Annotated in this window: 55 protein-coding genes and 4 tRNA genes (1 of these 59 cut by a window edge); 23 read left to right on the top strand and 36 right to left on the bottom strand. The window is 51.9% G+C overall.

What is annotated here, in order from left to right; all coding sequences use genetic code 11:
• The 5 genes in view from NNO03_RS07030 to ulaA are tightly spaced (at most 15 nt apart) and all read right to left on the bottom strand, a layout consistent with a single transcriptional unit that may run on beyond the window.
• On the bottom strand, positions 1-156 hold the beginning of the coding sequence (locus NNO03_RS07030) for an L-ribulose-5-phosphate 3-epimerase (RefSeq protein WP_271440287.1). 699 nt of this gene lie to the left of the window's left edge; only the first 156 of its 855 coding nucleotides appear in the window; the start codon lies at positions 154-156; its stop codon lies beyond the left edge, outside the window.
• 9 nt (positions 157-165) lie between these two features.
• Complete coding sequence (ulaD, locus tag NNO03_RS07025) at positions 166-816, bottom strand: 3-keto-L-gulonate-6-phosphate decarboxylase UlaD (protein ID WP_271449159.1); 651 nt, start codon at positions 814-816, stop codon at positions 166-168.
• 12 nt (positions 817-828) lie between these two features.
• Positions 829-1,296 (bottom strand): PTS ascorbate transporter subunit IIA, encoded by a 468-nt coding sequence (gene ulaC, locus NNO03_RS07020; protein ID WP_271449158.1) that lies wholly within the window; start codon positions 1,294-1,296, stop codon positions 829-831.
• Positions 1,297-1,307: 11 nt separating this feature from the next.
• Entirely contained in the window at positions 1,308-1,613 is a 306-nt protein-coding gene (ulaB, locus tag NNO03_RS07015; RefSeq protein WP_045439008.1) for a PTS ascorbate transporter subunit IIB, read from the bottom strand.
• A 15-nt stretch (positions 1,614-1,628) separates the two neighbouring features.
• On the bottom strand, positions 1,629-3,026 hold the full coding sequence (ulaA, locus tag NNO03_RS07010; RefSeq protein WP_271449197.1) for a PTS ascorbate transporter subunit IIC: 1,398 nt from the start codon (positions 3,024-3,026) through the stop codon (positions 1,629-1,631).
• A 367-nt stretch (positions 3,027-3,393) separates the two neighbouring features.
• Here ulaA and ulaG point away from each other — a divergent pair, with 367 nt between their 5' ends.
• Complete coding sequence (gene ulaG / locus NNO03_RS07005; protein ID WP_271449157.1) at positions 3,394-4,458, top strand: L-ascorbate 6-phosphate lactonase; 1,065 nt, start codon at positions 3,394-3,396, stop codon at positions 4,456-4,458.
• Between the two features lie 105 nt (positions 4,459-4,563).
• Entirely contained in the window at positions 4,564-5,319 is a 756-nt protein-coding gene (ulaR, locus tag NNO03_RS07000; protein ID WP_271440283.1) for an HTH-type transcriptional regulator UlaR, read from the top strand.
• Here ulaR and yjfP read toward each other — a convergent pair.
• Entirely contained in the window at positions 5,316-6,065 is a 750-nt protein-coding gene (gene yjfP, locus NNO03_RS06995) for an esterase (protein ID WP_271449156.1), read from the bottom strand. The genes ulaR and yjfP overlap by 4 nt on opposite strands.
• 181 nt (positions 6,066-6,246) lie before the next feature.
• Here yjfP and bsmA point away from each other — a divergent pair, with 181 nt between their 5' ends.
• Positions 6,247-6,576, top strand: coding sequence for a biofilm peroxide resistance protein BsmA (gene bsmA, locus NNO03_RS06990; protein WP_271440281.1), 330 nt, complete (start codon positions 6,247-6,249; stop codon positions 6,574-6,576).
• 147 nt (positions 6,577-6,723) lie between these two features.
• Positions 6,724-6,999, top strand: coding sequence for a DUF1471 family protease activator YjfN (yjfN, locus tag NNO03_RS06985; RefSeq protein ID WP_005134428.1), 276 nt, complete (start codon positions 6,724-6,726; stop codon positions 6,997-6,999).
• 85 nt (positions 7,000-7,084) lie between these two features.
• On the opposite strand, the gene NNO03_RS06980 is transcribed toward yjfN, so the two are convergent.
• The 15 genes from NNO03_RS06980 to nnr all read right to left on the bottom strand — a co-directional run bounded on the left by NNO03_RS06980 (position 7,085) and on the right by nnr (position 24,933).
• Entirely contained in the window at positions 7,085-8,707 is a 1,623-nt protein-coding gene (locus tag NNO03_RS06980) for an isovaleryl-CoA dehydrogenase (protein ID WP_271449155.1), read from the bottom strand.
• A gap of 119 nt (positions 8,708-8,826) precedes the next feature.
• Positions 8,827-9,558, bottom strand: coding sequence for a 23S rRNA (guanosine(2251)-2'-O)-methyltransferase RlmB (gene rlmB / locus NNO03_RS06975; RefSeq protein WP_271449154.1), 732 nt, complete (start codon positions 9,556-9,558; stop codon positions 8,827-8,829).
• Positions 9,559-9,628: 70 nt separating this feature from the next.
• A complete protein-coding gene (gene rnr, locus NNO03_RS06970; RefSeq protein WP_271449153.1) occupies positions 9,629-12,091 on the bottom strand; it encodes a ribonuclease R in 2,463 nt (820 codons plus the stop codon).
• A 38-nt stretch (positions 12,092-12,129) separates the two neighbouring features.
• Positions 12,130-12,555 (bottom strand): nitric oxide-sensing transcriptional repressor NsrR, encoded by a 426-nt coding sequence (gene nsrR, locus NNO03_RS06965; RefSeq protein ID WP_005134424.1) that lies wholly within the window; start codon positions 12,553-12,555, stop codon positions 12,130-12,132.
• A gap of 228 nt (positions 12,556-12,783) precedes the next feature.
• Positions 12,784-14,082 carry an adenylosuccinate synthase gene (gene purA / locus NNO03_RS06960; RefSeq protein ID WP_005134423.1) on the bottom strand — a complete coding sequence of 433 codons (1,299 nt, stop codon included), beginning with the start codon at positions 14,080-14,082 and terminating at the stop codon, positions 12,784-12,786.
• A 102-nt stretch (positions 14,083-14,184) separates the two neighbouring features.
• Entirely contained in the window at positions 14,185-14,382 is a 198-nt protein-coding gene (locus NNO03_RS06955; RefSeq protein WP_005122170.1) for a DUF2065 family protein, read from the bottom strand.
• 83 nt (positions 14,383-14,465) lie between these two features.
• A complete protein-coding gene (gene hflC / locus NNO03_RS06950; RefSeq protein ID WP_005122169.1) occupies positions 14,466-15,470 on the bottom strand; it encodes a protease modulator HflC in 1,005 nt (334 codons plus the stop codon).
• A 2-nt stretch (positions 15,471-15,472) separates the two neighbouring features.
• Complete coding sequence (hflK, locus tag NNO03_RS06945; protein WP_271440277.1) at positions 15,473-16,726, bottom strand: FtsH protease activity modulator HflK; 1,254 nt, start codon at positions 16,724-16,726, stop codon at positions 15,473-15,475.
• Positions 16,727-16,915: 189 nt separating this feature from the next.
• Positions 16,916-18,196, bottom strand: coding sequence for a ribosome rescue GTPase HflX (gene hflX / locus NNO03_RS06940; RefSeq protein ID WP_271440276.1), 1,281 nt, complete (start codon positions 18,194-18,196; stop codon positions 16,916-16,918).
• A gap of 74 nt (positions 18,197-18,270) precedes the next feature.
• Complete coding sequence (gene hfq / locus NNO03_RS06935; protein WP_003025584.1) at positions 18,271-18,579, bottom strand: RNA chaperone Hfq; 309 nt, start codon at positions 18,577-18,579, stop codon at positions 18,271-18,273.
• A 210-nt stretch (positions 18,580-18,789) separates the two neighbouring features.
• The gene (gene miaA, locus NNO03_RS06930) at positions 18,790-19,740 is read right to left on the bottom strand and encodes a tRNA (adenosine(37)-N6)-dimethylallyltransferase MiaA (protein WP_101742904.1); all 951 of its coding nucleotides are present in this window, start codon (positions 19,738-19,740) and stop codon (positions 18,790-18,792) included.
• Positions 19,733-21,595 carry a DNA mismatch repair endonuclease MutL gene (mutL, locus tag NNO03_RS06925; protein WP_271449152.1) on the bottom strand — a complete coding sequence of 621 codons (1,863 nt, stop codon included), beginning with the start codon at positions 21,593-21,595 and terminating at the stop codon, positions 19,733-19,735. The genes miaA and mutL overlap by 8 nt, the downstream gene beginning before the upstream one ends.
• A 9-nt stretch (positions 21,596-21,604) precedes the next feature.
• The gene (amiB, locus tag NNO03_RS06920; protein WP_271440273.1) at positions 21,605-22,936 is read right to left on the bottom strand and encodes an N-acetylmuramoyl-L-alanine amidase AmiB; all 1,332 of its coding nucleotides are present in this window, start codon (positions 22,934-22,936) and stop codon (positions 21,605-21,607) included.
• Between the two features lie 16 nt (positions 22,937-22,952).
• A complete protein-coding gene (gene tsaE, locus NNO03_RS06915; protein ID WP_271440272.1) occupies positions 22,953-23,414 on the bottom strand; it encodes a tRNA (adenosine(37)-N6)-threonylcarbamoyltransferase complex ATPase subunit type 1 TsaE in 462 nt (153 codons plus the stop codon).
• On the bottom strand, positions 23,386-24,933 hold the full coding sequence (gene nnr / locus NNO03_RS06910) for a bifunctional ADP-dependent NAD(P)H-hydrate dehydratase/NAD(P)H-hydrate epimerase (RefSeq protein ID WP_271449151.1): 1,548 nt from the start codon (positions 24,931-24,933) through the stop codon (positions 23,386-23,388). The genes tsaE and nnr overlap by 29 nt, the downstream gene beginning before the upstream one ends.
• On the opposite strand from nnr, the gene queG reads away from it, so the two are divergent.
• Complete coding sequence (queG, locus tag NNO03_RS06905; RefSeq protein WP_271440270.1) at positions 24,932-26,071, top strand: tRNA epoxyqueuosine(34) reductase QueG; 1,140 nt, start codon at positions 24,932-24,934, stop codon at positions 26,069-26,071. The genes nnr and queG overlap by 2 nt on opposite strands.
• Before the next feature lie 269 nt (positions 26,072-26,340).
• On the opposite strand, the gene NNO03_RS06900 is transcribed toward queG, so the two are convergent.
• The 4 genes from NNO03_RS06900 to orn form a co-directional block, all read right to left on the bottom strand.
• Positions 26,341-26,416: transfer RNA gene (locus tag NNO03_RS06900), tRNA-Gly, on the bottom strand.
• A 36-nt stretch (positions 26,417-26,452) separates the two neighbouring features.
• Positions 26,453-26,528: transfer RNA gene (locus NNO03_RS06895), tRNA-Gly, on the bottom strand.
• A gap of 36 nt (positions 26,529-26,564) precedes the next feature.
• Positions 26,565-26,640, bottom strand: a tRNA-Gly gene (locus NNO03_RS06890).
• 241 nt (positions 26,641-26,881) lie between these two features.
• Positions 26,882-27,427: an oligoribonuclease gene (gene orn, locus NNO03_RS06885; protein WP_040232952.1), complete on the bottom strand. Its 546-nt coding sequence runs from the start codon at positions 27,425-27,427 to the stop codon at positions 26,882-26,884.
• A 106-nt stretch (positions 27,428-27,533) separates the two neighbouring features.
• On the opposite strand from orn, the gene rsgA reads away from it, so the two are divergent.
• The 3 genes from rsgA to mscM all read left to right on the top strand — a co-directional run bounded on the left by rsgA (position 27,534) and on the right by mscM (position 32,979).
• On the top strand, positions 27,534-28,586 hold the full coding sequence (rsgA, locus tag NNO03_RS06880; RefSeq protein ID WP_271449150.1) for a small ribosomal subunit biogenesis GTPase RsgA: 1,053 nt from the start codon (positions 27,534-27,536) through the stop codon (positions 28,584-28,586).
• Between the two features lie 92 nt (positions 28,587-28,678).
• Complete coding sequence (gene asd, locus NNO03_RS06875; protein ID WP_271440268.1) at positions 28,679-29,647, top strand: archaetidylserine decarboxylase; 969 nt, start codon at positions 28,679-28,681, stop codon at positions 29,645-29,647.
• Between the two features lie 17 nt (positions 29,648-29,664).
• Positions 29,665-32,979 (top strand): miniconductance mechanosensitive channel MscM, encoded by a 3,315-nt coding sequence (gene mscM, locus NNO03_RS06870; RefSeq protein WP_271449149.1) that lies wholly within the window; start codon positions 29,665-29,667, stop codon positions 32,977-32,979.
• 94 nt (positions 32,980-33,073) lie between these two features.
• On the opposite strand, the gene yjeM is transcribed toward mscM, so the two are convergent.
• Together yjeM and epmA are read right to left on the bottom strand one after the other, a co-directional pair.
• Positions 33,074-34,576 carry a glutamate/gamma-aminobutyrate family transporter YjeM gene (gene yjeM / locus NNO03_RS06865; RefSeq protein ID WP_271440266.1) on the bottom strand — a complete coding sequence of 501 codons (1,503 nt, stop codon included), beginning with the start codon at positions 34,574-34,576 and terminating at the stop codon, positions 33,074-33,076.
• Positions 34,577-34,792: 216 nt separating this feature from the next.
• Complete coding sequence (epmA, locus tag NNO03_RS06860) at positions 34,793-35,770, bottom strand: elongation factor P--(R)-beta-lysine ligase (protein WP_137384013.1); 978 nt, start codon at positions 35,768-35,770, stop codon at positions 34,793-34,795.
• A gap of 324 nt (positions 35,771-36,094) precedes the next feature.
• Here epmA and frdA point away from each other — a divergent pair, with 324 nt between their 5' ends.
• Genes frdA through frdD form a run of 4 tightly spaced genes read left to right on the top strand, consistent with a single transcriptional unit; the run spans position 36,095 to position 39,388 of the window.
• Positions 36,095-37,885: a fumarate reductase (quinol) flavoprotein subunit gene (gene frdA / locus NNO03_RS06855; protein ID WP_003830519.1), complete on the top strand. Its 1,791-nt coding sequence runs from the start codon at positions 36,095-36,097 to the stop codon at positions 37,883-37,885.
• Positions 37,878-38,612, top strand: a complete 735-nt coding sequence (gene frdB / locus NNO03_RS06850; RefSeq protein ID WP_137384014.1) for a fumarate reductase iron-sulfur protein — start codon at positions 37,878-37,880, stop codon at positions 38,610-38,612. The genes frdA and frdB overlap by 8 nt, the downstream gene beginning before the upstream one ends.
• Before the next feature lie 10 nt (positions 38,613-38,622).
• The gene (gene frdC, locus NNO03_RS06845; protein ID WP_048212908.1) at positions 38,623-39,018 is read left to right on the top strand and encodes a fumarate reductase subunit FrdC; all 396 of its coding nucleotides are present in this window, start codon (positions 38,623-38,625) and stop codon (positions 39,016-39,018) included.
• A gap of 10 nt (positions 39,019-39,028) precedes the next feature.
• The gene (frdD, locus tag NNO03_RS06840; protein WP_048212909.1) at positions 39,029-39,388 is read left to right on the top strand and encodes a fumarate reductase subunit FrdD; all 360 of its coding nucleotides are present in this window, start codon (positions 39,029-39,031) and stop codon (positions 39,386-39,388) included.
• Between the two features lie 41 nt (positions 39,389-39,429).
• On the opposite strand, the gene ampR is transcribed toward frdD, so the two are convergent.
• The gene (gene ampR, locus NNO03_RS06835) at positions 39,430-40,305 is read right to left on the bottom strand and encodes a LysR family transcriptional regulator AmpR (RefSeq protein ID WP_271449196.1); all 876 of its coding nucleotides are present in this window, start codon (positions 40,303-40,305) and stop codon (positions 39,430-39,432) included.
• A gap of 131 nt (positions 40,306-40,436) precedes the next feature.
• On the opposite strand from ampR, the gene blaCMY reads away from it, so the two are divergent.
• Together blaCMY and NNO03_RS06825 are read left to right on the top strand one after the other, a co-directional pair.
• The gene (blaCMY, locus tag NNO03_RS06830) at positions 40,437-41,582 is read left to right on the top strand and encodes a CMY-2 family class C beta-lactamase (protein WP_271449148.1); all 1,146 of its coding nucleotides are present in this window, start codon (positions 40,437-40,439) and stop codon (positions 41,580-41,582) included.
• A gap of 93 nt (positions 41,583-41,675) precedes the next feature.
• A complete protein-coding gene (locus NNO03_RS06825; protein WP_202039898.1) occupies positions 41,676-42,209 on the top strand; it encodes a lipocalin family protein in 534 nt (177 codons plus the stop codon).
• On the opposite strand, the gene sugE is transcribed toward NNO03_RS06825, so the two are convergent.
• Positions 42,206-42,523 carry a quaternary ammonium compound efflux SMR transporter SugE gene (gene sugE / locus NNO03_RS06820; protein WP_000118520.1) on the bottom strand — a complete coding sequence of 106 codons (318 nt, stop codon included), beginning with the start codon at positions 42,521-42,523 and terminating at the stop codon, positions 42,206-42,208. The two genes, NNO03_RS06825 and sugE, sit on opposite strands and share 4 nt — an antisense overlap.
• A 259-nt stretch (positions 42,524-42,782) precedes the next feature.
• Here sugE and NNO03_RS06815 point away from each other — a divergent pair, with 259 nt between their 5' ends.
• Entirely contained in the window at positions 42,783-43,382 is a 600-nt protein-coding gene (locus NNO03_RS06815) for a LuxR C-terminal-related transcriptional regulator (protein WP_271449147.1), read from the top strand.
• 30 nt (positions 43,383-43,412) lie between these two features.
• Here NNO03_RS06815 and ecnB read toward each other — a convergent pair whose 3' ends face one another.
• The 3 genes from ecnB to efp all read right to left on the bottom strand — a co-directional run bounded on the left by ecnB (position 43,413) and on the right by efp (position 44,467).
• Entirely contained in the window at positions 43,413-43,559 is a 147-nt protein-coding gene (gene ecnB, locus NNO03_RS06810) for a lipoprotein toxin entericidin B (protein ID WP_003025482.1), read from the bottom strand.
• Between the two features lie 107 nt (positions 43,560-43,666).
• Entirely contained in the window at positions 43,667-43,801 is a 135-nt protein-coding gene (gene ecnA, locus NNO03_RS06805; RefSeq protein WP_040232999.1) for a lipoprotein antitoxin entericidin A, read from the bottom strand.
• A 99-nt stretch (positions 43,802-43,900) separates the two neighbouring features.
• Positions 43,901-44,467, bottom strand: a complete 567-nt coding sequence (gene efp, locus NNO03_RS06800; protein WP_005120972.1) for an elongation factor P — start codon at positions 44,465-44,467, stop codon at positions 43,901-43,903.
• Positions 44,468-44,507: 40 nt separating this feature from the next.
• On the opposite strand from efp, the gene epmB reads away from it, so the two are divergent.
• The gene (epmB, locus tag NNO03_RS06795) at positions 44,508-45,536 is read left to right on the top strand and encodes an EF-P beta-lysylation protein EpmB (RefSeq protein ID WP_271449146.1); all 1,029 of its coding nucleotides are present in this window, start codon (positions 44,508-44,510) and stop codon (positions 45,534-45,536) included.
• Between the two features lie 118 nt (positions 45,537-45,654).
• Here the strand turns inward: epmB and NNO03_RS06790 are convergent, their stop codons facing one another.
• The 3 genes from NNO03_RS06790 to NNO03_RS06780 all read right to left on the bottom strand — a co-directional run bounded on the left by NNO03_RS06790 (position 45,655) and on the right by NNO03_RS06780 (position 48,241).
• The gene (locus NNO03_RS06790) at positions 45,655-46,008 is read right to left on the bottom strand and encodes a DUF4156 domain-containing protein (protein ID WP_137384019.1); all 354 of its coding nucleotides are present in this window, start codon (positions 46,006-46,008) and stop codon (positions 45,655-45,657) included.
• 252 nt (positions 46,009-46,260) lie between these two features.
• Positions 46,261-47,904, bottom strand: coding sequence for a chaperonin GroEL (gene groL / locus NNO03_RS06785; protein ID WP_137384020.1), 1,644 nt, complete (start codon positions 47,902-47,904; stop codon positions 46,261-46,263).
• Between the two features lie 43 nt (positions 47,905-47,947).
• Positions 47,948-48,241 (bottom strand): co-chaperone GroES, encoded by a 294-nt coding sequence (locus NNO03_RS06780; protein WP_005120976.1) that lies wholly within the window; start codon positions 48,239-48,241, stop codon positions 47,948-47,950.
• Positions 48,242-48,516: 275 nt separating this feature from the next.
• Between NNO03_RS06780 and yjeH the strand changes: the two genes are divergently transcribed.
• The gene (yjeH, locus tag NNO03_RS06775) at positions 48,517-49,764 is read left to right on the top strand and encodes an L-methionine/branched-chain amino acid transporter (protein WP_271449145.1); all 1,248 of its coding nucleotides are present in this window, start codon (positions 48,517-48,519) and stop codon (positions 49,762-49,764) included.
• Positions 49,765-49,811: 47 nt separating this feature from the next.
• Here yjeH and NNO03_RS06770 read toward each other — a convergent pair whose 3' ends face one another.
• Complete coding sequence (locus NNO03_RS06770; protein ID WP_005120978.1) at positions 49,812-50,291, bottom strand: FxsA family protein; 480 nt, start codon at positions 50,289-50,291, stop codon at positions 49,812-49,814.
• Positions 50,292-50,628: 337 nt separating this feature from the next.
• On the opposite strand from NNO03_RS06770, the gene aspA reads away from it, so the two are divergent.
• From aspA to NNO03_RS06740, 6 genes are all read left to right on the top strand, one after another.
• Positions 50,629-52,065, top strand: a complete 1,437-nt coding sequence (gene aspA, locus NNO03_RS06765) for an aspartate ammonia-lyase (protein WP_048212919.1) — start codon at positions 50,629-50,631, stop codon at positions 52,063-52,065.
• A 114-nt stretch (positions 52,066-52,179) separates the two neighbouring features.
• Positions 52,180-53,481, top strand: a complete 1,302-nt coding sequence (gene dcuA / locus NNO03_RS06760; protein ID WP_271449144.1) for an anaerobic C4-dicarboxylate transporter DcuA — start codon at positions 52,180-52,182, stop codon at positions 53,479-53,481.
• Between the two features lie 125 nt (positions 53,482-53,606).
• Complete coding sequence (gene cutA, locus NNO03_RS06755; protein ID WP_003025447.1) at positions 53,607-53,954, top strand: divalent cation tolerance protein CutA; 348 nt, start codon at positions 53,607-53,609, stop codon at positions 53,952-53,954.
• Complete coding sequence (locus tag NNO03_RS06750) at positions 53,930-55,639, top strand: protein-disulfide reductase DsbD (protein WP_271449143.1); 1,710 nt, start codon at positions 53,930-53,932, stop codon at positions 55,637-55,639. The genes cutA and NNO03_RS06750 overlap by 25 nt, the downstream gene beginning before the upstream one ends.
• A 36-nt stretch (positions 55,640-55,675) precedes the next feature.
• Positions 55,676-56,251 carry a transcriptional regulator gene (locus NNO03_RS06745; RefSeq protein WP_271449142.1) on the top strand — a complete coding sequence of 192 codons (576 nt, stop codon included), beginning with the start codon at positions 55,676-55,678 and terminating at the stop codon, positions 56,249-56,251.
• A 297-nt stretch (positions 56,252-56,548) separates the two neighbouring features.
• Positions 56,549-56,624 (top strand) — tRNA-Phe (locus tag NNO03_RS06740).
• Positions 56,625-57,376: the final 752 nt, after the last annotated feature.

Here is a 57,376-nt window from a genome sequence, read left to right as displayed (position 1 = left end):
CCAGTCAAGCCGCGACAGGCGCGCGTCGGTTTCATCAACCGACATTTCGACAAAGTCAAAACCCAACTCCTTTGCCAGGCGAAGGCGCGCCAGCCAACACTCCCCGGCAGGGAGCGCTTTTTCATAGATGCCAAGTGGGATCTGTTTTGACAACATGTCCGCTCCTTATCCCCACAGTTGGGCAATGGAACGTTTGAACTGACGCGCAGCCTCCACCGGAGAGGCGGCGTCGCGGATGCTGCGACCAGCAATAAAGACATGAATCGGAATCCCCTGGAACAGCGGCAGGTCTTCCAGCGCCAGCCCCCCGGTAACGGTGACCTTGAAGCCCATATCAGACAGACGTTTGATGGCACTGATATCCGCCTCCCCCCATGCCACACCGGCCGCCTGCGCATCGCGGCTGCGGTGATATACCACCTGCCCAATACCCGCTTCGCGCCACTCTCGTGCTTGTTCCCACGTCCAATAGCCAGTCAGTTCAATCTGTACGTCGCCATTAAACTCGTGCGCCACTTCCAGTGCACCTTTGGCAGTGTTGATATCTGCACAGCAAATCACAGTGACCCAGTCGGCATTGGCTTCAAAGCACATACGCGACAGGATTTTTCCCGCATCGGCAATTTTGGCATCCGCCAGCACAATTTTATGTGGATAGAGCGCCTTCAGATCACGTACGGCGCGTACGCCTTCAGCAACACAAAGGATGGTGCCGACCTCAATAATATCCACCTCTTCGGCAATCAGCCGCGTCGTTTCATACGCAGAAGCCATTGATTGGTTATCCAGCGCAACCTGCAACATAGGTAATGACATTTTATTGTTCCTTTAAACAGCCGCCGCAGTGGCGTTATCAATTAAATCCAGCACTTCCTGCGCGGTGCGGCAGGCGCGTAAACGGTCAAAATTGGCTTCATCATCAAACAGGTTAACGATCTGCATGATGCCGACTTCCTGATGCGTATTAGCATCAACCGCCGCCATTGTGATCAGGATGTCGACCGGGTCATTATCTTCATGGTTGAACACTAACGGTGTTTTCAGCGTGACCAACGCAAAACCGGTTTTTTTAACCCCCTCTTCAGGGCGCCCATGCGGCATAGCCAGCCCAGGGGCAATCACAAAATAAGGACCGTGCTGTGCAACCCCGTCGAGAATGGCCTGGTAGTAGCGTGGCTCGACCACATCAGCCTTAACCAGCAGATCCACGCCCAGCTTTACCGCGTCCTGCCAGTTACTGACCTCAGCTTGCAAAAGGATGGAATTATTGTCCGCCAGCGAATCACGTAGTTTCATATTCCGCGTCCTTACTTCACGTCCTGCGGAAAGTGTTCTTTAATCACTTCCAGCAGTTTTGGACCAAAATCAGCGGGAGACAGCATGTTGCGCACCCCTACTACATACTTATTGCCAGAAACGGTAATTTCGCCGGCGATATGGGTAGAGGCGATGATAATGTCCGCGCCGCTCAGTTCACTTTTATACTCACCCACTGCGCAGCTGTTCACCGTGTGGTCAATATTTGACTGAGTTAAAAACTGATCCACCTTCATTTTCATGATCATGGAACTGCCCTGTCCGTTGCCACATACAGCCAGAATACGTACGGTCATAATCGGAACTCCTTATTAAGCAGAGTGTTCTGCCAGTTGTTTTTCTGCGTCTTCCTCAGCGCGCAAGGTGCGTCCTGCGAAAAACATATAAGCCAGTGCAATCAGAATAATGACGGCCATAAAAATCAGCCCGATAGAGGCAAACCCTTGCATCATAGGTGGAGCCAGAATCGACCAGTCAGCCATTCCCATCCAGGCACTCATACCGGTGAGTTTTACCGCCCAGACACAGCCAAATATTTCGATCATGCCCATCACCAGACAAATCTTGAGCGCCGCTCGCCAGCCGCCAAAATGGTTAGCAAATACGCCGATAGTGGCGTTAGAGAAGAACATTGGAATAAAGCCGGGAATAATCAGAATGGAAGAGCCGAGGCCTACCAGAATGCCAACAGCAATCAGTTGACCAATGGTGCCCCACATAAAACCCCAGACCACAGCGTTTGGGGCAAAGCTGTATATCGCCGCACAGTCAATCGCCAGTACTGCCCCAGGAATCAAACGTTGAGAAATACCGTTGAACGCTTCTGAAAGTTCAGCAACGAACATACGCACACCCTGGGTGATGATGAAAATGGCAACAGCGAACGAGAAACCAGTTTGCAGGATATACACCGTCCAGTGCGTTTTTCCCGCCATCGCCTGGACTACATCAATACCAAAAGAGAGCAGAATTGCACCGAAGAAAAGAGTCATCACGATCGCGGTTGAAACGATGTTGTCATGGAAGATATTCAGCCAGCCCGGCAGTTTAAGGTCTTCGACACTCTCTTCTTTCTTACCGAGATAGGGGGCAATTTTGTAAGCAATCCAGGAGGCGAACTGCTGCTGGTGACCAATGGAGAAGCCACAGCCATCGGTCACTTCTTGCGTCGGCTTATACATCATGTTGGAGGTAATACCCCAATAGAGCGACACCAGTACCGCCGTACAGATAATGGTGGTCCACATCGGGTAACCAAAGATATACAGAGAAACCGCAATCAGCCCCGCCTGTTGGAACATGATGTGTCCGGTCAACATGATGGTGCGGATACCGGTAATACGTCGAAGAAGTACGTAACAAATATTCAGCGCCAGCGCTAACAGCACCGCATACCCCACCCAGCTATAGGCATCCCCCATGCGTTCAATGGTTGCCATCATTGAGGCATAGGTATCTGAAATTGCCCCATTGATGCCATAGACCTCAGACATCTTAGCCACTACCGGTTTGAACGTGCTGGTCAGGATGCCGGACCCTGCCTGCAGCAACATAAAGCCGATGATCGTTTTGATCGTGCCTTTGATAATGACGCTGACACTTTTACGCAGCAAGATGTAGCCGAGACAGGTCACAATCCCCAGCAGCAGTGGGGCGTTAGTCATAACCTGATTAAAAAAGACGGTAAAGATGTTGTAGAGGATCTCCATAACGATCTCCAGTAGACGAAGTTGCTGAACATTCATTACAGATGCCCAGGATGTTGTGCCCCCACTCTAGTTTTCAAAAGTAATCACAACAAGATTGAATTTGATTAAATGTGATGCAGTACGCAAATAATTCTCTCACTGTAAGAAAGGTCTTGTTCGCTATTCAACAGTAAAAAAATAACTTCTGATAAAACAAATAAATACAATTAAACACTGATACAAAAACAACTTATAACCCTGTGAATTCTCCCCATTCCTTGCGGTGACATAAAAAATCAGCACATTGCCTTCTTGATAAAATGATGTCAGTATCAATCAAATTAAATCACGTTATGATTCGATATGAATAAACATGAGGGTAAATGCGATGAGTAAAGTAAAAAGCATCACGCGTGAATCATGGATCCTGAACACATTCCCGGAATGGGGAAGTTGGCTAAATGAAGAGATCGAGCAGGAACAGGTTGCACCGGGCACCTTTGCGATGTGGTGGCTTGGCTGTACTGGAATTTGGCTGAAGTCGGAAGGCGGGACGAACGTCTGCGTCGATTTCTGGTGCGGCACCGGTAAACAAAGCCACGGCAATCCACTGATGAAAACCGGCCACCAAATGCAGCGCATGGCGGGTGTAAAGAAACTACAACCCAATCTGCGCACGACGCCGTTTGTCCTTGATCCGTTTGCTATTCGTCAGATCGATGCGGTTCTTGCTACGCACGATCATAACGATCACATTGATGTGAATGTCGCCGCTGCCATCATGCAGAACTGTGCTGACAATGTCCCGTTTATTGGACCACAAACCTGTGTCGATCTGTGGATAGGTTGGGGCGTACCACAAGAGCGCTGTATTGTGGTAAAACCAGGTGATGTTGTTAAGATAAAAGATATTGAAATTCATGCGCTTGACGCGTTCGACCGTACTGCGTTAATCACCCTGCCAGCCGACCAAAAAGCCGCAGGCGTTCTGCCAGATGGTATGGATGCACGCGCAGTCAACTATCTGTTCAAGACTCCGGGCGGCACGTTGTACCACAGTGGCGACTCCCACTACTCAAACTACTACGCCAAGCACGGAAATGAGTATCAGATCGACGTCGCACTCGGCTCCTACGGTGAAAACCCACGTGGGATTACGGACAAGATGACCAGTTCCGACATACTGCGTATGGCGGAATCCTTGAATACAAAAGTGGTGATCCCTTTCCATCATGATATTTGGTCAAACTTCCAGGCTGATCCACAGGAGATCCGCGTCCTGTGGGACATGAAAAAAGACCGCCTGAAGTATAATTTCAAACCGTTTATCTGGCAGGTCGGCGGCAAGTTCACCTGGCCACTGGATAAAGATAACTTCGAATATCACTATCCACGCGGCTTTGATGACTGCTTTACGATTGAGCCGGATTTACCGTTTAAATCCTTCCTGTAATCCATACAAAATGCCGGTTTCTCCCGGCATTTTTTCCCATTTACTTAGTATTTCCAGGCTATTTCAAATATCATCTTTTCAAATCAATTTGTATCGGAATAGCTCATGACTGAAGCACAAAGACATCAAATATTGCTGGATATGCTGGCGCAATTGGGCTTTGTTACCGTTGAGAACGTAATTGAGCGCCTGGGGATTTCACCGGCCACAGCACGCAGGGATATCAACAAGCTCGACGAAAGCGGCAAACTCAAGAAAGTCCGTAACGGCGCAGAAGCCATTACCCAGCAGCGCCCACGCTGGACACCGATGAATCTGCACCAGGCACAGAATCACGATGAAAAAGTTCGCATTGCCAAAGCGGCATCCCAGTTAGTGAATGCAGGCGAAAGCGTGGTGATCAACTGCGGATCAACCGCCTTCCTGCTCGGACGCGAAATGTGCGGCAAACCCGTGCAGATCATCACCAATTATCTGCCACTGGCAAACTATCTGATCGACCAGGAGCATGAAAGCGTGATCATCATGGGAGGGCAATACAACAAGAGCCAATCCATCACACTTAGCCCACAGGGCAGCGAAAATAGCCTGTATGCCGGACACTGGATGTTTACGAGTGGTAAAGGGCTGACCGCTGATGGACTGTATAAAACCGATATGCTGACGGCAATGGCCGAGCAAAAGATGCTCAACGTGGTCGGCAAACTGGTGGTGCTGGTCGATAGCAGTAAAGTTGGAGAACGTGCGGGAATGTTGTTCAGCCGTGCCGATCAAATCGATATGCTGATTACCGGCAAAAATGCTAACCCTGAGATCCTGGAACAACTTGAAGCTCAGGGCGTGAACATTTTACGGGTTTAGAGGTGCTGGCGGAAAAACGATACTGTCGCAGCGAGCGCTTCTGGCGTGATGCGGTGTCGGACACCCGCTTCCCACAGGCAGGTTAGATGGTTATCCAGACCTGCCTGAATTAACGCCTGCTGCAAACGGAACGTTTCCACAGCCGGAACCACATCGTCATCCTGGCCATGCCACAACAGTAATGGTCTGTCGGCCAGACGTTGCAACTGATGTGTAACATCCCACTCGGCCAGTGGGGCGATAATCTTATCAAATTCCGCCTGCTGTTCTGGCGTCTGAACCACTACGGGGGGGAAAAGCGTTTGTGCAAGCCGGGTAAAATACCCCGAACCCATCAGGCTCGCTGCACATTTTACGTCAGGATGACGCGCCATAATGCCCAGAGCCGTCATTGCCCCCATTGAGGCTCCTCCGACGGCAAGACGTTCATCTGATAGCCAATTTTCTGCCACCAGCGCCGCACGTAACGTCGCAAACTCCTGCATATTTTGCTGCAAAATCTGCCAGAAGCGATACATTCTCCCCTGAGCGTCACTCGTCGAGCGTGCGCCATGATCGGGCGCATCTGGCATCACGACCCGGAATCCGGCCTGTGCCAGAGCAACGGCAAAATAGCTGTAGACCAGACTTGAAGAGGTAAACCCGTGATAGAAGATAATACAAGGGAGTGAGCACTCGCGTTTACCCGCAGGAACGGCGTGCAGGACAGGGATACCAGCCAGCTGGCGTGTTTCAATTTCGATCATTTGTCGCCTCTTTTTTTCTGGTATGCCATGGAGAAATACTTAACGCAAGTGAATGTGTTCAGCAATGATTCATAATGTTGAGAACTGGGTTACGCTTTCGCAACATTTTCATTCGAAAATCGCGTGAGAGATAACAATTCGGGAACATTCCCCTAAAGGGAATTTAATAAGGCACTACACTATGGCTATCAGGAAACGAGATAGAGTTATGCGTCGGTTTGCCTCTTTGTTGCTGGTGACGTTTTTAAGCGCCTGTAGTGTGCTACAGGGTACACCACAACCTGCACCGCCCGTAGCCGACCACCCGCAAGAAATCCGCCGCGACCAGAGCAACGGGTTGCAGCGAATAGGGACAGTCAATGCGCTGGTAAGAGGCTCTCCAGATGATGCGCTGGCAGAGATCCGTGCCAAAGCCGTCGCGGCTAAAGCTGATTATTACGTTGTCTTATTAGTTGATGAGACCGTAGTGACAGGCCAATGGTATTCACAAGCTATTTTGTATCGTAAATAACATTGGGTTGAAATTTAGTCAGCTTTACATTGCTTTGCGCCCCTATGCGTTTACCTGTGCACAATAAACCAACAGCAGGGAGCTTGAGGTTTATTATCGCGATGGAATGCCCTGCCATGTGTAGGGGTACGAATAATGGAGCTGACGATGAAACAATCACTTGCCTTATCCTCACTGCTGCTTTCTGCTGGACTGGTAGGTACAACGGCGCAGTCTGCCGAGTTCGCCAGTGCTGACTGCGTAACAGGCCTGAACGAAATTGGCCTGATATCGGTCAGTAACATTGCAGGAAACCCGCAGGACGTAGAACGCGTTGTGGCGTTAAAAGCGGATGAACAAGGTGCCTCATGGTACCGGATTATTCAGATGTATGAAGAACAGCAGCCAGATAACTGGCGCGTACAGGCCATACTTTATGCATAACAAATTGCCGGATGGCGTAAACGTATCCTGCCGGTATTGAACGTAGGCAGGATACGACGCGACAGCATCGCCATCTGGCATAGTCTTACCGTATTCCTCCCGTCGCCCGCAGTAGCAAATCACTCTGCACCTGTGCAGACAACTGTTTTACACCACGCGTATCCAACATCATCTGACACCAGGCCTGCGCGACTGGCGGAGAGGCATAACGCAGTACCTGCGCGCCACACCCGAGCAGAAAAAGCTGCTGCGTAATCTCCCTCGCCAACGCCTCACTGGGCTTACGCAGGTGTTGCTGCAACTGACGCACCATCCGATCGTAATGACGATCTTGCCCTTTTACTTCGGCAAAAGCCTCACTGAGCATATCGTACATGCCGGGTTGTTTCGTCAGTACCCGCAATACATCAAGACACATGATGTTGCCGGAGCCTTCCCAGATACTGTTTACCGGCATTTCACGGTACAAACGCGGCAACTCACTCTCCTCGCAATAGCCAATTCCGCCCAGCACTTCCATCGCCTCGGCAACAAACGGCATGCCATTTTTGCAGATGGCAAATTTCGCTGCGGGTGTGAATAATCTGGCCCACAGGGCTTCTTTCGCATCGGTGCGGCGATCCCAGGCTCGCGCCAGCCGAAACAGTAATGCGGTCTGCCCTTCCAACTGCAATGCCATTCGGCTTAGTACCTGACGCATCATCGGTTGTTCGATCAAAGGTTTACCAAATACCTGCCGCTGATGTGCATGATAAATCGCCACGGAAAAAGCACGTCGCATCATGCTGTGACTACCCAGCGCGCAGTCGAAACGCGTCATACCGCCCATTTTCAGGATGTGGCGAATACCTTCCCCTTCCTCGCCCAGCAGCCAGCCGATAGCATCCTGAAACTCGACCTCGCAACTGGCATTAGAACGGTTACCGAGCTTATCTTTCAGGCGTTCAAGGCGGATGGCGTTGCGTCGACCATCAGGCAAGAATCGCGGCATAAAAAAGCAGGATAAGCCCCCTCTTGTCTGCGCCAGTACCAAATGCGCATCGCTTTGCGGCACGGAGAAAAACCATTTATGTCCCACCAGGCGATATGAGCCATCTGCAAGACGTTCAGCCTGAGTGGTATTGCTCAGCACATCTGAACCCCCTTGCTTCTCCGTCATTCCCATACCAATCAGCACCCCACGCTTTTGTCCACCGGGCAGCAAATGTGAGTCATAGCGATCGCTGCGCAGAGGGGTAAACCAATCATGAAATTGTGAAGGTAGCATCTGCAGTAACAGCGGCGTAGCAGCAAAGGTCATGGTTATCGGGCACAAGGTGCCCGCCTCCACCTGCGCATGCAGCATAAAACGTGCAGCCCGGGCAACAAACGTGCCCTGCCTGGCCTCCTCTTCCCAGGCCAGGTTATGCACGCGGTTTGCGCACAATCCCTGCATCAGTAAATGCCACGCGGGATGAAACCGCACATCATCCAGTCGTTGCCCTTGCGGATCGTAACGCAATAATTCGGGGGGAAAGGCATTGGCCAGGCGGCCCAACTCAAGCGATTCCGCGGTCCCTAATTGCTGGCCAATACTGGCGAGAAGATCGCTGTCCCAGCCCGCGCCTTCGCGAGCAACGGCTTCACACAATGCGCCATCGGACAGGTATAAGTTGCTGTTATTGAGCGGTACAGGTTGGTTAAAAACGGTATGCGTTTGCCAGTGCATTGTGTCTCCCTCCGTCAATGGCCATCACCATAAGTATGGTCAGTCAGAGAAGAGGATGCCTGGGATAAAGGTCACAAAAAAGCCATCCCGAAGGATGGCTTAAGAGAAGAGGGAATCAATTACCCGCGCTGACGGACGGCTTCAAACAGGCAAATTCCCGTCGCGACAGAGACGTTAAGCGATGAAACGCTCCCGGCCATTGGGATGCTGATCAGTTCATCACAATGTTCACGGGTCAGACGACGCATACCTTCGCCCTCTGCGCCCATTACCAGTGCCAGACGCCCGGTCATTTTGCTCTGATACAGCGTATGGTCAGCTTCGCCCGCGGTACCAACAATCCAGATGTTCTCTTCCTGCAACATACGCATGGTGCGCGCCAGGTTGGTCACGCGGATCAGCGGTACGCTTTCTGCCGCGCCACAGGCAACTTTTTTCGCCGTCGCATTCAATTGTGCAGAACGATCTTTCGGCACGATCACCGCATGCACACCGGCAGCGTCTGCGCTACGCAGGCATGCGCCCAGGTTATGCGGATCGGTGACGCCATCGAGGATCAAAAAGAACGGCTGGTCGAGTTCCGCGATCAGATCCGGAAGATCGTTTTCCTGATACTGACGACCCGGCTTCACGCGCGCAATAATCCCCTGATGAACCGCACCCTCACTTTTCTCATCCAGGAACTGGCGGTTAGCTAACTGGATGACAACACCCTGTGCTTCCAGTGCATGGATCAGCGGCAGCAGACGTTTATCTTCGCGACCTTTGAGAATAAAGACGTCCTGAAAGCGCTCAGGCGCACGCTCCAACAGAGCCTGCACCGCATGGATGCCGTAAATCATTTCACTCATGAATGTACTCGTTAATAGTTTAGGTGTAACGCCGGGCGGCACGCTGGCCACCCGGCTTACGGTTTATGGCTTATTCCGTGACTTTCTTTTTCGCCGCGCGTTTGGCTTTGGTGGCGGCAGCGATTTTAAGCGTTTTCGCCGAAGGCTTTTTCGCTTTTTTGTCGCCTTTTTTCTCAGCCGCTTTTTTATCCGCCTGAGGTTTGGTTCTGCCTTTTTTCTCACCGCGGAAAGCACTGTCCGGCTCGAAATTCACCTTTTTGCCCATCTGACGACGTTTACCGGTATTCTTACCTGCATCGCCTTTTTTGGCTTTTTCGCGCGCGGTTTTACCCTCATTGCGCGGAGCACGTTCGCTGGAAATCAGACTAAAGTCGATTTTGCGCTCGTCCATATTGACGGCTTCTACACGGACTTCCACACGATCGCCAAGGCGATACATCTGACCGCTGGATTCGCCTGTCAGGCGTTGCCCTACCTGGTCAAAACGATAGTAGTCGTTATCCAGCGAGGAGACATGCACCAGACCGTCGATAAACAGCTCATCAAGACGAACAAAGAAGCCAAAACCCGTCACGCTGGCAATAACGCCCTTAAAGACATTACCGACCTGATCCAGCATAAAATCGCACTTCAGCCAATCAGAAACATCGCGCGTGGCTTCGTCAGCACGGCGCTCTGCCATCGAACAGTGCTGGCCCAGTTGCAGCATCTCTTCCATCGAATAATGGTAGCCCCCCGTCTCCGTGGTGTTACCTTTATGACCCTGCTCCTGCGCCAGCAGATATTTGATAGCACGGTGCAACGAGAGGTCCGGGTAACGACGGATCGGCGAGGTAAAGTGTGCATAAGATTGCAGCGCCAGACCAAAGTGACCGCGGTTTTCCGGATCGTAAATCGCCTGCTTCATCGAACGCAGCAGCATAGTTTGCAGCATTTCTGCGTCAGGTCGATCAGCAATCGACTCCAGCAGTTCGGCATAATCACGCGGCTCTGGTTTGTTACCACCAGGCAACTCCAGCCCCAGCTCGGCCAGTACCGAGCGGAAAGAGTTAATCGCTTCGGTCGTTGGCTTATCGTGAATACGGAACAGCGCAGGCTCTTTGGCTTTCTCAACGAATCGCGCCGCTGAGATATTCGCCATGATCATGCACTCTTCAATCAGTTTGTGCGCGTCATTACGCTGCGTCTGCTCAATACGCTCAATACGGCGTTCAGCATTGAAGATAAACTTCGCCTCTTCACTCTCAAACGAGATACCGCCGCGCTCTTCCCGCGCTTTATCCAGTACTTTGTAGAGGTTATGTAGCTCTTCAATGTGTTTAACCAGCGGCGCGTACTGTTCACGCAGCTCCTGGTCGCCCTGCAGCATGTGCCAGACTTTGGTGTAAGTCAGGCGCGCATGGGAGCTCATTACCGCTTCGTAGAATTTAAAGCCGGTTAAGCGACCTTTCGACGAAATGGTCATTTCACAGACCATACACAGCCTGTCCACCTGCGGGTTGAGCGAACACAATCCGTTTGACAGCACTTCCGGCAGCATTGGAACAACCTGCGATGGGAAGTACACGGATGTACCGCGGCTACGGGCTTCCTGGTCCAGCGGGGTCGGTGGGCGAACGTAATAACTTACGTCAGCAATCGCCACCCATAAACGCCAGCCGCCGCCACGCTTTTTCTCGCAGTAAACGGCATCGTCAAAGTCACGCGCATCTTCACCATCGATAGTAACCAGCGGTAAATCGCGCAAATCAACACGCCCGACTTTCGCCTCTTCCGGTACTTCTTCTTTCAGACCGGCGACCTGTTTCTCTACTGCCTGCGGCCAGATGTAGGGAATTTCATGAGTACGCAGAGCCATATCAACGGCCATGCTGGTGCCCATATTATCGCCCAGCACTTCGACAATTTTACCCACCGCTTTGGTACGACGAGTCGGGCGCTGAGTGAGTTCAACCACCACCACAAAGCCCATACGGGCACCCATCACCTCTTCAGGCGGGATCAGGATGTCAAAACTCAGTCGGCTATCGTCCGGTACGACAAATCCCACACCAGCGTCAGTAAAGTAGCGACCAACAATCTGGCTAGTTTTCGGTACCAGCACGCGCACGATACGTGCTTCGCGGCGGCCTTTACGATCCGCACCCAGCGGTTGTGCCAGTACCTGATCGCCATGAATGCAGGTTTTCATCTGCTCGCTGGACAGGTACAAATCATCTTTGCGTCCTTCGACGCGCAAGAAACCGTAGCCATCACGATGGCCAATAACGGTGCCTTTTAGCAGGTCAAGACGCTCCGGCAGCGCGTAGCACTGACGACGGGTAAAGACCAGTTGCCCGTCACGCTCCATCGCGCGCAGGCGGCGACGCAGCGCTTCCAGCTGCTCTTCACCTTCAATATTGAGTTCAGCGGCCAGCTCATCGCGGTTGGCCGGTTTTTCACGTTTAGTTAAATGTTCGAGGATAAATTCCCGGCTCGGGATAGGGTTCGCGTATTTTTCAGCTTCGCGCTCCTGGAAAGGATCTTGTGACATCGAGGTTCCTCCATTGTCAGCTCTGATGAAGATTTTCGTCACTCCACCAGCAATAATTTATAAAGCGGTTGATTCTCTTCAACCAAATCAGCAAGTGTGTAGTTGTCCAGTTCCGTGAGAAAACTTTGCACTGCCTTAGAAAGCGCCTGCTTGAGTCGGCAGGCAGGGGTAATGTGGCAAAACTCGCTGCTACAGTTAACCAGCGATAAGGGTTCCAGCTCGCGAACCACATCACCAATTCCAATAGCCTTAGCCGGTTTGCCCAGGCGGATGCCGCCATTTTTTCCACGAATAGCAGTAACGAAGCCCGCCCGGCTAAGTTGATTGATTATTTTGACCATATGATTACGGGACACGCCGTAGACTTCTGTCACCTCAGAAATACTGGTCATACGTCCTTCGGGTAGCGACGCCATGTAGATTAGCGCACGTAATCCGTAATCGGTGAAACTTGTTAACTGCACATCAACCTCAGGAAAAGGGATAAAACGGATAAGCCTGGTAGTATTATTTATATTGATGATAAACCAGCCACCAGCCAGGTCGCTAATTTATTTCAGTTCGGGAAGGAAAAAAGCGAGGAATTCACTCTTTGTTAAGCCGGATGGCGGTGAAAAGCGCCTGATCCGGCCTACAAAATAACACATGTAGGCCTGATATGCGCAGCGCCAGCGGCACTGCGCCAAACATGATTATGCGTCGAACGGGTCGCGCAGGATCATGGTTTCAGTACGGTCTGGGCCAGTTGAGATAATATCAATCGGCACACCGGTCAGTTCTTCAATACGCTTGATGTAGTTCAGTGCTGCCTGCGGCAGACCACTACGTTCCTTCACACCAAAGGTGGATTCAGACCAGCCAGGCATGGTTTCGTAAATCGGCTCAATACCTTTCCAGTCGTCTGCTGCCAACGGAGTAGTCGTGACTTCACGGCCATCCGGCATACGGTAAGCAACACAGATTTTCACCTCTTTCAAACCGTCCAGTACGTCCAGTTTGGTCAGGCAGAAGCCAGACAGGGAGTTAATCTGTACCGCACGGCGCACAGCGACGGAGTCCAGCCAGCCGGTACGACGACGGCGACCCGTCGTTGCGCCATACTCGTTACCTTGTTTGCACAGGAACTCGCCGACATCATCAAACAATTCAGTCGGGAACGGACCTGCACCTACACGAGTAGAGTAAGCTTTGATGATACCCAGAACGTAGTCCACATAACGCGGACCCAGGCCGGAGCCGGTCGCCACGCCACCAGCAGTGGTGTTGGAGGACGTTACGTATGGATAGGTACCGTGGTCGATATCCAGCAGAGTACCCTGCGCACCTTCAAACATGACGAAATCGCCACGCTTACGCGCCTGGTCCAGCAGATCGGAAACATCAACAACCATAGACGTCAGGATGTCGGCAATCGCCATCACATCATCCAGCACTTTCTGGTAGTCAACTGCTTCAACTTTGTAGAAATTCACCAACTGGAAGTTGTGATATTCCATCACTTCTTTCAGTTTTTCAGCGAAAGTTGCTTTATCAAACAGATCGCCAACGCGCAGACCGCGACGAGCCACTTTATCTTCATAAGCCGGGCCGATACCACGACCGGTGGTACCGATCGCTTTCTCACCGCGCGCTTTCTCACGAGCGTTATCTAACGCAACATGATAATCAAGGATCAGCGGACACGCTTCAGACAGCAGCAGGCGCTCACGAACCGGGATACCACGATCTTCCAGCCCTTTCATCTCTTTCATCAGCGCGGACGGAGACAGAACAACACCGTTACCGATGATGCTGGTTACATTCTCGCGAAGAATACCTGATGGAATAAGATGGAGGACGGTTTTTTCACCGTTGATTACGAGAGTATGGCCTGCGTTGTGACCGCCCTGGTAGCGCACAACATATTTAGCCCGTTCAGTCAGAAGATCGACGATCTTCCCTTTACCTTCGTCACCCCATTGGGTGCCCAGTACGACGACGTTGTTACCCATTTTTCAAAATCACCGTTTGCTTAAAAATGGATTCTACCACCGCTTTTTCAGATATACAGCACTTTTTGCATCCAAAAATCTGCAAATTAGTCTACTTATTGATCAGCCAATCGTTTTCCTCAACATGTAGTAGACGACAACGCCCGCGACCACAAGACCTCCACCAAAACGACGCAAAATATTTTCAGGAAGTTGTGCCATCGCCGAGATCATTTTCTTCCAGGCGCGGGGATACAGCATAGGACCCAAGCCTTCCAGCACCAAAACCAACGCGAGCGCCAGCAAAATTGTTGAATTCATCCGTCGTCCTTATATAAAAAAGAAAACCACCGCATCCCTGGGGATACCGGTGGTTTTGCTGGTCTAAAACCGCTGGAACTATTTTAGCGTGTTGCGCTATTCGGCGTCTTCATGTAACGGAAGAAATCGCTGTCCGGGCTCATGACCATGACATCCTGGTTTCCTTCGAAGCTCTTCTCGTAAGCGCGCAGGCTACGGATGAAGGCATAGAAGTCAGGATCCTGACTGAACGCATCGGCAAACAATTTAGCGGCTTCTGCATCGCCTTCACCGCGCATAATGCGGCCCTGACGCTCAGACTCTGCCAGCGTTTTAGTGACTTCATAGTCCGCTGTTGCACGCAGTTTTTCCGCTTCTTCCTGACCCTGTGAACGATGACGACGTGCTACCGCTTCACGCTCAGCGCGCATACGGTTGTAAATAGCCTCGGACACTTCAGCTGGCAGGTTGATTTGCTTGATACGCACATCGACCACTTCGATACCCAGTGCCGCCATACTGTTCGGGTTGATGACCGGGACTTTACCGTTCGTTTCAGCCTGCACACGTTCAGCCGCTTCGGCAATCGCGCTATCCGCCGCCGGAGTCGCGACTTCATCTTCTGTGCCAGCAGAACCGGAGTTCAACGCATCACGGACTTCCAGAGTCAAACGACCGCGGGAATCGGTAACGATATCTTTCACGTCCAGGCGACCGATTTCAGAACGCAGACGGTCAGAGAACTTACGTTTCAACAGCACTTCTGCCTGAGAAACATCGCCACCGCCCGTTGCCAGGTAGTAGCGGCTAAAGTCACTGATGCGCCACTTGATGTAGGAGTCAACGATCAGGTCTTTCTTCTCTTTGGTCACAAAGCGATCGGCCTGGTTGTCCATGGTCTGAATACGCGCATCCAGCATCTTCACGGATTCAATAAACGGAATCTTGAAGTGCAGGCCTGGTGCAACGACCAGCGGCTTGTTGTCATCGTCACGCAGAACTTTACCAAAGCGCAGGGTAATACCGCGCTCGCCTTCTTTGACCACAAAGACAGACATGAACAGAACTACCAGAACGATGATAATAATCGCAATAACTGACTTACGCATCGTTATTCCCCCTGACGCTGGTAGTCGTTACGCTGCGCATTCGCGCGGCGTTGGTCCATAATATCGCCCTGACTGGTGGACGAGGTGTTGCTTGCTCCAGTGCTGGAAGACGTTGCCGGTGGCAGACGCAGCAGATTTGAACTGCTGTCAGTCTTAGCTGCTGGCGCAGTACCGCCTTTCAGCATCTGATCCAACGGTAGAACCATCAGATTACTGCCCTTATCGTTAACCAGTACTTTACGGGTATGGCTCAGCACTTTTTCCATGGTTTCGATATACAGACGCTCGCGAGTAATCTGCGGTGCGGCTTTATATTCCGGCAGAATTTTTGCGAAGCGAGCCACTTCACCCTGTGCTTCCAGGATGGTCTGGGTCTTATACGCACGCGCTTCTTCCAGAATACGCTGCGCCTGACCGTTTGCACGTGGCTGAACTTCGTTGGTATACGCTTCTGCTTCACGGATGTACTGCTGCTCGTTTTCACGCGCTGCGATAGCATCATCAAACGCCGCTTTTACCTCTTCCGGCGGACGTGCAGCCTGGAAGTTGACGTCCAGCAGGGTGATACCCATATTGTACGGACGAATGGTTTCTTCCAGTTCACGCTGGGTATCACTACGAATAACGGTACGCCCTTCGGTCAGGATACGATCCATGGTGTATTTACCGATGACCCCACGCAGGGCGCTGTCAGTTGCCTGACGCAGACTGTCATCCGCGCTGGTTACACTAAACAGGTAACGCTGCGGATCGGTCACACGGTACTGCACGTTCATTTCAACGCGCACGACGTTTTCGTCTGATGTCAGCATCACGCCGGATGCGGCAAGTTCACGCACAGCTTCAACGTTGACCGGAGTCACTTCGTCGATAAAGGTCGGTTTCCAGTTCAGACCCGGCTCAACCAGATGGCTGAATTTACCGAAGCGTGTCACCACGCCACGTTCCGCTTCTTTAATGGTGTAGAAACCGCTAGCCGCCCAGATAATGACGATAGCTGCCGCTGCGATAGTAAAGACTCGGCCGCCCAGTTGCGGACGCGGGCCTTGTGATGAACTACCACCGCCAGAGCCAGTACCTTTACCGCCACCCAAACCACCGAGTTTTTTACTCAGTTTGCGGAAGATATCATCCAGATCGGGAGGTCCCTGATCGCGACCACCTTTGTTTCCATTTCCCTCTGGGTTGCCGCCAGGTTTGCTGCTTCCCCAGGGGTCGCGGTCTTGTCCGTTATTACCGGGCTGATTCCACGCCATTTTTGTGCTCCATATTTGTTATGCGATGCTATACCTGCGTCTTTTGCGCTGCAGATGCGTTGGCTACGTCTTTCAACCCCAGTCACATAGTTGACTATGTGCCTGGAGATTTCAGGACTTGCCGCCTTCCTGCCGCATAAAATCCACGAGGAATAGAGGCGAAAAAATCTTCAGGCCATATCCGTCAGGTCAGACAACATAGTCTTCCAGTGCCGGTTCTTGTTTACAGAGGCGACGCCAGTCTACGATCGGCATACGTACTTGCAGACCTACGCTACCGTCTTCCTCCATCCACTCTTTCTCTATTGCCTGAAGTTGGTAAAACCGGCTTCTCAGTCGCCCTTCCTGCGGCGGCAGACGCAACGTATGTTGCGCAACCTCACCGGAAAGTCGCTCTGTCAAAGCCTGAAAAAGCTGTGGTATGCCAATTCCCGTTTGCGCTGAGACCCACACGCGAATGGGTTTATTCTCTTCATCTCTGTCGATACGCGGTTCAAAATCATCCAGCATATCGATCTTATTCATTACCAGCAGCGTCGGGATTTCATTTGCATCGATCTCTTCAAGAACCGTGTCGACGGCCTCAATGTTTTCCTGCACACGAAAATCTGCCGCATCAATAACGTGCAACAGCAAGGTCGCCTGACGAGTCTCCTGCAAAGTGGCCTTAAACGCCGCCACCAGGTCGTGCGGCAAATGACGGATAAACCCTACAGTATCCGCCAGCACGGTTTCACCGACATCCGCAACGTCTATTCGACGAAGCGTCGGATCCAGGGTCGCGAACAGTTGATCCGCTGCGTAGACCCGAGCTTCGGTTATCTGGTTGAACAGGGTGGATTTTCCGGCGTTGGTATATCCCACCAGTGATACGGTTGGGACATCCGCTTTCTTGCGCGACTGCCGCCCCTGCTCACGTTGCTTTTCAACTTTTTCCAGGCGCGACTGTATTTGCAAAATGCGATTACGCAGCAAACGACGGTCAGTTTCGAGCTGGGTTTCACCCGGACCACGCAAACCAATCCCGCCTTTTTGCCTTTCAAGGTGAGTCCAGCCACGGACCAGGCGTGTAGCCATATGGCGCAACTGCGCCAGCTCAACCTGCAACTTACCCTCATGGGTCCGCGCACGCTGGGCAAAAATATCTAAAATGAGACCAGTCCTGTCGATAACAAGACACTGGCATAACTGTTCCAGGTTACGTTCCTGGGCAGGGCTTAGAGCATGATCAAAAATCACCACCGCAGCGCCAGTCGCTTTTACGGCTTCGGCAATTTCGATTGCCTTACCTTCACCAACAAAAAACTTCGGGTGCGGTGCTTTACGGCTCCCGGTAATCACCTGCATTGCTTCGACACCGGCGGAAGAAACCAGAGATTCAAACTCCTGGAGGTCTTCCATATCTTTGTCTTGCGAAAAATAGATGTGTACCAGTACCGCCTGCTCACCGGCATCATAACGGTCAAACAAGCGTCAACCCCTCAATATATATCAACGGGGAACGCAGGATCTCTGGCTCCCCGTGTGTAAAACAGCCTAAAACCTTATTCGGTTTCTTCGCTGTCCTGTTGCGCTGATGAACCCTGCGCGTTGCTACCGTGATGGTAGTTGCTGCCAGTGCCGCCGGTGGCATTATTGCTGTGATGAGAAACCGGGCGAGACGGGACAACAGTGGAAATCGCGTGCTTATAAACCATCTGGCTGACCGTGTTTTTCAACAGGATCACGAACTGATCAAAAGACTCGATTTGACCTTGCAGCTTAATACCATTCACCAAATAAATAGAAACTGGAACACGTTCCCGACGCAGTGCGTTCAGGAACGGATCTTGTAAAGATTGCCCCTTAGCCATTCTCTCTTTTCCTTATATGCTTATTTGTACTTAATACGCTTCATCCTTCAGGTTGCCTCTACGTTAGCGACGTTCGTTCACCCCTGTCACTTACTTGAGTAAGCTCCTGGGGATTCACTCTCTTGCTGCCTTGATGCAACTTGAATGACTTTGCGTATTGAACCTTATGGTTCTGAAAAATTGCGCACGATACGTTTCAATTGTACACATTCAGTTCGCGATAGCACCAACAACCTGTAATACTTCGTTTCGCGCCTGGTCAGGCTTTTCACTGTCAAGCCAGTGCACCCCTTCCCAACCACGCAACCAGGTTATCTGCCGCTTCGCTAACTGCCTCGTGGCGCAAACACCTCTATAAACCATTTCATCGTATGAAATTTCGCCTTCAATGTATGACCACATCTGGCGATACCCTACACAACGAATGGAAGGCAAATCCGTATGCAAATCTCCTCGGGCAAAAAGCGCCCGGACTTCTGCTTCAAAACCTGAAGCTAACATCTGATGAAAACGCTGCTCAATTCGCTGATGGAGCAATTCACGGCTCGCCGGAGCGATCGCAAACTGGTGCACCTCATACGGCAAAGCATCTCCTGACGTTTGCGTCAGCTCCGTTAAAGTTTTACCCGAAATGAAAAAAACTTCCAGTGCCCGGGAAAGTCTTTGCGGATCATTTGGATGAATCCGCGCCGCAGCTACCGGGTCAATCTCCTGAAGCTGTCGGTGTAACGCGTCCCATCCAAGCTCTGCCGCCTGCTGCTCAATTCTGGCCCTGACCTCCGGGTCCGCCGACGGTAACGGTGACAACCCTTCAAGCAACGCTTTGAAATATAACATTGTGCCACCCACTAACAGCGGGATACGCCCCGCTGCGGTGATATCGGCCATCTCGGCTAGCGCATCGCGACGAAAATCCGCTGCAGAATACGCTTGCGCCGGATCACGAATATCCAGCAATCGGTGTGGTGCGGCCTTCAATTCATCAGCATCAGGCTTCGCGGTGCCGATATCCATCCCCTTGTAAATAAGGGCGGAATCAACGCTTATCAACTCTACAGGCAAAACTTTACGCAATTCAATTGCTAATGCCGTTTTACCGGAGGCCGTCGGCCCCATTAAAAAAATTGCCTTTGGCAGGCTCGCCTTACAGGTATCACTCATGTTTCAGGGCGTTCATTACCGAATGTAAATCAACAGGTTGTAACAGACCACCCGGCGGCGCCTTCACGAGTTGTGGGCATAGCCGCTCAACATCCGCCAACAGCGTAATCGCCTGAGCCATGCTCCACTGCGGATGCTCGCTCATCAGATTACGTGCAATCCACTGCGCAATGTTGCCCGGTTCAAATACGGTTTGCTGCGCCAGGTAGCCTATCAGTTCAGGAATCAAGATTTGTAAATTTTGTTGGCGTAAGGGTAAAGGCACCGCTCGGATGGTCACATGCTGCGCATCCAGCTGAAATTCAATCCCCAAATCGGCCAGTTGGCTTTGTCCTTTTTGCAACGCTGCTTTTTCACCTGCGGTGACTTTTAGACGCAACGGGATCAGCAGTGGCTGAGCGCAAACAGGACCCTGCCCAGGCGTAAGCTGCGCCTGACGCAACCACCGTTCCGCAACAGGTAACGCCAGCAGCCGAATCTGGCCATCGCTTTCCAGTAATGCACAGTCTGTCCCTACGATAGTCAGCACCCGTCCAAACCCCTGACTGTTGCCGGTAAGAGGTACCGTCGGTGTTTCAGCGACCGGTGGTTTGTGCATCGGAGCCGGTGTCTGCAGCAGGCGCTGATAAATTTCGCCCTGCTGCTTTTGATATCCAGGCTGGGCATGCGGCCAACTGGCGCTTGCCTGCCCCTGGCGACCACTCCCGCTACTGGAAGAGGCAGAATAACGGGGAGTAGCAGGTTCACGCGCTGGCGCAGGTTCGGCAAAATGGTTACGCCCTGCCGCCACGCGATTTTCCGGGATGTGTCTCGGGGCGAGTTCTTCGTCATCAACCAACGGCAGCGAGGTTTCCAACTGCTGTTGCAGGACGCTTAACACCCCTTGATAAATAAAATCATGCACCAGACGAGACTGGTGAAAGCGTACCTCATGTTTGGCTGGATGCACGTTTACATCCACCTGATGCGGGTCAATTTCCAGATACAGTACAAATGCGGGTTGCTGATCGGCGCCCAGCTTATCTTCACAAGCCTGGCGAATGGCATGGTTGATCAGTCTATCGCGCATCATCCGGCCATTCACATAGCAATACTGGATTTCCGCCAGCGCCGCCGTCGTGTGGTTCGGATCGGCCACCCAGCCGCGCAGCGCCAAATCGCCATGCTGCCATTCAATCGCCAGAGCATGCTCCAGAAACGGCGTCCCGCAAATAGCACCCAGTCGGCGCTCTTTTTGTCCATCCTCCGCGACGGCACGATACTGGCGCACCATTTTGCCGTTGTGCGACAGATTAATCGTCACATCGAAACGCGCCAACGCAATGCGGCGGATAATTTCGTCGATGTGGTTAAATTCCGTTTTCTCCGTGCGCATAAACTTGCGTCGTGCTGGCGTGTTGTAAAACAGATCCAGTACTTCCAGCGTGGTACCCACCGGATGCGCAGCGGGTTTAACCGTCACATCCATGTCACGCCCTTCAGCATAGGCCTGCCAGGCTTCGGGTTGTTCTTGCGTACGCGATGTCAGTGTTAAACGGGAAACCGAGCTGATACTCGCCAGTGCCTCTCCACGAAATCCAAGGCTTACAATCGCTTCGAGATCATCAAGCGAGGCAATTTTACTGGTGGCGTGACGCGCCAGCGCCAGCGCCAGCTCGTCTTTTTTAATCCCACAACCGTTGTCACGAATACGGATAAGCTTCGCCCCACCGCGTTCGATATCAATATCGATACGCGTTGCACCCGCATCGATGCTGTTTTCTACCAGCTCTTTAACCACCGACGCAGGTCGTTCCACCACCTCGCCTGCGGCAATCTGGTTCGCCAGCTGTGGCGGTAGAACCTGAATCGGCATGGCTAATCCTTAGTTTGTTAACGTGCTGCCAGGCGATACGGCGCTGGCAGTTTGCGCCGGTGCACCCTGTGGGCCGGTTTGCATCGGATGCGCCTGGAAATAGTTACGCAGTCCTTTGTAAATCGCCTCGGCCAGCTGCTGCTGGTAATCATCGCTTGCCAACAGCCGTTCTTCGCTGTTGTTGCTGATAAAACCGGTTTCGACCAGGACTGACGGGATATCCGGCGAGCGCAATACGCCAAGGCTGGCGTGTTCCGGGCGGCGTTTATGCATCGAACCAATACGCTCTAACTGACCGATCATGCTGGTCGCCACATCATAGCCGACGCGTTGCGAATGACCGAACTGCAGGTCCAGTACGGCCTGACTGAGATAGGGGTCAGACTGGCTGTTAGCCAGCACATCACCCGCGCCGCCCAGCAGTTCCGACTGTTTCTCGTGCTGCTCCAGCCAACCGGCCATTTCACTGTTGGCACGACGGTTTGACAGCACCCATACGGAAGCGCCTGTCGCATCGCGGTTTGGTGCGGCATCCGCATGAATAGAGACCAGGAAGTTGGCATTTTGTTTACGCGCAACATCAGAACGGCCCATCACCGAGATAAAGTAATCGCCGTCACGGGTGAGTACACCCTTAAACATCGGATCATCATTCAGCAAGCCGCGCAGTTTGCGTGCAACAGCGATAGTGACGTTTTTCTCGCGTGTACCACCAGGGCCGATCGCCCCTGGGTCCTGTCCGCCGTGTCCGGCATCGATAGCAATAACAACTTTATCGCCGTTGCTGACGCGAGCCTGAGCTGCCGGTCTCGTGGCCGTATTGCTGCTGGTCACCGCGGTGGTGCGATCATTTTCTGCTTTAAACGGATTACGTGCTGGCTCAACGGGACGCGGAGCAACAACCGGTGCCTCGACACGCTTGACCACCACAGGTGGCGGCGGTGGCGGTGGCGGCGCATCCGCTTTAATCGTAAACACAACGGTGTAATTGCCACCGTTTTGTCGTTTTACGGCTTCTGCTTTTCCGTTTTCGGTTAAATCGACAACCAGCCGCAGAGACTGGGCATCATTTGGCGTACCCGAACGGATCGCCTTCACCAGATTATTGCCGCTGAACAGCAGTGGTAATCCCTGAATCACACCGGTTTGTTTAATATCCAGCGTGACCGTTCGTTTCCCCTCCTGTGACACAGCGTATTCCGGCTCACCGATAAAGCTCAGCGTAATCCGCGCCTGTTGATCGCCATTGGAAACCTGAAGATCGGAGAGGCTGGCGGCCCCTGCCTGCGCGCACAGCAGGACCAGGGTTGCCATCAGCCAGTTTCTGATGCGATAAATCATCCCGCCACCCTTAAGGTTAATCGGCCAAACGCGCCAGCAATAAATCACCCGATGAGGAGACCGCACTTACGCGCGCCTCACGACCTTGCGCCTGATATTCAATGTGTATTTCGACGTCCGGGTCTGGCAGTACACCTTTACCTTGTTGCGGCCATTCCACCAGGCAGATGGCATCATTGGCAAAATAATCGCGGATCCCCATAAATTCCAGCTCCTCCGGGTCCGCAAGGCGATACAGGTCGAAGTGATAGACCATTAAATTATCGAGCGCATAGGGTTCGACCAGTGTGTAGGTCGGGCTTTTTACATTACCTTTGTGACCTAACGCCTGCAGGAATCCCCGACTAAAGGTCGTTTTACCCGCCCCCAGGTCGCCATATAAATAAATAACCGTCGCGCCGTCACAGGCTTTGGCTACCCGCTGTCCCAGGTCTAAAGTTGCCTGCTCATCAGGTAGTGGAATTACTCGATTCATCATGATAAACGTCAATCACATCAGGGTTAACAATACGCTGTAGCGTGGTAAAGAGATCTGTCGCCAGCATGCCGCGCATACCAAAACGCGCTGCCAGTACATCCGCCGCCGCACCATGCGCAACACATCCCGCACACGCTGCATCATACGGGGTAAGCTTCTGTCCGAGCAATGCGCCAATAATACCGGAAAGCACATCCCCCATCCCGCCGCTGGCCATTCCGGCATTACCGGCATCAATAATACTCAATGCAGCCTGTTCAGAGGCGACAACCGTCCCCGCGCCTTTCAGCACCACCACACCTCCGTACCGTTTTACCAGACGTTGTGCACAAAGTAAGCGATCGTCCTCAATTTCTGCAATGGAACAACCCAGTAGCCGTGCTGCCTCACCCGGATGCGGCGTGATCACGCGATTGTGACGTTTATCGGGATTGATTGCCAGCAGGTTAAGTGCATCGGCATCCCAGAGCATCGGTTTGCGAAAATTCTCGACCTTTTGCAATGCTTTTTTGCCCCACTCCTGCTGTCCAAGACCAGGACCAATCACCACGACATCCGCCCACGCCAAACCCTCTTCCAGCGTCTTCGGCGTTAGCGTATCGACCATGAGTTCCGGTCGGGCAGTCAAAATGGGGGCGATATTTTCACTGCGCGTCAGTACTTTGACCAATCCAGCCCCCGCACGCAGCGCCGCTTCACCGGCCATACGAATGGCACCCGCCGTGCCGTGGTCACCGCCAATAATGACCAACCGACCATGGGAACCTTTGTGTGAGGTAGGTCGACGTGGTGTTAACCAATGCGCAAGCTGCGAGGCTTCATAACGCTGAATCGGCGCATCTTGCCTGGCAAGCCAGGCGTCCAACCCAAGCGCGTTAAAGTGCAGATGTCCGGTAACATCGCGCGCTTTGCCAGTTAACAGCCCTGGTTTCAACGCAATAAAGGTGACGGTATGCGCTGCGTTTATCACCGCCCCCGGTGTCGCTCCTGTTTGTGCCAGCAGACCAGAAGGAATGTCTACGGCGACGATGGGGGCAGGATGGGTATTAGCATGCTCAATCAGCGTCAGGAGAGGTTCGCGCGGAGCCTGTTTTAAACCGGTCCCCAGCAGCGCGTCGATAATGACATCCACACGACCAGGCCAGACGATATCTGTAGAATGGATGACGCCCCCCGCATTAAGCCAGGCATCACGCGCCTGCTGTGCTTCCTCGGGAAGCGTTTTATCGCTCTCCTGCGCCAGCAATGTGACATCAATACCCAGCGCTTTAGCGAGTCTTGCCACCACATACCCATCACCGCCATTGTTACCGTGGCCGCATAGCACCAGCCAGTGTTGAGCGTGCGGATATACGTTCCGTGTAGCCTGAAACACAGCCTCTCCCGCACGCAGCATCAGTTCATAAAGCGTCAGCCCTAAGTTGTCTGCCGCCTCTCGTTCCATCCGTTTGATGTCATCGGCGTGCCAGATGGAGTGTGGTATACTTGTGAGGTTTTTCTTCATTGTATGGTCCGTCATGTCAGAGCCCCTCGATCTCAATCAGTTAGCGCAAAATATTAAACAGTGGGGGCTGGAACTTGGCTTTCAGCAGGTCGGTATTACCGATACCGACCTCAGCGAAGCCGAACCCAAACTGCAGGCCTGGCTGGATAAACACTATCACGGCGAGATGGACTGGATGGCCCGTCACGGCATGATGCGCGCCCGACCTCATGAATTATTGCCCGGTACATTACGCGTTATCAGCGTGCGAATGAACTATCTTCCTGCCAACGCGGCCTTTGCCAGCACGTTGAAAAACCCCTCCCTGGGTTACGTCAGCCGTTACGCGCTTGGACGTGACTACCATAAGTTGCTACGTAACCGCTTAAAAAAGCTGGGCGAGATGATTCAACAGCACTGCGCTTCGCTGAATTTTAGACCTTTTGTCGATTCAGCGCCCATTCTTGAGCGTCCACTGGCGGAAAAAGCCGGGCTTGGCTGGACAGGTAAGCACTCACTTATCCTCAACCGTGAGGCTGGCTCATTCTTCTTTCTCGGTGAGTTACTGATCGATTTGCCTCTCCCGGTTGATAAGCCAGTCGAAGAAGGATGCGGCAAATGCGTGGCCTGTATGACCATTTGTCCTACCGGCGCTATCGTTGAACCCTACACGGTGGATGCGCGCCGCTGTATCTCTTATCTCACGATCGAACTGGAAGGCGCGATCCCGGAAGAGTTTCGTCCGCTACTGGGGAACCGCATCTATGGCTGCGATGACTGCCAGCTCATCTGCCCGTGGAATCGCTATTCGCAGTTGACGGCAGAGGATGACTTCAATCCGCGCAAGCAGCTTCATGCTCCGGAGTTAATAGAACTATTTAGCTGGAGCGAGGCGTGGTTTTTGAAAGTCACGGAGGGATCTGCCATTCGTCGTATTGGCCATCTGCGCTGGCTGCGCAATATCGCCGTTGCGCTGGGAAATGCCCCCTGGGATGAAGCCGTAATCAATGCGCTGGAAACCCGCAGAGGTGAGCACCCACTTCTCGACGAGCACATATCATGGGCGATTGCCCGGCAAATTGAGAAGCGAAACGCCTGCGTAGTGGAAGTACAGTTACCGAAGAAACAACGCCTGGTCAGGGTCGTTGAAAAAGGATTGCCGCGCGATGCTTAAATCATCCACAGCTTGTGTATAAAAATAAAAACACATTGATATTCAAGAGGGAAAAAATCGTCAAGTGATCGCATTAACAATTTGAAATGATAATTAGTTCAATAATTTCAATTGGTTACAAAGATATTATTCACCCGGCGAAGTTATTTGCATTCAAGGAATGATGCCTCGACCTGTGGATAAGTCTGTTTACAGAAGTATGTCAATGGCGAACGAAAACGTCCCCAACGCGATACTACGTTGTGGATATTTTTATTGAGATAAGAATTTGGAGCGGGAAACGAGACTCGAACTCGCGACCCCGACCTTGGCAAGGTCGTGCTCTACCAACTGAGCTATTCCCGCTTGGGTGGTCTGTGCTTAACAAGCACTTTCAAATTTTGGAGCGGGAAACGAGACTCGAACTCGCGACCCCGACCTTGGCAAGGTCGTGCTCTACCAACTGAGCTATTCCCGCTTGGGTGGTCTGTGCTTAATAAGCACTTTCAAATTTTGGAGCGGGAAACGAGACTCGAACTCGCGACCCCGACCTTGGCAAGGTCGTGCTCTACCAACTGAGCTATTCCCGCAAATTTGTACTTCTTTTGTTGCTGCCGTAACGTGTAATTCTCTGTCGTTACGGGAGGCGCATTATACGAGAAATCCGTTTAGCTGCAACCCCCCTAAAAGCGATTTTTTCGTTTTTCTGCTCAAGTGCTGAATTTATCGACAAGTCGTCTAATTTAGCGGCAATCCAGCCCCAGTGCAAGCGCACAGGAACGATATTCGTAGGCCGGGCAGAGTACAACCGCCACCCGGTCATCCACAAAATTAAAGCTTAATAAAATGCTCGCGATAGTAAGCCAGCTCAGCAACGGACTCACGAATATCGTCCATTGCCTGGTGTGTTCCTTGTTTCTTGAAGCCATCAAGGATCTCTGGTTTCCAGCGACGGGCCAACTCTTTAAGCGTGCTGACGTCCAGATAGCGATAATGGAAATACGCCTCCAGCTCCGGCATATATTTAAACAGGAAACGGCGATCCTGGCCGATGCTGTTGCCACAGATAGGTGATTTTCCTTCAGGTACCCACTCTTTTAAAAAGGCCAGCGTTGCCAGCTCGGCTTCACGATCGCCCATGGTGCTCGCTTTTACGCGTTCCACTAGTCCACTTCCGGTATGCGTACGTACGTTCCAGTCATCCATTAGCGCCAGTTGCTCATCAGACTGATGCACCGCAATTGTTGGTCCTTCAGCCAGGATATTCAGGTTGGCATCAGTCACTAGCGTAGCGATCTCAATAATGCGATCGCGCTCGGGATCCAGACCAGTCATCTCCAGATCGATCCAAATCAGGTTGTTTTCATTGGCACTCATGCTATTTTCCACCCTTCAGACGTCACATTCAGTGTGACTATATTCATCTAAAATTGCGTGTATCATAAATGTTTTGCCCATTATGGGCGACCAGGAGCCAGTCCGATTGAGTAAGAATAAACTCTCCAAAGGCCAACAGCGCCGCGTGAACGCCAATCACCAGCGTCGTCTTAAAACGTCCGCGGAGAAGCCCGACTACGACGACAACCTGTTTGGCGAGACCGCTGAAGGCATCGTTATCAGCCGTTTTGGCATGCATGCCGACGTAGAATCTGCTGACGGTGAAATTCACCGTTGCAACATCCGCCGTACCATTCGTTCGCTGGTTACCGGCGATCGTGTGGTCTGGCGTCCGGGTAAAGCGGCAGCAGAGGGCGTGAATGTTAAAGGGATCGTTGAGGCGGTACATGAGCGTACCTCCGTACTCACACGCCCGGACTTTTACGACGGGGTGAAACCCATTGCGGCCAACATCGATCAAATCGTGATTGTTTCAGCCATCTTACCTGAGCTGTCACTGAATATTATCGACCGTTATCTGGTGGCTTGCGAAACCTTGCACGTAGAGCCCATCATCGTACTCAACAAAATCGATCTGCTGGACGATGAAGGTATGGCCTTCGTTAACGAGCAGATGGACATCTATCGCAACATTGGTTATCGCGTGTTGATGGTATCAAGCCGCACCAAAGACGGCCTGAAACCGCTTGAAGAAGCATTGACCGATCGTATTAGTATCTTTGCTGGTCAGTCAGGCGTAGGCAAATCCAGCCTGCTCAATAACCTTCTCGGCCTGCAGGAAGAGATCCTGACCAATGATGTCTCCGACAACTCTGGTCTTGGGCAGCACACCACAACAGCTTCTCGCCTGTACCACTTCCCTCACGGCGGCGATGTCATCGACTCCCCCGGTGTACGTGAGTTTGGGCTGTGGCATCTTGAACCGGAACAAATCACTGATGGCTTTGTCGAATTTCATGACTATTTAGGCCATTGCAAGTATCGCGACTGTAAACATGATGCAGATCCGGGCTGTGCAATCCGTGAAGCTGTCGAGGAAGGGAAAATCGCTGAGATTCGGTTTGAAAATTATCACCGCATCCTGGAAAGCATGGCGCAGGTAAAAACGCGTAAAAACTTTTCTGATACAGACAACTGACAACTAAGCTAAGCATCGCTAGAATCGTCCCCCTTTTTTCAGGATCCGGCCCATATGCCGGATCGGGAACAAATTATGGCCTGGAGGCTACCTTGTTAAACTCATTTAAGCTTTCGCTACAATACATTCTGCCGAAACTATGGCTCACTCGCCTGGCGGGTTGGGGTGCGAGCAAACGTGCAGGATGGTTGACCAAACTGGTCATCGATCTGTTCGTGAAATATTACAAGGTCGATATGAAAGAGGCGCAAAAGCCGGACACCGCCAGCTATCGTACCTTTAACGACTTTTTTGTTCGCCCGCTGCGCGAAGATGCACGCCCGATCAATACCGATCCCAATGTGCTGGTCATGCCCGCTGACGGCGTGATTAATCAGTTGGGTAATATTGAGGAAGACAAACTGTTGCAGGCCAAAGGGCATAGCTACACCCTTGAAGCGCTGCTGGCAGGCAACTACCAGATGGCGGATAAATTCCGTAACGGGACGTTTGTCACGACTTACCTCTCACCGCGTGATTACCACCGCGTCCACATGCCGTGTAACGGTATCTTGCGAGAAATGATGTACGTGCCAGGCGATCTCTTCTCTGTGAACATCCTGACCGCGCAGAACGTGCCGAACCTGTTTGCCCGCAACGAACGTGTTATTTGCCTGTTTGATACCGAATTCGGCCCGATGGTGCAGATTCTGGTCGGTGCGACCATCGTCGGCAGCATTGAAACCGTATGGGCTGGCACCATTACCCCACCACGTGAAGGCGTGATCAAACGCTGGACATGGCCGGAAGGCGAAAGCGAAGGCTCTGTGGCGCTGCTGAAAGGTCAGGAAATGGGCCGCTTTAAACTCGGTTCAACCGTTATCAACCTGTTTGCGCCGGGTAAAGTTAATCTGGTTGCACAGTTGCAGGATCTGTCGGTAACCAAAATTGGCCAGCCGATGGCCATCTCGACCGAGACCTTCGTGACGCCAGCGGCAGAGCCCGTGCCATTGCCGAAAGAAGAGATCGAAGCAGAACACGATGCCAGCCCGCTGGTTGAAGACAAAAAAGACGAAAGTTAACCATAGGAATCGCTGCTGTGCGCCTGATTATCACTTTTCTGATGGCCTGGTGCCTCAGCCAGGGGGCGTACGCTGCGACGGCCCCCGACAGTAAACAACTCACTCAGGAACTGGAGCAGGCAAAGGCGGCGAAACCCGCTCAGCCAGAAACCGTTGAGGCGCTCCAGTCCGCGCTGAATGCTCTTGAGGAGCGGAAAGGCTCCCTTGAGCGTGCTGAACAATATCAACAGGTTATCGATAACTTCCCCAAGCTGTCCGCCACGTTACGCGCACAGCTAAACAACCTGCGCGACGAACCGCGTAGCGTACCGACCGGCCTCACGACGGATGCATTAAACCAGGAGATCCTTCAGGTCAGCAGTCAGTTACTGGATAAAAGCCGCCAGGCTCAACAGGAGCAGGATCGCGCCAGGGAAATCGCCGACTCGTTAAGCCAGCTTCCCCAGCAACAAACCGATGCTCGCCGCCAGCTAAATGATCTTGAGCGGCGCCTTGGTACAGCCAACAGTAACTCAGCGCTCAATCAAGCAATGCAGGCAGAATCCGCCAGGCTTAAAGCCCAGGTCGATGAACTGGAACTGGCTCAGCTTTCCGCAAACAACCGTCAGGAACTGGCGCGCATGCGCTCCGAACTGGCAGAAAAACAGAGCCAACAGCTCGACGCTTACCTGCAGGCATTACGCAACCAACTCAACAGCCAGCGCCAACGTGAAGCCGAACGTGCGCTGGAAAGCACGGAACTGTTGGCAGAAAACAGCGCAGGATTGCCGGAAGGCATCATTGACCAGTTTAAAGTTAACCGTGAGCTGTCTCAGGCACTCAATCAGCAGGCGCAACGTATGGATCTGGTCGCCTCCCAGCAGCGTCAGGCCACCAGCCAAACGTTGCAGGTACGTCAGGCGCTGAATACGCTGCGGGAACAGTCACAATGGCTTGGCGTCTCGAATATGCTGGGAGAAGCACTGCGTGCACAAGTTTCTCGTCTGCCAGAAATGCCCAAACCCCAGCAGTTAGATACCGAAATGGCACAGCTGCGCGTACACCGCATGCGCTATGAAGATCTCCTCAACAAGCAGCCGCAATTACGTCAAATTCACCAGGCCGACGGACAACCACTAACCGCTGAGCAGAGCAGCATTCTCAACGCCCAGTTGCGCACTCAGCGTGAACTACTGAACTCACTGCTACAGGGTGGCGATACACTGATCCTCGAGCTCACTAAGCTAAAAGTCTCCAATAGCCAACTGGAAGACGCGTTGAAAGAGGTCAACGAGGCGACGCACCGTTATCTGTTCTGGACATCAGACGTCAGCCCCATCTCGCTTTCCTGGCCTGTCGACATTGTTCAGGATCTGCGCCGCCTGATCTCACTCGATACATTTAATCAGCTCGGCAAAGCCACGATCATGATGCTGACCAGCAAAGAAACGCTGCTGCCACTGTTCGGTGCGCTGGTGCTGGTTGGGTTTAGCCTTTCTTCACGTAAACACTTCACCCGCTTTCTTGAACGCTCGTCAGCGCGTGTTGGTAAAGTCACCCAGGACCACTTCTGGCTCACGATACGCACGGTATTCTGGTCGATACTTGTGGCCTCACCGCTGCCAGTGCTATGGGCAACACTGGGTTACGGATTACAGGAAGCCTGGCCCTACCCGCTGGCCGTCGCGATAGGAGACGGCGTTACCGCAACGGTACCCATGCTGTGGGCGGTAATGATTTGCGCCACCTTCGCACGCCCCAACGGTCTGTTCATTGCGCACTTTGGCTGGCCGCGTAACCGTGTCGCGAAGGCCATGCACTATTACCTGATGAGTATCGGGCTGATTGTCCCGCTGATCATGGCGGTGATTATGTTTGATAACCTCAATGACCGGGAATTCTCCGCTTCATTGGGGCGCCTGTGCTTTATCCTGATTTGCGGAGCGCTGGCGATCGTAACCCTGAGCCTGAAACGCGCCGGTATACCGCTGTATCTCGACAAAGAAGGCAATGGCGACAACATGGTCAACAGCATGCTGTGGAATATGCTGATGGGTGCACCACTCATTGCTATTCTCGCGGCTGCTGTGGGCTACCTGGCAACATCACAAGCCTTGCTGGCGCGCCTGGAGACTTCGGTAGCAATCTGGTTCTTGTTACTGGTGGTCTATCACGTCATTCGCCGTTGGATGCTAATCCAACGTCGCCGTCTGGCATTCGATCGTGCCAAGCATCGACGTGCTGAAATGCTGGCGCAACGCGCGCGCGGTGAGGAAGAGCCACCTCATTCAACCAGCCTTGAAGGGGCCGTCGATGTTGACGAAAGCGAAGTGGATCTTGATGCAATCAGTGCACAATCACTGCGCCTGGTGCGTTCTATCCTGATGCTCATCGCCCTGCTCTCGGTTATCGTGCTGTGGTCAGAAATTCATTCCGCTTTCGGCTTCCTGGAAAATATCTCACTATGGGATGTCACCTCCACGGTGCAGGGCGTGGAAAGTTTAGAGCCCATTACACTGGGTGCGGTGTTAATTGCGATTCTGGTGTTTATCATCACGACGCAGTTGGTGCGAAACCTGCCCGCATTGCTGGAACTGGCGTTGCTACAACACCTGGATTTAACCCCCGGCACCGGTTATGCCATCACCACTATCACCAAATATCTGCTGATGCTGATTGGCGGTTTGGTGGGCTTCTCAATGATTGGTATCGAATGGTCAAAACTGCAGTGGCTGGTAGCGGCTCTCGGTGTGGGGCTGGGCTTTGGCTTGCAGGAGATCTTCGCCAACTTTATTTCTGGCCTGATCATCCTGTTTGAAAAACCAATCCGTATTGGCGACACGGTGACCATTCGCGATCTCACCGGTAGCGTGACGAAAATTAATACCCGCGCGACCACCATCAGCGACTGGGACCGCAAAGAGATCATTGTGCCCAACAAAGCGTTCATCACCGAGCAGTTTATCAACTGGTCACTATCTGACTCGGTCACGCGTGTCGTGTTAACTATCCCGGCGCCGTCGGAAGCTAACAGCGAGGAAGTCACACAAATCCTGCTTACCGCCGCACACCGCTGTTCGCTGGTGATCGACACACCTGCCCCGGAAGTCTTCCTGGTTGACCTTCAGCAAGGGATTCAGATCTTCGAACTGCGTATCTATGCTGCGGAGATGGGACACCGTATGCCGCTGCGCCACGAGATCCACCAACTGATTCTGGCAGGCTTCCGTGAGCACGGTATTGATATGCCATTCCCGCCGTTCCAGATGCGTCTGGAAAGTCTGGGGGGTAAGCAAACGGGAAGAACGTTAAGTTCTGCGGGCAGAAGCAGTCGTCCGGCGGGAAGTTTGTAGCGCATGATCCAGGCAAGAAATGCCGGATGGCGACCCGTTGGGTCTAATCCGGCCTACGAAGATGCTTCTTTGTAGGCCGGATTAAGCAGGTCGTTTATTCCACAGCCCACTCAGGCTCATTGGCCGCGCGGCGACTGTAGTTCTGATAAATCGCCATCGCCAGCAGTGAGAAGAATATCGGACCGCCAGTCATCCACAGCGCACTGTTCCAGTCTCCGGCCTCGATCACCGGCTGGATGATGGTAAATACGTTGGCAAACGTCACCACCAGTACCACCACTCCCGTTGCCAGCAACGTTGCCGCCCGGGTTTTAAAAATAACAAACGGCCTTTCCAACCCCACGCGGGATTTGAAGAACGGAAACGCCAGCGCCAGGAACAGATACGGCAACGTCATAGATACGTTCGCCATCAGCGTCAGTTTGTTATAAAACGCGGAGGCCGTATCACCGCCGAAGGAAACTAACAGAATAAACAAACTCACCAACAGGCACTGCATCCACATTGCTGTCGTTGGCATACCCATCGCATTCAGTTTGGTCATCGGTGCCGGCCACAGCGCTTTTGGTGTTCCCTGAATAATCGCTTTCAGCGGCGAGTAGCTAAGGGTAAAAAAAGCACCGGTATAGGCAAGGAACATGGAAAGCCCGGTAATACGCGCAAACCATACCCCCATCGTCGTTGCCGTCTCTGGGGAAAGGTGCAGCGCATTACCCAATGTCATGCCAAGACTTTTCATCAGGATATAAGTAATATTACCAAGGTTAACGGAACCATTACTTAATACCTGCTGCCAGTTGGTGCTAACACCCCACAAAAATATGGCCAGCGAATAACCAACTGAAATGACGATAGCGGCAAAGACAATGCCTTTTGCAAAGTTCTTTTCTGGTTTCTCCGTTTTATCGACCAGTCCACCCACGGCTTCAATTCCACCATAAGCAAAAATGGCAAATACCACGAACGACAACATTGCCAAGCCTGACTGATATCCCGGATTGGGTGAAGATGTAAAATTAATATCCTGCGCAAAGTGGCCACCTGTTAATAACAAAATAGCGACACTCACTAACAACAGAACTAAGTTAAGACACATTACGGCAATTCCGCCTACAGCCGTAATACGTGCAATCTTATTAATACCGCGAGAAGCAACACAGGTCACCACCACCATCCAGCCGACCGCAAGCAGTCCGACAACCTGGGTTGGTTCAAGCCCGGCGATACCCCAATGCTGCGTCATGTCTGCACCGAATAAGAAGGTGGAGAAAGGCACCCATACTTTTGCCGCTGTGCTAACCATCCATATCACGTAGGAGGAGAACCACATAAACGTGCCGATAAACGCGTAGCGTGGTCCAACGCTATTATTCATCCACGAATATATTCCACCCTCTTCTTTCCGATAGGCGGAACCCATTTCTGCCATCATTAAAGCGAAGGGAATAAAGAATAATAATGCAGAAAATATATACCAAGGAATCGCACTATACCCCATCAAATAAAATGCAGAGGGACTATTTGCAAATCCGAAAACTGACGTGAATATCATAAGGATGAGACCTATCAGGCTCATCTTCTTTATTGTTTGGGTCATTCAACCATCCCTTACTCTGGCAAGCGTTTAGCAAACGCCGCTCACCGATTGGCACCGCTCTCTTTGCAGAGTTCAGCAATTAAAAATCAACACAGAATTGATACCTAAACGATACCAGATATCCAGAGTCAAATTGTGGCTATTAGAGGGAAAGTGAAAAAATGTGCTACAAAGTGGCGGTTTTACCGCCACTTTGTTTTGTGAAGGGAAAACACGTTATGCGCGATCGACGGTAAAGGCGATAACGTCAGCCAGGCTATCAGCGCCCAGCGCCAGCATCACCAGACGATCAACACCCAGCGCCACACCAGAGCAATCCGGCATCCCAACTTTCAACGCTTCAAGCAAGTTGTTGTCAATTGGCTGTTGCGGCAGGCCACGCGCTGCACGTTTACGATTATCCTGCTCAAACCGTTGCTGCTGTTCACGCGCATCGGTCAACTCATGGAAACCATTCGCCAGCTCAATACCTTTGTAATAAACCTCAAATCGCTCTGCGACCCGATGATCTTCAGTACTGATTTGTGCCAGTGACGCCTGGCTGGCCGGGAAATGGTACACAAACGTTGGTTTGTCTTTGCCAATATGCGGCTCAACACCCATTGTAAACAGCAGTTGCAACAAGGTATCCCGGTCTTCTTCAGTATCCGCGATATTGCTGAGATCCAGCTTCGCCGCCACTTCTCGCAGTTGGGTTTTATCCGCAGACAGCGGGTCAATCTCCAGATGACGCTGGAAAGCTTGCTGGTAAGAAAGGCTTTCGGCAGGTGAACAGTCCAGCACTTGCTGCAGCAAATCATCCACTTCGTTCATCAGGCGATACATGTCGTAGTGTGGGCGATACCACTCAAGCATGGTGAACTCAGGATTATGATGGCGCCCCATTTCTTCATTACGGAAGCTGCGACATAGCTGATACACCGGGCCACATCCAGCGACCAGCAGGCGCTTCATATGGTATTCCGGGCTGGTCATTAAATAGAGGTTCATCCCCTGGGAATGACCAGGGCCAACGAAACGCGTTTCGAACGGGAACAGATGAATGTCCGTTACCGTCGCCTGACTCATGCAAGGTGTCTCAACCTCAAGCACTCCACGATCGGCAAAAAAGCGGCGAATCTCCGCTATAATTGCTGCACGTTTTAACAGATTGGGGATGGACGCGCTCGGCTGCCAGGTTGCCGTTTCGCTCATGGTTGTTTCTCCGATTTCAGACAAGGGCACGAAGTCTACTCGTATCGTGCTAGCGAGACAAATTTCACGCGGGAATAATAAACACTGGCTGGCGGGTAAAAAAAGCAATATTGGGTGGTTTAGTAATTAAATTAATCAAATTCAATGATAATTCAGCCCTCTGATACGCTAAAAAAATCGAACACGTCAAATTTCCCTCACATCCCTAAGACTATACTATTGTACCTATAAAGGAGCAGTGGAAACGCGTTCATAACCTGTTTGAATCCGATTAAGCATCTGAATTCGGGCGGGGATGAAATAACAACAATCTGGAGGAATGTCGTGCAAACCTTTCAAGCCGATCTTGCCATTATAGGCGCCGGTGGCGCGGGATTACGTGCTGCAATTGCTGCCGCACAAGCAAATCCCAACGCTAAAATCGCACTGATCTCAAAAGTGTACCCAATGCGCAGCCATACCGTTGCTGCCGAAGGCGGCTCTGCTGCTGTCGCGCAGGATCATGACAGCTTTGACTACCATTTTCACGATACGGTAGCAGGCGGAGACTGGCTGTGTGAGCAGGATGTCGTGGATTACTTTGTCCACCACTGCCCAACTGAAATGACGCAGCTGGAACAATGGGGCTGCCCATGGAGCCGTCGTGAAGACGGTAGCGTCAACGTACGTCGCTTCGGCGGCATGAAAATCGAGCGTACCTGGTTTGCCGCGGATAAAACCGGCTTCCACATGCTGCATACGCTGTTCCAAACTTCTTTGCAGTTCCCGCAGATTCAGCGCTTTGATGAACACTTCGTTCTGGATATCCTGGTTGACGACGGTCATGCTCGCGGCCTGGTCGCCATGAACATGATGGAAGGCACCCTGGTACAAATCCGTGCTAACGCCGTCGTGATGGCAACGGGCGGTGCGGGTCGTGTTTACCGTTACAACACCAACGGCGGCATCGTAACCGGCGACGGTATGGGCATGGCGCTGAGCCACGGCGTTCCGCTGCGTGATATGGAATTCGTTCAGTATCACCCAACCGGTCTGCCTGGTTCCGGTATCCTGATGACTGAAGGCTGCCGTGGTGAAGGCGGTATTCTGGTCAACAAAAATGGCTACCGCTATCTGCAAGATTACGGCATGGGCCCGGAAACTCCGCTGGGTGAGCCGAAAAACAAATACATGGAACTCGGTCCGCGTGACAAAGTTTCTCAAGCTTTCTGGCACGAATGGCGTAAAGGCAACACCATCTCCACCCCACGTGGCGATGTCGTTCACCTCGACCTGCGTCACCTCGGCGAGAAAAAACTGCTCGAACGTTTACCGTTCATCTGCGAACTGGCGAAAGCCTACGTGGGTGTTGATCCGGTTAAAGAACCGATCCCGGTACGCCCGACCGCACACTACACCATGGGCGGTATCGAAACCGATCAGCACTGCGAAACCCGTATTAAAGGTCTGTTCGCGGTGGGTGAATGTTCCTCTGTTGGTCTGCACGGTGCTAACCGTCTGGGCTCCAACTCTCTGGCGGAACTGGTGGTCTTTGGCCGTATGGCGGGTGAGCAGGCTGCAGAACGTGCTGCAACGGCTGGCGCTGCAAACAGTGCCGCGCTCGATGCCCAGGTTGCTGGCGTTGAAAAACGTCTGAAAGATCTGGTTAACCAGGAAGGTAACGAAAACTGGTCTAAGATCCGCGACGAAATGGGTCTGTCTATGGAAGAAGGTTGCGGTATCTACCGTACACCGGAACTCATGCAGAAAACCGTTGATAAGCTGGCTGAGCTGCAGGAACGCTTCAAGCGCGTACGTATCACTGATACCTCCAGCGTCTTTAACACCGACCTGCTGTACACCATTGAACTGGGTCACGGCCTGAACGTTGCCGAATGTATGGCGCACTCCGCGCTGGCACGTAAAGAATCCCGCGGCGCGCACCAGCGTCTGGATGAAGGCTGCACCGAGCGTGACGACGTTAACTTCCTCAAACATACCCTCGCCTTCCGCGATGCTGACGGCACGACTCGCCTGGAATACAGCGACGTGAAAATCACCACTCTGCCACCAGCTAAACGTGTATACGGTGGCGAAGCGGAAGCAGCCGATAAGAAGGAGAAGGCGAATGGCTGAGATGAAAAACCTGAAAGTTGAGGTGGTGCGCTATAACCCGGAAACCGATACCGCGCCGCACAGTGCTTTCTATGAAGTTCCTTATGATGAAACCACGTCTCTGCTGGATGCGTTGGGCTACATCAAAGATAACCTGGCACCGGACCTGAGCTATCGTTGGTCCTGCCGTATGGCAATCTGCGGCTCTTGCGGCATGATGGTCAACAACGTGCCGAAGCTGGCGTGCAAAACCTTCCTGCGTGATTACACCAGCGGTATGAAGGTTGAAGCGCTGGGCAACTTCCCGATTGAACGCGATCTGGTCGTCGATATGACGCACTTCATCGAAAGTCTGGAAGCGATCAAGCCGTACATCATTGGTAACCCGCGTACTCCGGATCAGGGTCCAAACACCCAGACTCCGGCGCAGATGGCGAAATATCATCAGTTCTCCGGTTGCATCAACTGTGGTCTGTGTTACGCCGCGTGTCCGCAGTTCGGCCTGAACCCTGAGTTCATTGGACCGGCTGCAATTACGCTGGCGCATCGCTATAACGAAGATAGTCGCGACCACGGTAAGAAGGAGCGTATGGCTCAGTTGAACAGCCCGAACGGCGTTTGGACCTGTACTTTCGTGGGCTACTGCTCCGAAGTCTGCCCGAAACACGTCGATCCGGCTGCGGCCATTCAGCAGGGTAAAGTTGAAAGTTCAAAAGACTTTCTTATCGCTACCCTGAAACCACGCTAAGGAGTGCATGATGACGACTAAACGCAAACCCTATGTGCGGCCGATGACGTCCACCTGGTGGAAAAAGCTGCCATTTTATCGCTTTTACATGCTGCGCGAAGGCACGGCAGTTCCGGCAGTCTGGTTCAGTATTGAACTGATTTTCGGCCTGTTTGCTCTGAAGCATGGTGCTGAGTCCTGGATGGGCTTTGTCGGCTTTTTGCAAAACCCGGTGGTGGTCATCCTCAATCTGGTTGTTCTGGCTGCAGCGCTGCTGCATACCAAAACCTGGTTTGAACTGGCGCCGAAAGCCGCCAACATCATCGTAAAAGACGAAAAAATGGGGCCAGAGCCGATCATCAAAGGTCTCTGGGTAGTTACTGCGGTTGTGACCGTAGTCATACTGTATGTAGCCCTGTACTGGTAAGGAGTCCGGGATGATTAATCCAAATCCAAAACGCTCTGACGAACCTGTATTCTGGGGTCTGTTTGGTGCAGGTGGTATGTGGGGCGCAATCATTGCGCCGGTAGTGGTTCTGCTGGTTGGTATTATGCTGCCGCTGGGTCTGTTCCCGGGCGATGCGCTGAGCTATGAGCGCATTATGGCATTTGCCCAGAGCTTCATCGGACGCGCATTTCTGTTCCTGATGATCGTTCTGCCGCTGTGGTGTGGTTTACACCGTATGCACCACGCTATGCATGACCTGAAAATCCACGTGCCTGCTGGCAAATGGGTATTCTACGGCCTGGCTGCCATCCTGACCGTTGTAACAGCGATTGGCATTCTGACTATCTAATCGCAGTTGCTACCTATTAGGCCCGCCACTGGCGGGCCTTTTTATTTGTGCACAACGCCGGTCAACCAGCGGGAAAAATCACGCATCGCAGGCGTCTCCGGACGGGATTGCAATCGCGTAATCCAGTAACTTCCCAAATCAATCTGCGTTAAAAACGGTTGTACGATACGCTCACTGTTCAGCAAATGCGTGAACATTCTGACGGGAGCAATCGCCACCCCCAGCCCTGCCTGCGCCGCTTCAAGCATCGTGACGGACGAGTCAAACACGATCACATTGTGCGTTGGTGAAGGGGGAGCCTCTCCGGCCGCCTGCATCCACAGCGCCCATTCATCACGACGATACGATCGTAATAGCGGAAATTTCAGGATATCTGCAGGCGTCTGAATCTGAAAGGCCAGATCGGGTGAACAAAGTGGAGACATCAGCGCGCTACATAAATATTGCGCATCGGTATCGTGCCAGGCTCCACCGCCATAGCGAATGGTATAATCCAGGCCTTCGGCGGCAGGATCAACACGGTTATTATGCGTGGAAAGCTGTAAATCGATATGCGGATAACCCCGTTTAAAATCGTGTAGAAGTGGGAAAAGGCACCCCACCGCAAAAGTGCCCACCACACCAATTTTCAGTTTTTCCTGAGCCTGGTTACCAGCAAAACGGTCTAACATCGCCGCCATACGATCGAAGGAATCATTAAGTACAGGTAACAGACTTTCACCTTCTGTCGTGAGCATCAGTCCCCGTGAAACGCGGATAAAGAGCTGACAATTCAGCTGTTGCTCCAACGCTTTCACATGCTGGCTGATAGCAGAATGCGTTACATTCAGCTCAATTGCTGCGCGGGTAAAGCTGAGATGCCTGGCGGCCGCTTCAAAAGCCCGCAGAGAATTAAGTGGGATATAGCTACGCGTCATCATCTTTCCTGTTAGAAAAACTTATATCTGCTGCTAAATTTAACCGTTTGTCAACACAGTGCAAATCAAACAAACTTGTCGCGTCTGATGGGCCCGGACACCCTTTCGCTTTTTATTACGGAAATGATTTCATGATGAAAAAATCGTTATGCTGCATGCTGCTGATGGCCGCTTCTTTCTCAACGTTTGCCGCCTCGAACACAGAACAACACATTGCCGATATCGTTAACCGCACCATCACACCGCTGATGAAAGAACAGGCCATTCCGGGTATGGCCGTGGCCGTTATCTACCAGGGAAAACCGTATTATTTTACCTGGGGTAAAGCTGATATCGCCAATAATCGCCCGGTCACACAGAATACGCTGTTTGAGCTAGGTTCAGTCAGTAAGACCTTCAATGGCGTGCTGGGTGGCGATGCGATCGCCCGCGGCGAAATCAAACTCAGCGATCCGGTCACCCAGTACTGGCCGGAACTCACAGGCAAACAATGGCAGGGCATTCGTCTGCTGCACTTAGCCACATACACGGCTGGTGGCCTGCCGCTTCAGGTCCCCGACGAGGTGACGGATAAAACCGCATTACTGCACTTTTATCAAAACTGGCAACCTCAGTGGGCCCCAGGCGCTAAACGTCTCTATGCTAACTCCAGCATTGGTCTGTTTGGCGCACTGGCGGTGAAACCCTCAGGAATGAGCTACGAAGAGGCGATGACCAGACGCGTCCTGCAGCCATTAAAACTCGCACACACCTGGATTACCGTTCCACAGAACGAGCAACGGGATTATGCCTGGGGCTATCGCGATGGTAAGCCCGTACATGTTTCGCCGGGCCAGCTTGATGCCGAAGCGTATGGTGTGAAATCCAGCATTATGGATATGGCACGCTGGGTTCAGGCCAATATGGACGCCAGCCACGTACCGGAGAAAACCCTGCAGCAGGGCATCCGGCTCGCACAGTCACGTTACTGGCGCATTGGTGAGATGTACCAGGGCTTAGGCTGGGAAATGCTGAACTGGCCAGTAAAAGCAGAGACGATTATCAACGGCAGCGACAGTAAAATCGCTCTGGCGGCGCTTCCGGCCGTTGAGGTAACCCCACCAGCCCCCGCAGTAAAAACCTCCTGGGTACATAAAACAGGTTCGACTGGCGGATTTGGTAGTTATGTAGCTTTTATTCCGGAGAAAAATCTGGGCATCGTGATGCTGGCCAATAAAAGCTACCCGAATCCTGCTCGCGTCGACGCGGCCTGGCGCATCCTTGAAAAACTGCAGTAACCGGCGTTGAGGTCCGATCCGTCGGGCCTCCTTTCTTCCACGTCTTTTCCTGCTGTCATCTACACTTAACAAAAATACAGCAAGGAATATCCCATGCGCATTCTGCCTGTCGTTGCTGCAGTCACGGCTGCATTTCTGGTAGTGGCTTGCAGTTCACCTACGCCGCCCAAAGGCGTTACTGTTGTAAACAACTTTGATGCCAAACGTTATCTTGGCACCTGGTATGAGATCGCGCGGTTCGACCACCGCTTTGAACGTGGGTTGGATAAAGTTACTGCAACCTATAGCTTGCGCGATGACGGTGGGATCAACGTCATCAACAAAGGCTACAACCCGGACCGAGGCATGTGGCAAAAAACGGAAGGCAAAGCCTATTTCACCGGCGATCCTGGACGGGCTGCTCTTAAGGTCTCGTTCTTCGGTCCCTTCTATGGCGGATATAACGTGATTGCACTCGACCGGGAGTATCGCCATGCGCTGGTCTGTGGCCCGGATCGCGACTATCTGTGGATCCTCTCTCGCACCCCAACGATTTCAGATGAGATGAAACAGCAGATGCTGGCAGTCGCGACCCGGGAAGGGTTTGAAGTGAACAAGTTGATTTGGGTAAAACAGCCAGGCGCTTAGTGGGTGCTGAGCTTCAGGCCAATAATGCCGGCAACAATCAACCCCAGGCTGAGCAGACGCGCCGGGCTGGCTGATTCACCCAATAGCAGAATGCCGGTAATGGCTGCCCCTACCGCGCCAATCCCGGTCCAGACGGCATAAGCCGTACCAACTGGCAGCGTTCTCATCGCCCAGGAAAGCATAGCGATACTGACGATCATCGCCGCAATGGTGATAATACTTGGCGTTAAACGGGTAAAACCGTGGGTATATTTCAGACCAATCGCCCAGACAACTTCAAGCAGGCCCGCGATAAGTAAAACGATCCAGGACATAACAGGCTCCAGAACACTATGGGGCCGTCCCCGGGTGAAAGATGCGTTTGCAGGTCGTCCCGCAAAGCGGATGTATGAAATGGCATTTTTGCCCGGGAGAAAATGAATTTCAACCTTTTTATTCATTGCTTACTTAAAGCAAGAATTAAGCCCAATTAGAGGCGTAGTTCCCGCATTTGGCTCACATTGGACTTCTCTATGATGGGGAGCTTTCTGAACTCAGGAAGCCGTTTGATCCTCTTCTGAATGCGAAAGGTTTATGCTTAAAATTTTAGTGATTGACCGGTGCCACTTCACCCGCATAGGGATAGAGGCCTTGCTTAATCATTCTGGTATGTTCAACTCTTCATTTCTGGTGTCAGGGATTAATAATCTGATGTTGGCTAAAGAGCATATTTTGCAGTGGAAGCCACATCTGGTAATCGCAGATTTATGTAGTTTTCTCAGCGATATTCACTCCAGCCCCCCTATCGCACCCTTTTTTATGAGCTGTGGCGCCATCCCGCTGATTTTACTACAATCAGGCGACCGATCGCATAACCCAATCGATCCCCCTCACTCTGCCGTTCACTCGACATTGTCCAAACATATCACACTGCATGATCTTTCACGCACGATCCAGGATGCGCTACAGATCCGCCCCGTATTAGATACACCTAAAAATGCCACACCGCTGCTTACACCACAGGAAGAGAAGGTACTGTCGTTGTGGATGGATGGCGTTGATAACAATGCAATAGCCGCCACGCTCTGCATTCATGGTAAGACGGTGTACACCTATAAGCGAAATATCCGTATGAAGCTACACCTGGGGAACCGATTTTCACCGTTTCTCTCTCTACCTGAGAAGATGAATTAACGGTACGACTGTGCGTCGTACCGTTCATAGTTATTGCTGAGCCTTTGTCGCTGCGCCAGAAATGGCGCTACCGCCCTCAGAAATATCCTGACCTACGCCTCGCGTCGTATTACACGCCGTTAATACGGAAGAAAGTACCAACACAGAAAAGATCGCAGCAATTGTCTTCTTAACCATAACGTCTTCCTTTTCTAGCCAATATTGTTTGTGTATAGCTACTTAATAATAGACAAGATCCGGGGGGGTGACGGATAAACGACCGTTTTTAAGACAATATGAGGGGACTAGCTGGCAGCGTGAGAAATTGAATTACCAAGATGTTTGATATCTTCACCAAAACCGCGCGCCGTATTACAGCCCGCCAGGAGGGTGCTGGTGAAAAGGATAAGCATTACAAGACCGAGAAGACGTTTCATCATTCCTGCCCTGGAAAAGTATGGCGCAGCAACCTGCACCAACATCTTAAAAATACGCAAAATCATTCAGGCCGCCTGATGCAGCCTGAAAGATGAAGAATATTACTTCACGCGGGATACGTATTCACCAGAGCGGGTATCCACTTTGATGACTTCGCCGATCTGTACGAACAGCGGAACTTTAACCACTGCACCGGTGGACAGCGTCGCTGGTTTACCACCAGTACCTGCAGTGTCACCTTTCAGACCTGGGTCAGTTTCAATGATTTCCAGCTCAACGAAGTTCGGCGGGGTCACGGAGATAGGCTGACCGTTCCACAGGGTCACGATGCACTCAGCCTGATCCAGCAGCCATTTAGCGCTATCACCTACCGCTTTCGCGTCAGCAGCAAGCTGTTCGAAAGTGGAGTTGTTCATGAAATGGTAGAACTCACCGTCGTTGTACAGGTAAGTCAGGTTCATATCTACAACGTCTGCGCCTTCTGCGGAGTCGGTGGATTTGAAGGTTTTCTCTACACGAGTACCGGTCAGCAGGCGGCGCAGCTTAACGCGTGCAAATGCCTGACCTTTACCCGGCTTAACGAATTCACTGGCTTCAACCGCATAAGGTTCGCCATCCATCATGATTTTAAGACCGGCACGAAAATCGTTGCTATAGTAAGTCGCCATAAGGCCCTCTGAAATTGTTAACTGGTAGCTAAGCCACAAAATGGCGCATATTGTAACCCTAAACACCCCATCCAGAGAAGATTGGTTAGTACAACTTGCCGATGTTCTCACCGATCCGGATGAACTATTACGTCTTTTGAATATAGACGCTGATGAAAATTTGCTCGCTGGTCGTGAGGCAAAACGTCTTTTTGCCCTTCGCGTGCCGCGATCGTTTATCGCACGCATGGAGAAAGGCAACCCCAACGATCCGCTACTGCGTCAGGTGCTTACCTCGCAGGATGAATTCGTTGCCGCCCCCGGATTCTCTACCGATCCACTGGAAGAGCAGCACAGCGTCGTTCCTGGATTGCTGCATAAATATCGCAACCGGGCGTTGTTGCTGGTAAAAGGCGGATGTGCGGTAAACTGCCGCTATTGCTTCCGTCGCCACTTCCCGTATGCCGAGAACCAGGGGAATAAACGCAACTGGCAGGTGGCGTTAGATTACATCGCCGCGCACCCTGAGCTGGATGAGATTATTTTCTCCGGTGGCGATCCCCTCATGGCTAAGGACCACGAGCTTGACTGGTTACTCACGCAACTGGAGGCCATTTCACACATTAAGCGTCTGCGAATTCACAGCCGCTTGCCCATTGTGATCCCGGCTCGCATTACTGAAGGATTAGTCGATCGTTTTGCACGATCTTCTCTGCAAATTCTGCTGGTGAATCACATTAATCACGCGAACGAAATTGATGAGACATTTCGTCAGGCGATGGCCAGCTTGCGTAAAGTGGGGGTCACATTGCTTAACCAAAGCGTCCTGCTGCATGGCGTGAACGACAACGCACAAACTCTGGCAAACCTGAGCAATGCATTGTTTGATGCGGGCGTGATGCCCTATTACCTGCATGTTTTGGATAAAGTGCAGGGAGCCGCTCACTTTATGGTGAGTGACGATGAAGCGCGTAAAATCATGCGAGAGCTGCTGACGCTTATTTCAGGCTATATGGTCCCAAAACTGGCGCGCGAAATTGGCGGTGAGCCAAGTAAAACGCCGTTGGATTTGCAATTACGACAGCAGTAACCCCTGTGAGTGCCCTGTTCAGGGACACTCCGTGCTGTGCTTATCAGGCCTACGTTTACTGATACCTGTAGGCCGGATAAGACATGTCAGCCTCGCCAGCCGGCATCAACAGCATCTATCAGTTAGGGCACTTATAAACCTGGCCATTCATCTCGCTGGCGGTCGGGACAAAACTGGAGAGCATTCCCTGAGATGGGCTGCTGACACCATAAATCACGTTACCGCCCATTGCAGCGGCCTGGTTACGCAGATCGTTCGCTGCGCCACGCATAGAGCCACCTTCTTCGCCATGCTGACCAGAAAGCCAGTTGCTCTGTTTACCGGTCGCAGTGCCGAGCAGTTGACACTCAGCACCAGGCTTATCTTCAACAAAGCGAACGCTTTGTCCGGCTGAACTCAGTTCATTGCTGGAGCTACAACCCGCCATCAGTAGCGCGGCACCAACGATCCCTGCTAAATATTTCACGTGCATGTCATTCCCCATAATCAATTAGTTGGACCTTATGTCCGTAGCTGAATCATATACTAAAAAGATGACCAAAAGAAAAACCCCCGGACATTTCTGCCCGAGGGTTTCTCATTTTTCGCGAGATATGTATTTAATCAAATAATTCAAGTTGCAGGCAGGCGGCAAGTTCATGAATCCCCAGGAGCTTACATGAGTAAGTGACTGGGGTGAACAAACGCAGCCAACGAACCCGCGGCTTGAAGTATGAAGATTAAATTACATCATGCCGCCCATTCCACCCATACCGCCCATACCGGCAGCACCTAAGTCAGGCGCATCGCCTTTCGGCAGGTCGGTAACCATGCACTCGGTGGTGATCATCAGGCCCGCAACAGAAGCCGCGTACTGCAGAGCAGAACGGGTTACTTTGGTCGGATCCAGAATACCCATATCGATCATGTTGCCGTATTCTTCAGTTGCAGCGTTGTAACCGTAGTTACCGTCGCCCGCTTTCACGGTGTTAGCAACAACAGACGGCTCTTCGCCGCAGTTCAGAACGATTTGACGCAGCGGAGATTCCATTGCGCGCAGCGCAACTTTGATACCCACGTTCTGGTCTTCGTTCTGACCTTTCAGGCCAGCAATTTTGGATGCTACGCGGATCAGCGCTACACCACCACCAGCAACCACGCCTTCTTCTACCGCAGCACGGGTCGCGTGCAGGGCATCTTCAACGCGAGCTTTCTTCTCTTTCATTTCAACTTCGGTTGCAGCACCGACTTTGATCACAGCAACACCGCCAGCCAGTTTCGCTACGCGCTCCTGCAGTTTTTCACGGTCGTAATCAGAAGTTGCTTCTTCGATCTGCTGACGAATCTGAGTCACACGACCCTGGATTGCCGCTTCTTCACCCACGCCATCGATGATGGTGGTGGTGTCTTTGTTGATAACAACACGTTTCGCCTGACCCAGATCTTCCAGGGTCGCTTTTTCCAGCTCCATACCGATCTCTTCAGAGATAACGGTACCGCCAGTCAGGGTTGCGATATCCTGCAGCATTGCTTTGCGACGGTCGCCGAAGCCAGGTGCTTTAACTGCAGCCACTTTAACGATGCCACGCATGGTGTTAACTACCAGAGTCGCCAGCGCTTCGCCTTCAACATCTTCAGCGATGATCAGCAGCGGTTTGCCTGCTTTAGCCACGGCTTCCAGAACCGGCAGCATTTCGCGGATGTTGGAGATTTTCTTGTCAGCCAGCAGGATGAACGGCGTTTCCAGTTCTACTGCGCCAGTTTCCGGCTTGTTGATGAAGTAAGGAGACAGATAGCCGCGGTCAAACTGCATACCTTCAACCACGTCCAGTTCGTCCTGCAGACCGGTACCGTCTTCAACGGTGATCACGCCTTCTTTACCGACTTTGTCCATCGCTTCAGCGATCAGTTTACCTACGGTTTCGTCGGAGTTAGCGGAGATGGTACCAACCTGAGCAATAGCTTTAGAGTCGGAGCACGGTACGGACAGTGCTTTCAGTTCTTCAACTGCAGCAGCGACAGCTTTGTCGATACCACGTTTCAGATCCATCGGGTTCATACCCGCGGCAACAGCTTTCAGGCCTTCAGTAATGATAGACTGGGCCAGAACGGTTGCGGTGGTGGTACCGTCGCCTGCAGCGTCGTTCGCTTTAGAGGCAACTTCTTTCACCATCTGCGCGCCCATGTTTTCGAACTTGTCTTCCAGCTCGATTTCACGTGCAACAGAAACACCATCTTTAGTGATGGTCGGTGCACCGAAAGATTTATCCAGAACTACGTTACGGCCTTTTGGACCGAGGGTAACTTTCACTGCATCTGCCAGTACATTTACGCCGCGCAGCATTTTCACACGAGCGTCGTTACCGAATTTTACGTCTTTAGCTGCCATTTTCTCTTTCCCTTAAATTCGTATGTTCAGTGTCGTTCGCGGATTAGGCTTCAACAATTGCCAGGATGTCGCTTTCAGACATGATCAACACTTCTTCATTGTCGATCTTCTCAGATTTAACACCGTAGCCATCGTTGAAAATGACGATATCGCCGACTTTCACGTCCAGCGGCTGTACAGAACCGTTGTCCAGGATGCGACCCTTACCGACAGCGATGATTTCGCCACGAGTTGATTTACCTGCTGCGGAACCGGTCAGTACGATGCCACCAGCAGATTTGGATTCAACTTCTTTACGTTTGACGATCACACGATCATGTAACGGACGAATACTCATTGATAGCTCTCCTTTGAGAAAGTCTTTATCAGTTATGGGTGACGCCGGCCCGTAAACGGTATCCCGGCTAGTGACCAGAGAGATGGGGATGGGCTTTTGTGCCTTCAAGGGGGCAAGCGAAAAAAAATTTTTATCAGCAGAAAATCCCGTCAAAACACCGACACGCCTCACATTTCATAACGATTTCAGCCACGTCGTCATAAGCAAATCCTATTGTGATACCATCGAAAATCTGCGCTGTAGCCCGGTACATGGGCATAACCGGATAACAACTTATGAGCGGACTAAAACAAGAGCTGGGACTGGCTCAAGGCGTTGGCCTGTTGTCGACATCATTGTTAGGTACAGGCGTTTTCGCCGTCCCCGCATTGGCTGCGCTGGTTGCTGGCAACAACAGCCTGTGGGCATGGCCGGTGCTGATCGTTTTAGTCTTTCCGGTGGCGATTGTCTTCGCCGTACTCGGTCGCCATTTTCCCAGCGCAGGCGGTGTGGCGCATTTTGTCGGCATGGCCTTTGGCTCACGGCTTGAGCGCGTTACCGGATGGCTTTTTTTATCGGTAATTCCAGTGGGGTTACCTGCGGCATTGCACATCGCCGCAGGATTTGGCCAGGCAATGTTTGGCTGGCATGGTTGGCAGCTTCTGTTGGCTGAACTTGGCACGCTGGTATTGGTCTGGTACATCGGTTCGCGGGGTGCCAGCTCCAGCGCTAACCTGCAAACGGTGATTGCCGGACTGATCGTAGCACTGATTGTCGCCATCTGGTGGGCTGGCGAGTTGAAACCGAGTGAGATCCCCTTTCCTGCCATCGACAAGATTGAGTTTCCCGGGCTTTTTGCCGCGCTGTCGGTGATGTTCTGGTGCTTTGTTGGCCTTGAGGCGTTCGCACACCTGGCCTCGGAATTCAAAAATCCAGAACGGGATTTCCCGCGCGCCCTGATGATTGGCCTACTCCTGGCCGGTTCCGTGTACTGGGCATGTACCGTCGTTGTATTACATTTTGATGCCTACGGCGAACAGATGGCGGCGGCGGCATCGCTGCCTGAAATCGTCGTCCAACTGTTTGGCATTCAGGCCCTGTGGGTTGCCTGCATCATTGGTTATCTGGCCTGCTTTGCCAGCCTGAACATTTATATCCAAAGTTTCGCCCGTCTGGTGTGGTCGCAAGCACAATATAAACCTGAGAGCTACCTGGCTCGCCTGTCCCCTCGCCATCTTCCGAGCAATGCGCTAAACGCCGTATTGGGTTGCTGCGTCGTCAGTACCTTGTGCATCTATATGCTGCAAATCAATCTCGACGCGTTAATCGTCTACGCTAACGGCATCTTTATTATGATTTATCTGCTATGCATGCTGGCAGGGTGTCGATTGCTAAAAGGACACTATCGCGTGCTGGCGATAGTGGGGGGGCTACTGTGCCTACTGCTGCTGGCGATGGTCGGCTGGAAGAGTCTGTATGCGTTGATTATGCTGGCGGGGTTATGGCTGTTTTTACCGAGCCGGAAAATGGCGGAGGCCAAATAATCAGTAAAAAAAGCCCGGTGTCACGAACGCTTACCGGGCCTACTGGGTCAGTCACGGCGATCGTCATCTTTATGATCAAGGCGGTTACGATCGTCATCTTTGCGCTGAAATTCACCGTCAAAGGTATCACCACCGCCAGTTCCGGCACTAAATCCACCACCTGGCATACGCGAAAAACGCAAATGCGGCAGTAACTTCATGGTCAAATGTTTCTGCACTGGTGGTAATAAAAGAAGAAGACCGAGGAAATCGGTGAAGAAACCAGGCAACACCAACAGCAAGCCGGCGATAATCAACGACACGCTCTTGATCATTTCTGCAGCCGGACTTTCACCTGCTGCCATTTTCTGTTGCATCAGTAAAAAGTTCTTAAACCCTTGGTTACGAACCAGAGACATACCGATAACCGAGGTAAAAATAACCAAAATCAGGGTCATCAGGACACCCAGCACATGGGCGACCTGGATAAAAATAGATATCTCTATGTAAACATAGAGAAAAATGGCAAGTAATGGTATCCAGCGCAAAGGGCTCTCCTGTTGAAAACAGTCGTTTTCACCAACAACTGTTCGAAAATTGTGTGACTTGCATCACTCTAATATTGTGGTGATTAGCAAAATTTCAAGCTGCTTGTACACTAATATTTGGTGTTAATCCTAAAGGGGTGATCTATTTCACAGAATAATAAATAAGGGGTAAATTCCACGTTTTAAGTGATCCAGATTACGGTAGAAATCCTGAACCAGCATATGATCTCGGGTATCAGACCGATGCAGGGGATAATCGTCGGTCGAGAAACAATCGAAATCACATATATCCTGTGTGTTTAGTCAAATCATTGGCAGCTTGAAAAAGAAGGTTCACATGTTAAACAACATTCGTATCGAAGAAGACTTGTTGGGTACCAGGGAAGTTCCAGCGGACGCTTACTATGGTGTTCACACTCTGAGAGCGATTGAAAACTTCTACATTAGCAACAACAAAATCAGTGACATTCCTGAATTTGTTCGCGGCATGGTAATGGTTAAAAAGGCAGCGGCACTGGCCAACAAAGAGCTGCAAACTATTCCTAAGAGCGTGGCAAATGCCATCATCGCGGCGTGTGATGAAGTCCTGAATAACGGAAAATGCATGGATCAGTTCCCGGTAGATGTTTACCAGGGTGGTGCGGGTACCTCCGTCAACATGAACACCAACGAAGTGCTGGCCAATATCGGTCTGGAACTGATGGGTCACCAGAAAGGTGAATATCAGTACCTGAACCCGAACGACCACGTCAACAAATGTCAGTCTACCAACGACGCTTACCCGACCGGTTTCCGTATCGCTGTTTACGCATCCATCATCAAACTGATTGATGCTCTTAACCAGCTGCGTGAAGGCTTCGAGCAAAAAGCTGTTGAATTCCAGGACATCCTGAAAATGGGTCGTACCCAGTTGCAGGATGCTGTACCGATGACCCTCGGTCAGGAATTCCGTGCTTTCAGCGTACTGTTGAAAGAAGAAGTGAAAAACATTGGACGTACCGCTGAGCTGCTGCTGGAAGTTAACCTCGGCGCAACTGCAATCGGTACGGGTCTGAACACACCGAAAGAGTACTCTCCGCTGGCAGTGCAAAAACTGGCTGAAGTGACCGGTTTCGCCTGCGTTCCGGCAGAAGACCTGATTGAAGCAACCTCCGACTGCGGCGCATACGTTATGGTGCATGGTGCACTGAAACGTCTGGCTGTGAAAATGTCCAAAATCTGTAACGACCTGCGTTTGCTCTCCTCTGGTCCACGTGCCGGCCTGAATGAGATCAACCTGCCGGAACTGCAGGCGGGTTCTTCTATCATGCCAGCAAAAGTGAACCCGGTTGTTCCAGAAGTTGTAAACCAGGTTTGCTTCAAAGTCATCGGTAACGACGTTACTGTTACCATGGCATCTGAAGCAGGCCAGCTGCAGCTGAACGTAATGGAACCGGTTATCGGCCAGGCAATGTTCGAATCTATCCACATTCTGAGCAACGCTTGCTACAACCTGCTGGAAAAATGCGTTAGCGGCATCACTGCTAACAAAGAAGTGTGTGAAGCATTCGTTTATAACTCCATCGGTATCGTCACCTACCTCAACCCGTTCATCGGTCACCACAACGGCGACATCGTCGGTAAAATTTGTGCCGAAACCGGTAAGAGCGTGCGTGAAGTTGTCCTGGAGCGCGGTCTGTTGACCGAAGCAGAACTGGACGATATCTTCTCTGCACAGAACCTGATGCACCCGGCTTATAAAGCAAAACGTTATACTGATGAAAGCGAACAGTAATCGTGTAGGGTAGTACCAGAGAAGGCACGTCAGATGACGTGCCTTTTTTCTTGCACCAAGTTACTTAAAAACAACAATTTAATATCAACTTGTTAAACAACAAGGAAGGCTAATATGATAGTTTTAGAACTTATCATCGTTTTGCTGGCAATCTTTTTAGGTGCCAGACTTGGGGGTATCGGTATTGGATTTGCAGGTGGGCTGGGTGTTCTGGTTCTCGCCGCTATTGGCGTAAAACCGGGTAATATTCCGTTCGATGTTATTTCCATTATCATGGCAGTTATCGCTGCTATCTCTGCCATGCAGATTGCTGGTGGTCTGGACTATCTGGTCCATCAAACTGAAAAACTGCTGCGTAAGAACCCGAAATACATCACGATCCTTGCACCGATCGTGACCTATTTCCTGACTATCTTCGCGGGTACCGGCAACATCTCTCTGGCAACGCTGCCAGTTATCGCTGAAGTCGCGAAGGAGCAAGGGATCAAACCTTGCCGTCCGCTCTCTACTGCCGTGGTTTCTGCACAGATTGCGATTACCGCATCACCTATCTCTGCGGCCGTGGTTTACATGTCTTCCGTAATGGAAGGTCATGGTATCAGCTACATTCACCTGCTGTCAGTGGTCATTCCGTCCACCCTGCTGGCTGTGCTGGTGATGTCCTTCCTGGTCACCATGCTGTTCAACTCCAAACTGTCTGACGATCCGATTTATCGTAAGCGTCTGGAAGAAGGTTTGGTTGAGCTGCGCGGTGAAAGACAAGTTGAAATCAAAGCCGGTGCGAAAACCTCCGTATGGCTGTTCCTGCTCGGTGTGGTTTGTGTCGTCGTTTACGCCATCGTCAACAGCCCAAGCCTCGGTCTGGTTGCTAAGCCGCTGATGAACACCACCAACGCCATTCTGATCATTATGCTGAGCATCGCGACGCTGACGACAATCATCTGCCGCGTTGAAACTGACTCCATCCTGAACTCCAGCACCTTCAAAGCAGGTATGAGTGCCTGTATTTGTATCCTGGGTGTTGCATGGCTGGGTGATACCTTCGTATCTCACAACATTGACTGGATCAAAGATACTGCAGGTAGCGTAATTCAGGGTCATCCGTGGCTGCTGGCCGTCATCTTCTTCTTTGCTTCTGCACTGCTGTATTCTCAGGCTGCAACGGCTAAAGCACTGATGCCGATGGCTCTGGCACTGAACGTTTCTCCACTGACCGCTGTAGCGTCTTTCGCTGCGGTTTCTGGCCTGTTCATTCTGCCTACCTACCCAACGCTGGTTGCGGCGGTTCAGATGGATGACACCGGTACTACCCGTATCGGTAAATTCGTCTTTAACCATCCGTTCTTCATCCCAGGTACGCTGGGTGTGGTTCTGGCTGTCTGCTTCGGCTTCTTGCTGGGTAGCGTCATGCTGTAAGTTTTACCTGCGGGGTGCTTATGCATCCCGCAGTTCCTCCCCGCCTCGCTTTAACTAACATCCTTCCCTCGTCCGTTGTATAGTTACCGTTCTCTTGCTGGTTACTCTGTTATTTCGAGGTGTTTATGCTTGATGTAAAGAGTCAGGATATTTCCATCCCCGATACCGTTGTGGTGCTTTGTACCGCCCCGGATGAAGCAACGGCCCAGGATCTGGCAGCCAAAGTGCTGGCAGAAAAACTGGCCGCCTGCGTGACTCTGCTGCCCGGTGCAACGTCTCTCTATTATTGGGAGGGTAAGCTGGAGCAGGAATATGAAGTCCAGATGATTTTAAAAACCACCGTCACGCACCAGCAAGCACTTCTCGATTGCCTGAAGTCTCATCATCCGTATCAAACCCCTGAACTTCTGGTTTTACCCGTCACTCACGGAGACTTTGATTACCGCTCATGGCTCAACGCATCCTTACGCTGATCCTGCTGCTATGCAGCACATCCACTTTTGCCGGATTATTTGATTCGCCTGGCCGCTCGCAGTTTGTTCCTGCTGACCGGGCATTTATTTTTGATTTTCAGCAAAACCAACATGATCTGAACCTCTCATGGCAGGTAAAAGACGGCTACTACCTGTACCGCAAACAGATAAGCATTACGCCATCACAAGCCGATATTGCCGAGGTAAAGCTACCGCCAGGCGTCTGGCATGAAGATGAGTTTTACGGCAAAAGCGAAATTTACCGTAAGCAGTTGAACGTTCCGGTAGCGATCAATCAGGCCGCATCTGGAGCAACGCTGACCGTCACTTACCAGGGCTGTGCCGATGCCGGATTTTGCTATCCGCCGGAAACCAAAACCGTTCCACTCAGCGAAGTCATGGCTCGTACAGATGCGACGCCTGCACCAACGCCTGTTACAGTCGCCCCGGAAGAACAATCACAACCAGCCGCCCAACTCCCCTTTTCCGCACTGTGGGCATTGCTGATCGGGATTGGCATTGCCTTTACCCCTTGTGTACTGCCGATGTATCCACTGATTTCCGGGATCGTACTCGGTGGTAAACAACGCTTATCAACCGGGCGTGCGCTGCTGCTGACCTTCATCTACGTACAGGGAATGGCGCTCACCTACACTGCTCTGGGTCTGGTTGTTGCGGCTGCCGGGCTACAGTTCCAGGCCGCGCTACAGCATCCCTATGTACTGATTGGGCTTGCCATTGTCTTTACGCTGCTGGCCTTGTCGATGTTCGGCTTGTTCACATTACAACTCCCTTCCTCACTGCAAACACGTCTGACATTGATGAGTAATCGCCAGCAAGGCGGTTCTCCGGGCAGCGTATTTACAATGGGAGCGATTGCTGGACTGATCTGTTCCCCTTGCACCACGGCACCACTGAGCGCGATTTTGCTGTATATCGCTCAGAGCGGGAATATGTGGCTGGGAGGCGGTACGCTGTATCTGTACGCACTGGGGATGGGATTACCCCTGATGCTGATTACCGTATTTGGCAACCGCCTACTGCCAAAAAGTGGCCCATGGATGGAACAGGTCAAGACTGCTTTTGGTTTCGTCATCCTTGCGCTTCCCGTCTTTTTACTCGAGCGGATTATCGGCAATGATTGGGGCATTCGCCTGTGGTCACTGCTTGGCGTGGCATTCTTTGCCTGGGCGTTCATCACCAGTCTGCAGGCAAAACAAGGCTGGATGCGTATCGTGCAGATTGTCCTGTTAGCTGCAGCGCTGGTAAGTGTACGACCATTGCAGGATTGGGCATTTGGTGCGTCGCATGCCCAAACCCAGACGCACCTGAACTTCGCCCCAGTGACATCGGTGGACGAGTTAAATCAGGCACTGGAGCGAGCCAGAGGCAAGCCTGTCATGTTGGATTTGTATGCTGACTGGTGTGTTGCTTGTAAAGAGTTCGAGAAGTACACCTTCAGTAGCCCACAGGTGCAACACGCGCTGGGCGATACGGTGCTGTTGCAGGCGGATGTCACCGCAAACAATGCACAAGATGTCGCACTTCTTAAACATTTACAGGTATTAGGGCTGCCGACAATTCTGTTCTTTGATGCCCAGGGTAAAGAGCATCCGCAAGCACGGGTAACGGGCTTTATGGATGCATCGACCTTTAGTGCGCATTTGCGTGATCGCCAACCGTGAGCGACACTTGCAAAAGGAAATACGGAGGAGAATACCGTGCAACGTGAAGATGTCCTGGGAGAAGCCCTGAAATTACTTGAGGTTCAAGGGATAGCCAATACCACACTGGAAATGGTGGCTGAGCATGTCGATTATCCACTTGATGAACTGCAACGCTTCTGGCCTGATAAAGAGGCCATTCTGTACGATGCCTTGCGTTACCTCAGCCAACGGGTGGATATCTGGCGGCGTCAGCTTTTGCTGGATGACACGCTGAGTGCTGAGCAGAAACTACTGGCACGCTATAACGCACTGTCCGAATGCGTGAGTAATAATCGCTATCCCGGTTGCCTGTTCATCGCTGCCTGCACGTTTTATCCCGATCCTGGCCATCCTGTCCATCAGTTAGCTGATCAGCAGAAAAAAGCTGCACATGACTTCACACATGAGCTGCTGACGACACTGGAAGTTGATGACCCGGCCATGGTCGCCAAACAGATGGAACTGGTGCTGGAGGGCTGCCTGAGTCGCATGCTGGTTAAGCGCAGCCATGCTGATGTAGAAACAGCACATCGTCTGGCCGAAGATATCCTGCGTTTTGCTCAGTGTCGTCAGGGTGGCGCACTCACCTAAACGAGCATTCCTTTCCGGCGCACGGCTAAAACCGCACCATCTTCACGGTGGTGCGAAATGTTCTGTTATTCACCTTGTCTTACCATGCACCCACGCAGCTGGAATCAGCAAAAACCACCGTACTTAGCACGCAATACATGTCACCATGGTTGTGCCCCCTTACACCTGGATTATCAGGGATAATTTGTGCAAACTTCAGGCAAAAACACACAGATTGCCGTAATATTAAGCGGTTGAGCAGCTTTTCCTGAAATTTGATTGACTGGCATGCGCGAATACGGTTTAATGCGCCCCGTTGCCCGGATAGCTCAGTCGGTAGAGCAGGGGATTGAAAATCCCCGTGTCCTTGGTTCGATTCCGAGTCCGGGCACCACTATTTAAAGAACCCAGCCTATGGCTGGGTTTTTGCTTTTATAGCCTCTGATCTTTCTAAAGCAATCACAACCCCTCTCAACCCCCCATCTCACTGCGTAAATCCTACATCGATACAAAACTGTTAGATTCAACAACTTAAAAGGATGACCGTACCCACTACTGAAGGTGGGATACGGATAACAGGGCAGGTTTTTACAGTTGTAGATCGGATAAGGCGGGACGCCGCATCCGGCAAAATGCCGCCGGGAGTGCCTGATACGTGTGCTTATCAGGCCTACCTTGTGGTGCCGTTGTAGGCCGGATAAGGCGATACGCCGCATCCGGCAAAATGCCACCGGGAGTGCCTGATGGTCCAGACAGTTGTAGGCCGGATAAGGCGGGACGCCGCATCCGGCAAAATGCCATCGGGAGTGCCTGATGCGCTGCGCTTATCAGGCCTACAACATACATTCAGTCCGGTGCATCCGGCGGTTTTCACCCCGCACAGACGCAAAAAAGCCCATCCGGCAGGATGGGCTTCTTCACTTATTTGATGCCTGGCAGTTTATGGCGGGCGTCCTGCCCGCCACCCTCCGGGCCGTTGCTGCGCAACGTTCAAATCCGCTCCCGGCGGATTTGTCCTGCTCAGGAGAGCGCTCACCGACAGACTGCAGATAAAACAAAAGGCCCAGTCTTTCGACTGAGCCTTTCGCTTTTATTTGATGCCTGGCAGTTCCCTACTCTCGCATGGGGAGACCCCACACTACCATC

The organism is Citrobacter sp. Igbk 16 (assembly GCF_028069755.1).
GTDB lineage: Bacteria > Pseudomonadota > Gammaproteobacteria > Enterobacterales > Enterobacteriaceae > Citrobacter.
This window is presented reverse-complemented; position numbering and strand designations above follow the sequence as displayed.

What these genes read in the sequence shown, in the direction of transcription:
- groL (WP_137384020.1), bottom strand. Translation starts at nt 47,904, where the DNA reads ATGGCAGCTAAAGACGTAAAATTCGGTAACGACGCTCGTGTGAAAATG.
- NNO03_RS06825 (WP_202039898.1), top strand. Translation starts at nt 41,676, where the DNA reads ATGCGCATTCTGCCTGTCGTTGCTGCAGTCACGGCTGCATTTCTGGTA.
- yjfN (WP_005134428.1), top strand. Translation starts at nt 6,724, where the DNA reads ATGAAACAATCACTTGCCTTATCCTCACTGCTGCTTTCTGCTGGACTG.
- nnr (WP_271449151.1), bottom strand. Translation starts at nt 24,933, where the DNA reads ATGACGGACCATACAATGAAGAAAAACCTCACAAGTATACCACACTCC.
- blaCMY (WP_271449148.1), top strand. Translation starts at nt 40,437, where the DNA reads ATGATGAAAAAATCGTTATGCTGCATGCTGCTGATGGCCGCTTCTTTC.
- NNO03_RS06815 (WP_271449147.1), top strand. Translation starts at nt 42,783, where the DNA reads ATGCTTAAAATTTTAGTGATTGACCGGTGCCACTTCACCCGCATAGGG.
- epmA (WP_137384013.1), bottom strand. Translation starts at nt 35,770, where the DNA reads ATGAGCGAAACGGCAACCTGGCAGCCGAGCGCGTCCATCCCCAATCTG.
- ulaC (WP_271449158.1), bottom strand. Translation starts at nt 1,296, where the DNA reads ATGAAACTACGTGATTCGCTGGCGGACAATAATTCCATCCTTTTGCAA.
- NNO03_RS06750 (WP_271449143.1), top strand. Translation starts at nt 53,930, where the DNA reads ATGGCTCAACGCATCCTTACGCTGATCCTGCTGCTATGCAGCACATCC.
- yjfP (WP_271449156.1), bottom strand. Translation starts at nt 6,065, where the DNA reads ATGATCGAAATTGAAACACGCCAGCTGGCTGGTATCCCTGTCCTGCAC.
- ulaR (WP_271440283.1), top strand. Translation starts at nt 4,564, where the DNA reads ATGACTGAAGCACAAAGACATCAAATATTGCTGGATATGCTGGCGCAA.
- ecnB (WP_003025482.1), bottom strand. Translation starts at nt 43,559, where the DNA reads ATGGTTAAGAAGACAATTGCTGCGATCTTTTCTGTGTTGGTACTTTCT.
- NNO03_RS06780 (WP_005120976.1), bottom strand. Translation starts at nt 48,241, where the DNA reads ATGAGTATTCGTCCGTTACATGATCGTGTGATCGTCAAACGTAAAGAA.
- rnr (WP_271449153.1), bottom strand. Translation starts at nt 12,091, where the DNA reads ATGTCACAAGATCCTTTCCAGGAGCGCGAAGCTGAAAAATACGCGAAC.
- ulaD (WP_271449159.1), bottom strand. Translation starts at nt 816, where the DNA reads ATGTCATTACCTATGTTGCAGGTTGCGCTGGATAACCAATCAATGGCT.
- efp (WP_005120972.1), bottom strand. Translation starts at nt 44,467, where the DNA reads ATGGCGACTTACTATAGCAACGATTTTCGTGCCGGTCTTAAAATCATG.
- amiB (WP_271440273.1), bottom strand. Translation starts at nt 22,936, where the DNA reads ATGATTTATCGCATCAGAAACTGGCTGATGGCAACCCTGGTCCTGCTG.
- miaA (WP_101742904.1), bottom strand. Translation starts at nt 19,740, where the DNA reads ATGAGTGATACCTGTAAGGCGAGCCTGCCAAAGGCAATTTTTTTAATG.
- ulaG (WP_271449157.1), top strand. Translation starts at nt 3,394, where the DNA reads ATGAGTAAAGTAAAAAGCATCACGCGTGAATCATGGATCCTGAACACA.
- tsaE (WP_271440272.1), bottom strand. Translation starts at nt 23,414, where the DNA reads ATGATGAATCGAGTAATTCCACTACCTGATGAGCAGGCAACTTTAGAC.
- NNO03_RS06790 (WP_137384019.1), bottom strand. Translation starts at nt 46,008, where the DNA reads ATGCACGTGAAATATTTAGCAGGGATCGTTGGTGCCGCGCTACTGATG.
- purA (WP_005134423.1), bottom strand. Translation starts at nt 14,082, where the DNA reads ATGGGTAACAACGTCGTCGTACTGGGCACCCAATGGGGTGACGAAGGT.
- dcuA (WP_271449144.1), top strand. Translation starts at nt 52,180, where the DNA reads ATGATAGTTTTAGAACTTATCATCGTTTTGCTGGCAATCTTTTTAGGT.
- ampR (WP_271449196.1), bottom strand. Translation starts at nt 40,305, where the DNA reads ATGACGCGTAGCTATATCCCACTTAATTCTCTGCGGGCTTTTGAAGCG.
- hflK (WP_271440277.1), bottom strand. Translation starts at nt 16,726, where the DNA reads ATGGCGTGGAATCAGCCCGGTAATAACGGACAAGACCGCGACCCCTGG.
- ulaB (WP_045439008.1), bottom strand. Translation starts at nt 1,613, where the DNA reads ATGACCGTACGTATTCTGGCTGTATGTGGCAACGGACAGGGCAGTTCC.
- yjeM (WP_271440266.1), bottom strand. Translation starts at nt 34,576, where the DNA reads ATGACCCAAACAATAAAGAAGATGAGCCTGATAGGTCTCATCCTTATG.
- hfq (WP_003025584.1), bottom strand. Translation starts at nt 18,579, where the DNA reads ATGGCTAAGGGGCAATCTTTACAAGATCCGTTCCTGAACGCACTGCGT.
- yjeH (WP_271449145.1), top strand. Translation starts at nt 48,517, where the DNA reads ATGAGCGGACTAAAACAAGAGCTGGGACTGGCTCAAGGCGTTGGCCTG.
- sugE (WP_000118520.1), bottom strand. Translation starts at nt 42,523, where the DNA reads ATGTCCTGGATCGTTTTACTTATCGCGGGCCTGCTTGAAGTTGTCTGG.
- hflC (WP_005122169.1), bottom strand. Translation starts at nt 15,470, where the DNA reads ATGCGTAAGTCAGTTATTGCGATTATTATCATCGTTCTGGTAGTTCTG.
- epmB (WP_271449146.1), top strand. Translation starts at nt 44,508, where the DNA reads ATGGCGCATATTGTAACCCTAAACACCCCATCCAGAGAAGATTGGTTA.
- orn (WP_040232952.1), bottom strand. Translation starts at nt 27,427, where the DNA reads ATGAGTGCCAATGAAAACAACCTGATTTGGATCGATCTGGAGATGACT.
- NNO03_RS06955 (WP_005122170.1), bottom strand. Translation starts at nt 14,382, where the DNA reads ATGAATTCAACAATTTTGCTGGCGCTCGCGTTGGTTTTGGTGCTGGAA.
- ulaA (WP_271449197.1), bottom strand. Translation starts at nt 3,026, where the DNA reads ATGGAGATCCTCTACAACATCTTTACCGTCTTTTTTAATCAGGTTATG.
- frdD (WP_048212909.1), top strand. Translation starts at nt 39,029, where the DNA reads ATGATTAATCCAAATCCAAAACGCTCTGACGAACCTGTATTCTGGGGT.
- ecnA (WP_040232999.1), bottom strand. Translation starts at nt 43,801, where the DNA reads ATGATGAAACGTCTTCTCGGTCTTGTAATGCTTATCCTTTTCACCAGC.
- aspA (WP_048212919.1), top strand. Translation starts at nt 50,629, where the DNA reads ATGTTAAACAACATTCGTATCGAAGAAGACTTGTTGGGTACCAGGGAA.
- frdB (WP_137384014.1), top strand. Translation starts at nt 37,878, where the DNA reads ATGGCTGAGATGAAAAACCTGAAAGTTGAGGTGGTGCGCTATAACCCG.
- rlmB (WP_271449154.1), bottom strand. Translation starts at nt 9,558, where the DNA reads ATGAGTGAAATGATTTACGGCATCCATGCGGTGCAGGCTCTGTTGGAG.
- cutA (WP_003025447.1), top strand. Translation starts at nt 53,607, where the DNA reads ATGCTTGATGTAAAGAGTCAGGATATTTCCATCCCCGATACCGTTGTG.
- mutL (WP_271449152.1), bottom strand. Translation starts at nt 21,595, where the DNA reads ATGCCGATTCAGGTTCTACCGCCACAGCTGGCGAACCAGATTGCCGCA.
- frdC (WP_048212908.1), top strand. Translation starts at nt 38,623, where the DNA reads ATGACGACTAAACGCAAACCCTATGTGCGGCCGATGACGTCCACCTGG.
- NNO03_RS06980 (WP_271449155.1), bottom strand. Translation starts at nt 8,707, where the DNA reads ATGCACTGGCAAACGCATACCGTTTTTAACCAACCTGTACCGCTCAAT.
- bsmA (WP_271440281.1), top strand. Translation starts at nt 6,247, where the DNA reads ATGGCTATCAGGAAACGAGATAGAGTTATGCGTCGGTTTGCCTCTTTG.
- queG (WP_271440270.1), top strand. Translation starts at nt 24,932, where the DNA reads ATGTCAGAGCCCCTCGATCTCAATCAGTTAGCGCAAAATATTAAACAG.